This window comes from Photorhabdus sp. P32 (genome assembly GCF_038085095.1).
Taxonomy (GTDB): Bacteria; Pseudomonadota; Gammaproteobacteria; order Enterobacterales; family Enterobacteriaceae; genus Photorhabdus; species Photorhabdus luminescens.
The window spans coordinates 1-45594 of sequence record NZ_JAZGJN010000262.1 but is presented as its reverse complement, the minus strand read 5'-3'; the positions used below and the strand labels follow the sequence as shown (position 1 = coordinate 45594).

The 45594-nt window shown below is 42.0% G+C and carries 42 protein-coding genes and 2 pseudogenes; 27 read left to right on the top strand and 17 right to left on the bottom strand.

The features are described from left to right. Positions 1 to 406 precede the first annotated feature (406 nt). Complete coding sequence (gene fabB, locus V2H77_RS11985; RefSeq protein ID WP_341498959.1) at positions 407 to 1621, top strand: beta-ketoacyl-ACP synthase I; 1215 nt, start codon at positions 407 to 409, stop codon at positions 1619 to 1621. Between the two features lie 552 nt (positions 1622 to 2173). Here the strand turns inward: fabB and V2H77_RS11980 are convergent. The 3 genes from V2H77_RS11980 to V2H77_RS11970 are packed head-to-tail and all read right to left on the bottom strand — an operon-like array spanning position 2174 to position 5112. Then, entirely contained in the window at positions 2174 to 3694 is a 1521-nt protein-coding gene (locus V2H77_RS11980; RefSeq protein WP_341498958.1) for a tripartite tricarboxylate transporter permease, read from the bottom strand. A 10-nt stretch (positions 3695 to 3704) separates the two neighbouring features. Then, positions 3705 to 4136: a tripartite tricarboxylate transporter TctB family protein gene (locus V2H77_RS11975; RefSeq protein WP_132345653.1), complete on the bottom strand. Its 432-nt coding sequence runs from the start codon at positions 4134 to 4136 to the stop codon at positions 3705 to 3707. Between the two features lie 13 nt (positions 4137 to 4149). Continuing rightward, a complete protein-coding gene (locus V2H77_RS11970; RefSeq protein ID WP_394347072.1) occupies positions 4150 to 5112 on the bottom strand; it encodes a Bug family tripartite tricarboxylate transporter substrate binding protein in 963 nt (320 codons plus the stop codon). Positions 5113 to 5510: 398 nt separating this feature from the next. Between V2H77_RS11970 and V2H77_RS11965 the strand changes: the two genes are divergently transcribed. The 3 genes from V2H77_RS11965 to V2H77_RS11955 all read left to right on the top strand — a co-directional run bounded on the left by V2H77_RS11965 (position 5511) and on the right by V2H77_RS11955 (position 8563). Further along, complete coding sequence (locus V2H77_RS11965) at positions 5511 to 6155, top strand: DUF7424 family protein (RefSeq protein ID WP_341498957.1); 645 nt, start codon at positions 5511 to 5513, stop codon at positions 6153 to 6155. A gap of 322 nt (positions 6156 to 6477) precedes the next feature. Continuing rightward, entirely contained in the window at positions 6478 to 7155 is a 678-nt protein-coding gene (tctD, locus tag V2H77_RS11960; protein WP_265378574.1) for a transcriptional regulator TctD, read from the top strand. Then, positions 7142 to 8563, top strand: coding sequence for a sensor histidine kinase (locus V2H77_RS11955; protein ID WP_341498956.1), 1422 nt, complete (start codon positions 7142 to 7144; stop codon positions 8561 to 8563). Before tctD ends, V2H77_RS11955 begins: the two co-directional genes overlap by 14 nt. On the opposite strand, the gene V2H77_RS11950 is transcribed toward V2H77_RS11955, so the two are convergent. After that, a complete protein-coding gene (locus V2H77_RS11950) occupies positions 8544 to 9458 on the bottom strand; it encodes a DMT family transporter (RefSeq protein WP_341498955.1) in 915 nt (304 codons plus the stop codon). The two genes, V2H77_RS11955 and V2H77_RS11950, sit on opposite strands and share 20 nt — an antisense overlap. Before the next feature lie 102 nt (positions 9459 to 9560). Between V2H77_RS11950 and V2H77_RS11945 the strand changes: the two genes are divergently transcribed. The 11 genes from V2H77_RS11945 (at position 9561) to V2H77_RS11895 (ending at position 20102) form a co-directional block, all read left to right on the top strand. Then, positions 9561 to 10334, top strand: coding sequence for an AraC family transcriptional regulator (locus V2H77_RS11945; protein ID WP_341498954.1), 774 nt, complete (start codon positions 9561 to 9563; stop codon positions 10332 to 10334). Positions 10335 to 10423: 89 nt separating this feature from the next. Further along, on the top strand, positions 10424 to 11551 hold the full coding sequence (gene pdxB, locus V2H77_RS11940) for a 4-phosphoerythronate dehydrogenase PdxB (protein ID WP_341498953.1): 1128 nt from the start codon (positions 10424 to 10426) through the stop codon (positions 11549 to 11551). Positions 11552 to 11602: 51 nt separating this feature from the next. After that, the gene (locus V2H77_RS11935) at positions 11603 to 12613 is read left to right on the top strand and encodes an aspartate-semialdehyde dehydrogenase (RefSeq protein WP_265378570.1); all 1011 of its coding nucleotides are present in this window, start codon (positions 11603 to 11605) and stop codon (positions 12611 to 12613) included. 41 nt (positions 12614 to 12654) lie between these two features. Further along, a complete protein-coding gene (gene truA / locus V2H77_RS11930) occupies positions 12655 to 13449 on the top strand; it encodes a tRNA pseudouridine(38-40) synthase TruA (RefSeq protein ID WP_341498962.1) in 795 nt (264 codons plus the stop codon). A gap of 46 nt (positions 13450 to 13495) precedes the next feature. After that, positions 13496 to 14185, top strand: coding sequence for a DedA family protein (locus V2H77_RS11925; RefSeq protein WP_341498952.1), 690 nt, complete (start codon positions 13496 to 13498; stop codon positions 14183 to 14185). 102 nt (positions 14186 to 14287) lie between these two features. Beyond that, positions 14288 to 15232: an acetyl-CoA carboxylase, carboxyltransferase subunit beta gene (gene accD / locus V2H77_RS11920; protein WP_341498951.1), complete on the top strand. Its 945-nt coding sequence runs from the start codon at positions 14288 to 14290 to the stop codon at positions 15230 to 15232. Next, positions 15225 to 16523 carry a bifunctional tetrahydrofolate synthase/dihydrofolate synthase gene (gene folC, locus V2H77_RS11915; RefSeq protein WP_341498950.1) on the top strand — a complete coding sequence of 433 codons (1299 nt, stop codon included), beginning with the start codon at positions 15225 to 15227 and terminating at the stop codon, positions 16521 to 16523. Before accD ends, folC begins: the two co-directional genes overlap by 8 nt. Beyond that, on the top strand, positions 16513 to 17196 hold the full coding sequence (gene dedD, locus V2H77_RS11910; RefSeq protein WP_341498949.1) for a cell division protein DedD: 684 nt from the start codon (positions 16513 to 16515) through the stop codon (positions 17194 to 17196). Before folC ends, dedD begins: the two co-directional genes overlap by 11 nt. A gap of 235 nt (positions 17197 to 17431) precedes the next feature. Further along, complete coding sequence (gene cvpA, locus V2H77_RS11905; RefSeq protein WP_265378565.1) at positions 17432 to 17938, top strand: colicin V production protein; 507 nt, start codon at positions 17432 to 17434, stop codon at positions 17936 to 17938. Between the two features lie 14 nt (positions 17939 to 17952). Continuing rightward, a complete protein-coding gene (purF, locus tag V2H77_RS11900; RefSeq protein ID WP_139656319.1) occupies positions 17953 to 19470 on the top strand; it encodes an amidophosphoribosyltransferase in 1518 nt (505 codons plus the stop codon). Between the two features lie 47 nt (positions 19471 to 19517). Then, positions 19518 to 20102 (top strand): UbiX family flavin prenyltransferase, encoded by a 585-nt coding sequence (locus tag V2H77_RS11895; RefSeq protein WP_341498948.1) that lies wholly within the window; start codon positions 19518 to 19520, stop codon positions 20100 to 20102. On the opposite strand, the gene V2H77_RS11890 is transcribed toward V2H77_RS11895, so the two are convergent. The 4 genes from V2H77_RS11890 to V2H77_RS11875 form a co-directional block, all read right to left on the bottom strand. Further along, positions 20083 to 20997, bottom strand: a complete 915-nt coding sequence (locus V2H77_RS11890; protein WP_341498947.1) for a TIGR01777 family oxidoreductase — start codon at positions 20995 to 20997, stop codon at positions 20083 to 20085. The genes V2H77_RS11895 and V2H77_RS11890 overlap by 20 nt on opposite strands. A gap of 136 nt (positions 20998 to 21133) precedes the next feature. Then, on the bottom strand, positions 21134 to 21754 hold the full coding sequence (yfcG, locus tag V2H77_RS11885) for a GSH-dependent disulfide bond oxidoreductase (RefSeq protein ID WP_341498946.1): 621 nt from the start codon (positions 21752 to 21754) through the stop codon (positions 21134 to 21136). Between the two features lie 297 nt (positions 21755 to 22051). Next, positions 22052 to 23581, bottom strand: coding sequence for a hypothetical protein (locus tag V2H77_RS11880; protein ID WP_341498945.1), 1530 nt, complete (start codon positions 23579 to 23581; stop codon positions 22052 to 22054). A 56-nt stretch (positions 23582 to 23637) separates the two neighbouring features. Next, positions 23638 to 24048 carry a type III secretion system chaperone gene (locus V2H77_RS11875; protein ID WP_341498944.1) on the bottom strand — a complete coding sequence of 137 codons (411 nt, stop codon included), beginning with the start codon at positions 24046 to 24048 and terminating at the stop codon, positions 23638 to 23640. Positions 24049 to 24930: 882 nt separating this feature from the next. Between V2H77_RS11875 and V2H77_RS11870 the strand changes: the two genes are divergently transcribed. Further along, complete coding sequence (locus V2H77_RS11870; protein WP_341498943.1) at positions 24931 to 26808, top strand: lipase family protein; 1878 nt, start codon at positions 24931 to 24933, stop codon at positions 26806 to 26808. 356 nt (positions 26809 to 27164) lie between these two features. Next, a complete protein-coding gene (yfcD, locus tag V2H77_RS11865; protein WP_341498942.1) occupies positions 27165 to 27716 on the top strand; it encodes an NUDIX hydrolase YfcD in 552 nt (183 codons plus the stop codon). Positions 27717 to 27864: 148 nt separating this feature from the next. On the opposite strand, the gene V2H77_RS11860 is transcribed toward yfcD, so the two are convergent. Beyond that, on the bottom strand, positions 27865 to 28734 hold the full coding sequence (locus tag V2H77_RS11860; RefSeq protein WP_341498941.1) for an AraC family transcriptional regulator: 870 nt from the start codon (positions 28732 to 28734) through the stop codon (positions 27865 to 27867). Between the two features lie 921 nt (positions 28735 to 29655). Between V2H77_RS11860 and V2H77_RS11855 the strand changes: the two are divergent. The 4 genes and pseudogenes from V2H77_RS11855 to V2H77_RS11840 all read left to right on the top strand — a co-directional run bounded on the left by V2H77_RS11855 (position 29656) and on the right by V2H77_RS11840 (position 31434). Beyond that, positions 29656 to 30435 (top strand): annotated as a pseudogene (locus tag V2H77_RS11855) (DUF4225 domain-containing protein). Then, positions 30428 to 30790: a hypothetical protein gene (locus V2H77_RS11850; RefSeq protein ID WP_341498940.1), complete on the top strand. Its 363-nt coding sequence runs from the start codon at positions 30428 to 30430 to the stop codon at positions 30788 to 30790. Before V2H77_RS11855 ends, V2H77_RS11850 begins: the two are co-directional and overlap by 8 nt. Next, positions 30780 to 31133 (top strand): hypothetical protein, encoded by a 354-nt coding sequence (locus tag V2H77_RS11845; protein WP_341498939.1) that lies wholly within the window; start codon positions 30780 to 30782, stop codon positions 31131 to 31133. Before V2H77_RS11850 ends, V2H77_RS11845 begins: the two co-directional genes overlap by 11 nt. Further along, a complete protein-coding gene (locus tag V2H77_RS11840) occupies positions 31126 to 31434 on the top strand; it encodes a hypothetical protein (protein ID WP_341498938.1) in 309 nt (102 codons plus the stop codon). Before V2H77_RS11845 ends, V2H77_RS11840 begins: the two co-directional genes overlap by 8 nt. 36 nt (positions 31435 to 31470) lie before the next feature. On the opposite strand, the gene V2H77_RS11835 is transcribed toward V2H77_RS11840, so the two are convergent. Then, on the bottom strand, positions 31471 to 31938 hold the full coding sequence (locus V2H77_RS11835) for an Hcp family type VI secretion system effector (protein ID WP_341498961.1): 468 nt from the start codon (positions 31936 to 31938) through the stop codon (positions 31471 to 31473). A gap of 845 nt (positions 31939 to 32783) precedes the next feature. Between V2H77_RS11835 and V2H77_RS11830 the strand changes: the two genes are divergently transcribed. Beyond that, positions 32784 to 33098: an antitoxin of toxin-antitoxin stability system gene (locus V2H77_RS11830; RefSeq protein WP_341498937.1), complete on the top strand. Its 315-nt coding sequence runs from the start codon at positions 32784 to 32786 to the stop codon at positions 33096 to 33098. Between the two features lie 205 nt (positions 33099 to 33303). Further along, positions 33304 to 33552, top strand: a complete 249-nt coding sequence (locus tag V2H77_RS11825; protein WP_341498936.1) for a hypothetical protein — start codon at positions 33304 to 33306, stop codon at positions 33550 to 33552. A 329-nt stretch (positions 33553 to 33881) separates the two neighbouring features. On the opposite strand, the gene lsrG is transcribed toward V2H77_RS11825, so the two are convergent. From lsrG to lsrA, 6 genes are all read right to left on the bottom strand, one after another. After that, positions 33882 to 34181 (bottom strand): (4S)-4-hydroxy-5-phosphonooxypentane-2,3-dione isomerase, encoded by a 300-nt coding sequence (gene lsrG / locus V2H77_RS11820; RefSeq protein ID WP_265378550.1) that lies wholly within the window; start codon positions 34179 to 34181, stop codon positions 33882 to 33884. A 12-nt stretch (positions 34182 to 34193) separates the two neighbouring features. Then, positions 34194 to 35069, bottom strand: coding sequence for a 3-hydroxy-5-phosphonooxypentane-2,4-dione thiolase (lsrF, locus tag V2H77_RS11815; RefSeq protein WP_341498935.1), 876 nt, complete (start codon positions 35067 to 35069; stop codon positions 34194 to 34196). Between the two features lie 67 nt (positions 35070 to 35136). Continuing rightward, positions 35137 to 36156, bottom strand: coding sequence for an autoinducer 2 ABC transporter substrate-binding protein LsrB (lsrB, locus tag V2H77_RS11810; RefSeq protein ID WP_341498934.1), 1020 nt, complete (start codon positions 36154 to 36156; stop codon positions 35137 to 35139). A gap of 60 nt (positions 36157 to 36216) precedes the next feature. Beyond that, entirely contained in the window at positions 36217 to 37221 is a 1005-nt protein-coding gene (gene lsrD, locus V2H77_RS11805; RefSeq protein WP_341498960.1) for an autoinducer 2 ABC transporter permease LsrD, read from the bottom strand. Then, positions 37218 to 38219, bottom strand: coding sequence for an autoinducer 2 ABC transporter permease LsrC (gene lsrC, locus V2H77_RS11800; protein WP_265378547.1), 1002 nt, complete (start codon positions 38217 to 38219; stop codon positions 37218 to 37220). Before lsrC ends, lsrD begins: the two co-directional genes overlap by 4 nt. Then, on the bottom strand, positions 38213 to 39748 hold the full coding sequence (gene lsrA / locus V2H77_RS11795) for an autoinducer 2 ABC transporter ATP-binding protein LsrA (RefSeq protein WP_341498933.1): 1536 nt from the start codon (positions 39746 to 39748) through the stop codon (positions 38213 to 38215). Before lsrA ends, lsrC begins: the two co-directional genes overlap by 7 nt. Before the next feature lie 232 nt (positions 39749 to 39980). Here lsrA and lsrR point away from each other — a divergent pair, with 232 nt between their 5' ends. The 4 genes from lsrR to V2H77_RS11775 all read left to right on the top strand — a co-directional run bounded on the left by lsrR (position 39981) and on the right by V2H77_RS11775 (position 45131). Next, positions 39981 to 40982 (top strand): transcriptional regulator LsrR, encoded by a 1002-nt coding sequence (gene lsrR, locus V2H77_RS11790; RefSeq protein WP_341498932.1) that lies wholly within the window; start codon positions 39981 to 39983, stop codon positions 40980 to 40982. Positions 40983 to 41069: 87 nt separating this feature from the next. After that, complete coding sequence (gene lsrK / locus V2H77_RS11785) at positions 41070 to 42662, top strand: autoinducer-2 kinase (RefSeq protein WP_341498931.1); 1593 nt, start codon at positions 41070 to 41072, stop codon at positions 42660 to 42662. Between the two features lie 633 nt (positions 42663 to 43295). Then, on the top strand, positions 43296 to 44762 hold the full coding sequence (locus V2H77_RS11780) for a nucleotidyltransferase domain-containing protein (protein WP_341498930.1): 1467 nt from the start codon (positions 43296 to 43298) through the stop codon (positions 44760 to 44762). Between the two features lie 243 nt (positions 44763 to 45005). After that, positions 45006 to 45131, top strand: a complete 126-nt coding sequence (locus V2H77_RS11775; protein ID WP_341498929.1) for a hypothetical protein — start codon at positions 45006 to 45008, stop codon at positions 45129 to 45131. Positions 45132 to 45176: 45 nt separating this feature from the next. On the opposite strand, the pseudogene V2H77_RS11770 reads toward V2H77_RS11775, so the two are convergent. After that, a pseudogene (locus V2H77_RS11770) lies at positions 45177 to 45594 on the bottom strand (hypothetical protein); the annotation flags it as partial.

Genomic DNA, 45594 nt, shown 5'->3' with positions numbered 1-45594 from the left:
TAATTAGCAAGAAATTTAATAAAAATAGCAGGTATATCAACTTCTATATAAATATAAGCCTACTAATCATTATTTGTATGCTTGATAAGTTCATATGTATTGCATTGGTATTATTATCCTTAGATTAAATTTTCGATGGAAATTAAAAGTGTTTTTTGATCTTATTGTTTGCCAAAATAATTCCCATCTTAAATTTATTTTTATCTATTAAAATTCGAATGTTTTTTACTGTATTCTATGAAAATTAACGGTTATTTTTACGTGAAAACATATTGGAATTCTTTAGGGGACAAATTTTTCTTCGTAATTTTATCCTGATCGGACTTGTTCAGCGTACAAGTGTACGCTAAAGTGCTACTATAGTAGATCGAAATCCCGCAGATAAACATAGTTAATGAGGTATTTGATGAAGCGTGTAGTAATCACTGGCTTGGGTATTGTTTCCAGCATTGGTAATAATCAGAAAGAAGTACTGGCATCTCTGAAAGAAGGCCGCTCCGGGATAACTTTTTCTGAGAAATTCAAAGAGATAGGAATGAGAAGCCATGTCTGGGGTAATGTAAAACTGGATACCGCGGGGTTAATAGACCGAAAAATTCAGCGTTTCATGAGCGATGCTTCTGTTTATGCTTATCTGGCGATGGATGAGGCAATTAAAGATTCTGGCCTGACTGATGATCAAGTTTCCAATATTCGTAGCGGATTGGTAGTGGGTTCTGGCGGTGGTTCTCCATATAACCAGGTTGCGGCTGCTGATGGTATGCGTTCTCGCGGTTTGCGTGGTGTGGGACCTTATATGGTAACCCGCGCGATGGCTTCCGGTGTGTCAGCTTGTCTTGCAACTCCTTTTAAAATCAAAGGAGTAAACTATTCAATTAGTTCTGCATGTTCTACTTCTGCTCATTGCATTGGTCATGCGGCTGAACTTATTCAGTTAGGAAAACAAGACATTGTTTTTGCCGGTGGTGGTGAAGAGCTGTGCTGGGAAATGAGCTGTGAATTTGATGCAATGGGCGCACTTTCAACGAAATACAACGAAACGCCGGAAAAAGCGTCCCGTACTTACGATAAGGGCCGTGATGGTTTTGTTATTGCTGGCGGCGGCGGTATTGTTGTTGTGGAAGAACTAGAGCATGCACTGGCACGCGGCGCACACATATACGCTGAAATTGTTGGTTATGGCGCAACATCTGATGGCGCAGATATGGTTGTTCCATCTGGCGAAGGTGCGGTTCGTTGTATGAATATGGCGTTGCAAGGTGTGCAAGGTTCCATTGATTATGTGAATACGCATGGTACTTCTACTCCTGCGGGTGATTTGAAAGAGTTGGAGGCGATCAGGGAAGTCTTTGGTGATACGACACCGGCGATTTCTGCAACAAAAGCGATGACCGGCCATTCACTGGGCGCTGCTGGTGTACACGAAGCGATTTATAGCCTACTGATGTTGGAGCATGGTTTTATTGCACCAAGTATTAACATTGAAGATCTTGATGATAAAGCGGCAGGCATGAATATCATCACTAAACCTACTGAACAAAAGTTGAATACGGTGATGTCCAATAGTTTTGGTTTCGGTGGTACTAATGCTTCTTTGGTGATGAGCAAGTATTTAGGTTAATTCCCTTCATCACAGACTATTTCGGACCGTGTGTTCAAACAACAATGGTCGTTATTTGATGCATCTTGGGTGACCGCGTACAGCGAGTCACCTCCATTCCCGTTTTTGTGTGCTGTCCGCATCATTAACTCTTCTGTTACCTAATTCACATAAAGAAAAATGTATGGGACTTTGGCGATAAAACGCTGGAAGTTGTAAGATGATGCGCCTATTTGCTTGTTTCAACAGAAAAGACCATTGTTAATAACATTGAACACTCAGCATCATTTGATAACTATTTAACAGTTGTCGGAAATGTTGAATCACCGATTTGGTAAAGATAATATTTGATTAAATATAGTATTTTACCAAAAGGGGACTTTTACTATTAATGTTGCAGCAAACTTGGTGTGTTGTATTATCATTTATAAGAGTGAATCCAAACCTATTTTTCTGAATTTTGATTTTGTGTGAAATATAATGTGAATACGGAAATATATTCTTATTACGGTAGCAAAGCCCATAATATTTTTATGATAATTATGGTTTTGTAATATTATGGGCTTTTGCTTATTACGCTTTGTTTTCAGTAGCGATTTGTTGAATACGGCGCTTACGGATAATTCGTAATATTGGTGGAATAATCAGAACCAATGCTGCCAGTATCAATAAACTCTGAGTAATTGCGCTACTCCATAGAATGCTAAATTCTCCATTACTGATAGAAAGTGCGCGACGTAAATTTTGTTCCAGCATTTCCCCCAATACGAAACCTAGGATTAATGGCGACATCGGGAAATTCATCTTTCTCAGAATGTAGCCGAAAACGCCTAACCCTACCATTAACAGAAGATCAAATGTTGTACTGTGTATGGCATATACACCAACCGCTGAAACAGTAGCAATAGCTGGAACAAGGAACCAGAGTGGAATAGTGAGCATCCTTGTAAACAGACCTATCATTGGGATATTCATGATCAGTAGAATAACATTGGCAATTAATAAAGCCGCAATTAATCCCCAAACGATATCCGGCTGTTCAGTAAACATCCCTGGCCCCGGCGTAATGTTATAGAGCGTTAAAGCCCCCATCATAACGGCAGTGGTGCCTGAACCTGGCACTCCTAATGTTAGCATTGGAATAAAGGAGCCACAGGCCGAAGCATTATTGGCCGCTTCTGGCGCTGCTACGCCGCGAATATCGCCTTTACCAAATGAATCGCTATTCCCACTGAGTTTCTTCTCAGTCATATAGGTAATTGCGCTGGCAATTGTCGCTCCTGCGCCAGGCAAAATACCGACAAAGAAACCGATAAGGGATGATCTAAGCGTTGGTATAGCGCATTCAGCCGCTTCCTTACGATTAAACAGCAAACGGCCTGTTTTGCGGATAATTGTTTGGCCGGTTGAGGTGTTCTCTAGCATCAGCAGAATTTCGCTAACAGAAAACAGACCTATTACTACAACAATAAATTGAATGCCATCTGACAGATGAACATTGTCGAAAGTAAAACGGTAAACCCCGGTGTTGGCGTCTACTCCGACAGTTGCCAGACCTAATCCGATTAATGCTGCTAATAGTGATTTCAGCGGATTCTGACTCATCATGCTACCCAGACAAGCAATAGCAAAAACCATAAGTGCGAAATATTCAGCAGGGCCGAAAGCCAGTGACCACTGCGCCAGTAATGGCGCAAACAAAATAATGCCGAAAATTGCCAGCAAAGAACCACAGAAAGAACTAACTGCGGAAATAGACAGCGCTACGCCCGCACGGCCTTGTTTAGCCATCGGATAACCATCCAAGGCGGTCATAATGGCAGCGGCATCACCGGGAACATTTAGTAGAATCGATGATATACGCCCGCCATACTCACAACCGATATAAACGGTCGCCAATAAGATCAGGGCAGATTCAGCAGGCAGTTTTAAAGCGAAAGCCAGCGGCAGCAGAATCGCGACGCCATTGATCGGCCCAAGCCCCGGCAATAGTCCAACAATGGTACCGACAAAGCAGCCAATTAAAGCAATAATCAGGTTTTGCGGCACCATTGCAACTTCAAAACCTTGACTGAGATACATCCAGGTTTCCATAAATTCTCCGTTAGTTGAGCCAGCTACCAAGAGGCAGGGTTACGTCAAGTAAGCGGTCAAAGGCGAAATAGAACGTGACGCCAAGGAACACCCCAGAAATGATTGCCGCAGGCAGTGTTGCGTTAAACAACAGTGCGACACTAAATGTCAGCAGCGTTGTAGCCAGAGGAAAACCAAGCCACTCAAATGACCAACCATAGATAACTAAAGAGAGAATCAACAACATTAGGCGGCGGATAACAGGGGCGCTAGGCCAATTACTTTGTTCTGGTTTTTTGAAAAGTAGTAGTAAGGCACAGAGTGCCATCAGAGACAGAATGATCATTGGGAAAGGTCTGGGCCCCAGAGGTTCATAAGTGTATTCACTCTGAATGCCCCAACCAATAACCATCCCAATGGCACAGAGCACTAACCAGATAGTAGCAAAGATACGATCGCTCATAATGATGACTCTATTATTTGGCTAAGCCAAAAGCTCTGGCTTGTTCACGATATTGTTCAACCTGTTTTTTCACATAGCTATCCAATTCTTTGCCGGTCATGTTGAATTCGAACAACCCACGGATATCACGTTGTTTTTTAAAAGCATCTGTTTGTTGTAGTTTATTGAAAGTATCAACCCACCATTGATACTCTTCGTCAGAAACTTTTGGTCCCATATAAAATCCGCGGATAATCGGCCATACCAGGTCATAACCTTGCTCTTTGGCAGTAGGAATATTGGCTAAGTCACCATCCAGTCGTTTATCTGCATAGACAGCCAAAACCCGGATTTTGTCTCCATTCAGGTAAGGCACCATCTCACTCAGATCACCAGAAACCGCCTGAATATGATTACCTAGCAGAGCGGTGACAGGTTCACCGCCCCCCTCAAAAGCGACATAACGCATCTTGTGAGGATCAATACCGACCTCTTTTGCCAGTAGCGCGGTTTTCATCCAGTCCTGACTACCGATAGAAGCGCCAGCGCCAAATACAATGCTGTTAGGATTATCCTTGAAAGCGTTCATCAAATCGTTCAGGGTGCGGTAAGGTGAATCGGCACGGACAGCGATCATTCCATAATCAGTACCAACACTTGCCAGCCAGCGCACATCATTAACGTTATAGCGGCCAAATTTTCCCTGAGACAAATTGAGCAGAGAGCCGCCGGAGAAGGCGACAATGGTGCCCGCTTCAGCAGGTCGTTGCGCGACGATAGCATTGTAAGCGACAGCGCCGACGCCACCGGGCATAAAGGTGACACGCATGGGCTTGCTGATCTCTTTCGTATCCAGTAATGAAACTTGGATCAGCTTGCAGGTCAGGTCAAACCCGCCGCCTGGTTTTGCAGGGGCAATACATTCCGTTCTGTTAGGCGCACTGGCGGCAAAAACACTGCTTGTGCCAACAAATAGTAAAGCAGTTGCCGCTAACATCTTGATTGTTATAGTTTTCATTTTGCTTGCTCTCATCAATACCTGTGTAAGATACAACCATTACAAATGGCCCTGGTTGATTCAATTAGTAATAACAAAACCTTTCATTTACCTTTCATTAACAAGAAAAGTTGTTGATATGTGATTTTAATCGCTTAAATTTGCGTAGTGTTTCGCATTAATGAGTTAATAAATAGCTACAGGCTTTCTTTTTCGTTTTGGTTTGTTGTAAGTTTCTCGTAGTTTTGATGTTGCTCTGTTTTACTCGCTATAACTTTACATTCGGTTAGGAGGGTATCATGCAAATGGTAATTATTTATTTATGCAATGTGTTAGATTAAACAGAGAATTATTGAATATAATCAGACTTTATCTTGAGGAAATCCGATATTGAGGAAATGATGAGAAAATTGATTCTTTGTAGTGTCATGGCTCTTGCTTTAGCAGGATGTAAAACAGAACTCAGCACCTCGGTGTCGGTTAACCAACTGTTATCTGAACAAGTTAAAACAGTGGCATCTGATTTGTTGGTTGAAGTCAGTGCTTGTGGTGATTATAAAGATTCCAGACAGTCATCAAAATCTTTGTTAGACGCTCAGGAAAAAGTACCGGCTATTTTTGCCGATGCGGAATACGTGGAATGTTTTAGAAAAAGTATGGATTCATTTGCTCACTTTAAAATTCCTGTGAGTGTGGGGAATTCAAGTGTGACTGGTTCTACTAAGGGTATTCATCTTTACGGTAATGGCGCAGATATCCTGGCGATAAGCATACCAAAAGAGATGAAGAAGAAAATTAACCAGATGGATAGTTCAATGGCATCAAAGACCAAAATCTCAATTAATATTAAGAATGATACAGATAAGGTTTTAAAAATGACGGGCTTATCCGCATTTCTTAATGAGAAAGAGCCGATGGTGATATCGAGTTTTAGTTTAAAAGTAGGAAGTGAAATAAAACTCACTTTGTCTAATGTCTCGGTGGCATCTGCATTGGATGAACGTTTTGATTTTACCCCGGTACTCATGGCAATATCTGAGTAAATGGAAGCAGTAATATAAATCTATTACTTGATTCAGTATGACAGAATATCCTGTTATTTATAGCGTGGTATTTTGGCATGAGAATGGAATTGAGTCAGTGTCTGACTATTTTTCAGGAAAATAGGTGTGGTGATATAAACTGAAAATATAGTTATGTTTGTAATTATATACCCAATGGATTTCAAGATGCATCGCGACGGCAAAGGAGCGAATCCCCGGGAGCATAGATAACGATGTGACCGGGGTGAGTGAGTGCAGCCAACAAAGAGGCAACTTGAAAGATGACGGGTATATTTATATGAATCGGTTAGATATTTAAAATATGCGTTTACTTTTGGTGGAGGACCACCCTGAATTATTGCACTGGTTGCAAAAAGCACTGAGTAGTGCGGGGTTTGCTGTAGATGTTGCGAGTGACGGTATCGTCGCTGATCAATTATTGCAGACAGAAAACTATGCATTGCTGATTTTGGATGTTTCTTTGCCGAGGCTAGATGGCCTTTCATTGTTGGTTCGTTTGCGGAAACGTGGACAAAATTTGCCAGTATTATTATTAACGGCGAAGGCTGATGTTTCCGATCGAGTAAAAGGGCTTAATTCTGGTGCTGATGATTATCTGACGAAACCTTTTGATTTACAGGAATTGGAAGCACGTATCCGGGCATTACTTCGGCGTAGTGCAAATGTGCTACAGGAGACGCTGACATTCGGTTCTCTGGTTTATCAGGATGATGGTTACTTTGTTTTGGACGATGAGCCATTGGCTTTGACACCAAGGGAACTTTCGGTTTTGACAACATTGTTCCATCGTCGAGGGCGGCCTGTTTCTAAACAACAGTTATTTGAACAGGTATTTGCATTGTTAGATGAAGCAAACCCACAAAGTATTGAACTTTATATACACCGGATTCGAAAAAAATTGTCAGGTAGTAATGTGGGGATCAGTACATTACGGGGATTAGGTTACCGTCTGGAGTGCCAGAAAGATGACATGGTTTAGAGTACCGAACTCATTGTTTCATCAGTTACTCTTGTTTTTTGGCGTTCCGCTATTTTTGTTGGGTTGTTTATCGGTCTGCACCCATTATTTCAGTGCAGAGAATGCGGCGACGTTAGCTTATGATCGTACTTTATTGGCATCTGCTCGAACTGTGGCGGAACGGCTGACCGTTAAGGATAACCAATTAATTGTCGATGTACCTTATGTGGTTCTGGATAGTTTTGAGCGAAATATGAATGATCGGCTGTTTTATCAGGTGTTGTCTCCTGAAGGGGAAATAATTTCCGGTTATGATGATTTGCCTTTGATACCTAAAGATACGCTTCGCTCCAATTTATACACCGCTTTGGTTTATTTTTATGATGCTGAATATCATGGCCATCCTATTAGGGTTGCTGCCCTTTATCAGCCAATCAATGAAGGGGGAATGATGGGAATGGCGTTGATACTGGTTGCTGAAACAGTGGCTTCCCGTCATTATCTTGCTCAACAATTATTAATATCATCTTTGATGAGCCAGGGAACAGTGGTTGGGTTGACTCTGATTCTGGCTTATTTTCTGTTGAAACAGTTACTTAAACCACTACATAAACTTTCTGGCGTCATGGCCCGTCGTCCCGCTAATGATCTCACTCCGCTGCCGGATATATTGCCTTGGTCAGAACTTTCCCTATTATTATATGCATTTAATCGTTATATAGAGCGATTGAAATTGATGGTGAGCCGGCAGGAGAGATTCAGTGCGGATGCTTCTCATCAACTCAGAACGCCATTAACGGTATTAAAAACTCAAGTAGCGGTAGCGCTTGCCAGCGAAGATCCCGCGCAATGGAAAGAAAGCTTACAGGCTATTGATAGTACATTGGATAATACTATCTCTCTGACGGATCGTTTATTACAACTCTCTCGTTTGAAAGCGCATGAAAAAGAGGCGGTTAGGGATTATAGACCGGTCAATTTGGTTGAATTGTTGCAACAGGCATGTTTTTCTCGTTTGCAACAGGCTGAAAGTAAGAATATTGATTTGGGGTATGAAGGCGAAAGTGCTCAATGGATCAAGGGAGAACCGGTATTACTGACAGAAATGTGCGCAAACTTATTGGACAATGCTATTAAATATACGCCGGAAGGCGGCATTGTCACGGCTAGAGTGATTCTCAGCTCTTGTAAGGCATACTGTTATTTGGAAGTGGATGACAGTGGGCCGGGGATTGCTAAAGAAGAAGTCAATTTGTCGCTGATGGCTTTTAATCGTCTTGATAATGCTGCGGGGCATGAAGGGGCAGGGCTGGGATTAGCTCTGGTGAAAGATATTGGTATTTATCATGGCACTTATCTCCAATTACTGCCCAGTGAAACACTGGGCGGCTTATTAGTGAGAATTCCTTTCAGGCTTTCTGATGATTAATTTCCTGAGATTTTTCTGTTTTACGGCTAAAAAGAGGAATACGTAATTGTTGTGCCAGTATGACTCCTAGCAGTGTTATGCTGCCGCCGATCAGATGGTAACTGTGTATTTTTTCATGCAGAACCAGAATAGCGATAATCGCTGTAAATATCGGCGTTAAATTCATAAATATGGCAGCAGTATTAGCGCCAAGCTTTATGACACCCTGTATCCATAAATAGGGAGCAATGATCGAGGCTGGAATACCAGCGAATAAGACTAACGAGATATTATTGGCATTCAATTGAACATCTTTGGTCAACAGGAAATTCGGCAGTAATAGCAGGACGCCAAAAGCAATCTGTACATACAGGGATTGCCAGTTGGGTAATGGAATAGACCAGTGTTTGGTTAACACGCCATAGAGTGCGTAGGAGATGGAAGCAATCAACATCATCAATTCACCACGGCCTAAACCGTGTTGCAATAATGATATGGGATCACCGGCGCTGATCAACCAGACTAAGCCAGACAGAGATAAAACGGTACCAAGAGCAATCCCGACAGTGGGGACAACACGTAAAACAAATATACTGATGACGATAGTTAAAAGAGGAATCAATGAACTAAGAATTCCCATAAATGTTGCACTGATACTGTGTGCAGCGTAATAGGCCAGGCTTTGATAAAGTACCATACCAAGTGCGCCAAGAATTAATAATTTCCACCAATGTTGACAGATTATTTTCCATTGGCGAATAACGGATAGTACAACAAAGGGTGTTAATGTGAGAAAGGCTAGGAACCAGCGATAAAAAGAAATTGCGGCCGGATCAATAACTGTAGCGGAGGCTTTGCTCACCACGGCATTAATTGACCAAATCAGGACCGCCAGAAAAGGGAAAATCATATTCATATAGGTAAGTCGCATTGAGATAAAAATGAGTGTTTAGTCTAATGGTGTCTGTTTTATTATATATAACGATAATCAGCCAATGGATAAGGCAATTGAGACAATATGACCGAAAAACTTCATGTTCCTGTAGAAGCTATGGATATTCCGACCAGTATCTCTTTCCGTAGCGAGTTATTCAGTGCGAATACCGAGTGTTTACGTCATACCCATCCATTCGGGCAACTTATTTATGTTGTTTGTGGTGTCATGGCAATGAATGCTGGAGGACAACATTTCTTAGCTCCACCGCAATTCTGTGTCTGGATACCGGAAGGAATAGAGCATTCAGGGTATAGTAGAAAAGCAATGAGATTCAGGGCAATAGATATTTCTCCTGAATGGGGGAAATTATTGCCGAATACTCCTTGTATTATCCGGCTTAGCTCCATATTCAATGCGATCATGACTGATTGTTTTGAACGTAAATTGAGAATACCAGAAACAGAACAGGATTTACGGTTAGCCCAAGTGCTGATTGATCAGCTAATTCAATCCTCTGTTCAGCATACCTATCTGCCTTCATCTAAAGATAAACTTTTGGCGCCGATATTACAGGAACTTGAGAGTAATCCGGCGGATAATACGCCATTAGCGCAATGGGCAAAACGGCGTTATACCTCGGAGCGTACTTTGTCACGGCGTTGTCAGCAAGAATTAGGCATGTCATTTAGCGAGTGGCGGCAGCGGTTACGGTTTTTACATGCTATCTCTTTGTTGGAACAGGGGAAGACTGTTAATGAAGTTGCCTTTGATGTGGGTTACAGCTCATCTTCTGCGTTTATCGCTATGTTCCAGCAATTGGCGGGTACGACACCGGAGCGTTTCAGGAAAAGTTAACAACAAAAGAAGCCGTTATTATGGGTTTTGTTATGATTAAATGGCAAAATAGTTCGCTGCCTCTGTTTTAATGCCACAGGATGGATTAAGTGAAGATTCTGGTTGATGAAAATATGCCTTATGCTGATCAACTATTTCAGCAATTGGGGGATGTGCAAGCTATTCCGGGGCGTCCAGTGCCGGAAAGTGTACTGGATAATGCTGATGCCTTTATGGTCCGTTCAGTGACTAAAGTTAATGAAGCGTTGCTGAAAGGCAGCGCGGTAAAATTTATCGGTACAGCTACCGCAGGGACTGACCATGTGGATCAGTCGTGGTTATCTCAGGCTGGAATTGGGTTTTCAGCGGCGCCGGGATGTAATGCTATTGCTGTGGTTGAATATGTTTTCTCAGCGTTAATGTTGTTGGCTGAACGTGATAATTTTGAGCTTAAGGATAAAGTGGTCGGAATCGTTGGTGTCGGTAATGTCGGCAGTAGACTGGCGCAACGGTTAGCTACTCTTGGTGTGCGGACACTCTTATGTGATCCGCCAAGAGCTGCCAGAGGAGATGCCGGCGAATTTTGGTCACTGGAAAAATTAGTCAAAGAGGCGGATATTCTGACATTCCATACGCCATTGAATAAATCGGGCCCATATAAAACACACCATTTAGTGGATGCTGAATTATTGTCGGCTTTGCCGGATAATCGTATATTGATTAATGCCAGCCGCGGTGAAGTTGTTGATAATCAAGCATTGCTTACCGAGTTGAAACGCGGCAAGAAACTTCGTGTTGTTCTGGATGTCTGGGAGCCGGAACCTGATTTATCTCTGCCATTACTGGAATTAGTTGATATTGGTACACCGCATATCGCGGGTTATACCCTGGAAGGCAAAGCGCGTGGTACCACACAGGTATTTGAAGCTTACTGTGAATTCCTCGGTCAACCCCATACAGTGGCTCTATCTGATCTATTGCCGGAGCCGGATTTCAGCCGGGTTACCCTGCATGGGAATGTGACTCAAAGCACACTGAAGCGGCTGATGCATTTAGTGTATGATGTGCGCCGCGATGATACCCCATTACGGCAAGTCGCCAGTCAAAAAGGACAATTTGATTATCTGCGTAGAAACTATTTAGAACGTCGGGAATGGTCATCTCTGACGGTATGTTGTGATAACAAAAAGAGCGCTGAGTTGCTAGCCGCTCTTGGTTTCAGTACAGAACTGATTTAATTCGTGCGGAAATATATCTGCATGTCAAAAAGATAGATGGAGAAAACCAACATGTCAGAAGGTTGGAATATTGCCCTGTTGGGTGCGACAGGGGCAGTAGGTGAAGCGATATTGGCGTTATTACAAGAGCGTCAGTTTCCTGTTGGTGAATTGTATCCTCTCGCCAGTGAGCGCAGTGCCGGTGAAAGTCTGCGTTTTAATGGTAAAAATTTTGTTGTTGGCGATGCGGCTGATTTTGACTGGTCGCAAGTACAACTCGCTTTTTTCGTGGCTGGATTGGAAGCCACGGCACAATATGTTGAAAAAGCGACAGAAGAAGGTTGCTTGGTGATTGATAGCAGTGGGTTGTTTGCTATGGAACCAGATGTACCTTTGGTTGTTCCAGGAGTGAATCCCCATGCTCTGGCGGATTATCGTAACCGAAATATTATTGCCTTAGCAGACAGTATGACCAGTCAGGTACTGACAGCCATTAAGCCGCTGGTGGATGTTGCAGGAATGGCACGTTTGCATTTGACTAATCTGTTCTCTGTTTCTGTTCACGGCAAAGAGGCAGTTGATGAATTAGCGGGGCAGAGCGCTCGTTTACTTAACGGCATCCCACCGGAGCCGGGGCGTTTCAGTAAGCAACTGGCATTTAATCTTTTGCCGTTGCCAACAGATGTTGAAGGTTCTGTGCATGAAGAGCGCCGTCTTGTGGATCAAATACGCAAAATTTTGCAGGATGAGGGACTACCCATTTCAGTGAGTTGCGTTCAGTCTTCCGTTTTTTACGGTAATGCTCAGGTAGTCCATTTGGAAACATTGCGTCCGGTTGGGGTGGAAGAAGCTCGAGAAGAATTAGAGCGGATGGTTGATATTAACGTTGCAGACGAAAGCGATTATCCGACTCCAGTGACAGAAGCATCGGGTAATGATGCGCTGAGTATTGGTTGTCTGCGCCATGATTATGGTATGCCGGAAGTATTACAATTCTGGTCTGTGGCCGATAACATCCGGTTTGGTGGGGCGTTAATGGCGGTTGAGACAGCGGAAAAATTGATTCAGGAGCAATTTTACTGATGTTCGGTACAGAACAAACAGAATCTGTGCCGGGTTCAAAAATGAAAATTGCCTTGGGAATTGAGTACGATGGCAGCCGATATTATGGCTGGCAACGTCAGCAAGAAGTGAAAAGTGTTCAAGGATGCCTTGAGGAAGCATTATCAAAAGTCGCTGATGAACCCATATCGGTATTTTGTGCTGGTCGAACCGATGCTGGAGTACATGCAACAGGGCAAGTTGTGCATTTTGCAACGTCTGCTCAGCGCAAGGATGCCGCATGGACAATGGGCGTGAACGTACACTTACCGCCGGATATTGCTGTTCGTTGGGTGAAAAACGTGGATGAGAGTTTCCATGCCCGTTTTAGTGCAACTGCCCGGCGATACCGTTACATTATTTTTAATCATCGTTATCGTCCGGCAGTGCTGGCTAATGGCGTGACTCATTTTCACTATCCATTGGATGAACAGCGGATGCATCAAGCAGCGCAATGTTTGTTAGGGGAAAATGATTTTACCTCTTTCCGTGCGGTTCAATGCCAATCTAAAACACCTTGGCGTAATATGATGCATATTAATGTCAATCGTTATGGGCATTATGTTGTCATAGATATTAAAGCCAATGCTTTTGTACATCATATGGTGCGTAATATTGCCGGTAGCCTGATGGAAATTGGTTGTGGGAATCAGGATATTAATTGGATGGCCCAGTTGCTTGCTTTAAAGGATCGGACGAAAGCCGCTGCGACGGCAAAAGCGGCAGGGTTGTATCTGGTTGCTGTTGATTATCCAGAGCAATTTGATTTACCTGGCGCTGTTATGGGACCTCTGTTTTTGGCAGATGATCTGATTTAACATTTTTAGTTGCCGACACGGATGTTTTGGCATAGCGGGGAATATTATGGAGTTTATGACTCATTTTGTTGATTTTGCTAAATTTATTATTGATTTCATTCTCCATATTGACATTCATTTAGCCGAATTGGTCGCACAATATGGTAATTGGGTATATGGCATTCTGTTTCTGATTTTATTTTGTGAAACAGGATTAGTGATTACTCCGTTTCTGCCGGGAGATTCGCTGTTATTTGTTGCTGGCGCTTTAGCGGCTTTGGGCTCAAATGATCTGAATGTACATCTCATGGTGGTATTGATGATTATTGCGGCTGTTATTGGTGATGCGGTGAACTATGCTATTGGTCGCATCTTTGGCGAAAGGTTATTTACGAATCCAAATTCAAAAATTTTCCGCCGCAGTTATTTAGATAAAACACATGAGTTTTATGAAAAGCATGGTGGGAAGGCAATTATTTTGGCGCGATTTGTGCCGATTATCAGAACATTCGCACCATTTGTTGCAGGTATGGGGAAAATGTCTTATCGTCGTTTTGCTGCTTATAACGTGATTGGCGCACTAGTTTGGGTACTGTTATTCACCTATTCTGGTTATATATTCGGTGATATGCCAATGGTACAACAGAATTTGAAACTGTTGATTGTCGCTATCATCTTTATCTCAATCCTGCCCGGAGTGATTGAAATCTGGCGTCATCGTCGTACTGTGATGAAGCAGAAGACCGATAACCGGTAACAGGTTTGAGCAGTTTTTTATCCACACTGTAATAGCATTGTGGTTTAATGGCACACAATAACAAAACTGGCATAAGCCAGATTCAGACGGAAAGATCATTCAATGAGCTGGATTGAAAAAATTCTTAATAAAAGCAACATTACCCAAACTCGTAAAGCGAATATCCCAGAAGGAGTTTGGACTAAATGTGATAGTTGCAGTCAGGTGCTCTACCGTGCTGAGCTAGAGCGCAATCTTGAGGTTTGTCCTAAATGTGATCATCACATGCGTATTTCGGCGCGTACCCGATTGGCTACGTTACTTGATGAAGGAATAACGACGGAATTAGGGGAGGAATTAGAGCCAAAAGATATTCTTAAATTCCGCGATTCTAAAAAGTATAAAGATCGTATATCAGCGGCGCAGAAGCAAACCCAAGAGAAAGATGCGCTGGTCGTGATGAAAGGTACCCTGAGTGGTATGCCAGTTGTTGCTGCCGCTTTTGAATTTGCATTCATGGGCGGTTCTATGGCTTCGGTTGTCGGCGCCCGTTTTGTTCGTGCCGTAGAACAAGCATTGGCAGACAATTGTCCTCTGATCTGTTTTTCTGCCAGTGGCGGCGCTCGTATGCAAGAGGCATTGATGTCACTGATGCAGATGGCGAAAACCAGTGCTGCTTTAGCAAAAATGCAAGAGCGCGGTTTACCTTATATCTCTGTCATGACCGATCCGACAATGGGTGGTGTTTCAGCAAGTTTGGCGATGTTGGGCGATGTCAATATTGCTGAACCAAAGGCATTGATTGGTTTTGCCGGGCCACGGGTAATTGAGCAGACGGTTCGTGAAAAATTACCGTCTGGTTTCCAGCGTAGTGAGTTTTTGCTGGAAAAGGGGGCGATTGACATGATTGTTCGTCGTCCTGAAATGCGTGACACACTTGCCAGTTTACTTTCTAAACTGACTCATCAGTCGCAACCAGGTACTAAGCCAATTGTTGCTGAATTTGTGGCAGAACCTGCTGATGTTGAGGCGGATATTCAAATAAATACCAATAAAGAAGATGTCTGATACTTTACAAATTCCTCAAGCCACGTCGCCATTGATGACGTGGCTTTCCTATCTTGGAAACCTGCATACCAAGGCCATTGATATGGGGCTTGAGCGTGTGGGGAAACTTGCCCGAACTTTGGACTTGGTTAATCCCGCGCTTAAAGTGATAACTGTCTCTGGCACCAATGGTAAAGGCACCACTTGTTGCACGATAGAATCTATTCTGTTGGCGGCCGGGCTGAGAGTAGGGGTTTACAGCTCCCCGCATCTTGTTCGTTATACCGAAAGAGTTCGTATTCAGGGGAAAGAGTTACCTGAACAGGAATTCTGCCGTGTATTTGCGGATATTGAATTTCGTCGCGGCGATATTTCACTGACTTATTTTGAATATGGCACATTGGCGGCTTTGCAACTGTTTAAACAAGCTTGTCTGGATGTGGTCATCTTAGAAGTAGGCTTAGGTGGGCGACTGGATGCGACAAATATTGTGGACGCCGATATTGCCGCTATTACCAGTATTGCAATTGATCATATTGATTGGTTAGGGTCAGACCGCGAGCATATTGGTCGTGAGAAAGCGGGGATTTTCCGTAAAGATCATTTTGCCGTAGTGGGTGAGCCAGATATGCCATCTTCTGTTGCGGAAGTTGCGGATGAATTAGGAGCCAAGTTGTTCCGCTGTGGCATTGATTGGCGTTTCTCTCAACAGGATAAAAACTGGCGCTGGCAATCTGATGATAGGCAATTTAGCAATCTACCTTTACCAAATGTTCCTCTGATGAATGCCGCAACGGCAATGGGTGTTATTTGTTGCCTGTTACGACAAGACGATAAAGTTAGTCGGGCTATTAATGAGAGCGCCATCCATCAAGGGTTGCAAAGTGCACAGTTGCCTGGGCGTTTCCAGATAGTTCGTGAAAATCCATTATTGATCTTGGACGTGGCGCATAATCCTCATGCGGCGGCGTATCTGGTACAGAAACTGGCCCAATTGTCCCGTCAGCCGGGTAGTAGAGTCCTTGGTGTCGTGGGTATGTTAGGTGATAAAGATATTGCCGGTACACTGACTTGCCTGTCACAGCAAATAAATAAGTGGTATTGCGCTCCGTTGACTGAATTTCGTGGCGCCGATGCGCAGACACTGGCTCAGTATCTTGAACAACCTCGGTTATTTACTGATGTGGAAAGTGCCTGGCATCAGGCGATGGTTGATGCTAATGAGCAAGATATTGTTGTCGTTTGTGGTTCATTCCACACAGTAGCGCATGTTATGGAGGCTCTGGACAGGGAGAAAGGAAGTGGCAAGTAGATTTCAGAATCGTTTGGTTGGTACCATTGTCTTGGTAGCATTGGGTGTCATTGTGCTGCCTGCGTTGTTAGACGGCAATAAGAAATATAACGAAGATAAATTTGCATCAATTCCCTTGGTTCCAAAGCCTGGGGATGAGCAAGAAATTGAATCTATACCTCCTCTTAATCCACCAATATTATCAATGCCTCTGGAAGATGAGACAGAGGCATTGCAGCCAGAAACACTGGAGCAGCCGGAAATACCATTGGTTGCCGCTCCTCAGCTCGCGCCGATAGTCCCTCCTGCTGTTCAGCCAGAAATGAAGCCCCAACCACAGATTAAGCCTGAACCAAAACCAGATACTAAGCCGCCAGCACCGGCGCTTAAACCTAAACCAGACATTAAGCCAGAGCCGAAACCTGAAGTTAAGCCGGTTGAAACAGCCCCACAAGGGCAGGCTTACATCGTACAACTGGGTGCTTTGAAAAATGCCGGAAAGGTAGATGAAATCGTTGCCAGACTACGTTTGTCTGGTTATCAGGTTTATACGGTTCCTTCATCTCCGATTCAGGGTCAATTAACGAGAATATATGTTGGCCCGAATGCTTCTAAGCAACAACTTGACTCGGCATTATCAGAATTGAAAAGTTTGACTGGATTACAAGGGCAGGTAAGGAGCTACAGGCCGTAATAGTTACAGATTGTAGTAAAAGTGAGTGACGCCTATGTGACGAATAGGATAACTGCCATGAAGAAGTAAATATTCATGAAGCAGTAAATATTAAGTGACTGAGGTGATGATGATTATTTGAATTCGCCGCCCAACTATTTTTAGTGGGATAGGAAATCTTGCTACGCAAACGTTTTCGTTTTCTGTTAGAATGCACTTGAAACGGATGCCGAGGTGTCTATTTTGGAATTAAAATATGGTTTGGATTGATTACGCTATTATCGCCATTATTGGCTTCTCGGCATTAGTTAGCCTGATTCGTGGGTTTATTCGTGAGGCATTATCACTGGTCACTTGGGGATGTGCTTTCTTTGTGGCAAGCCATTTTTATACTTACTTAGCGGTCTATTTCACCCGTTTTGAAGATGAATTGGTGCGTAACGGGATCGCTATTGCGTTGCTGTTTATTGCTACTTTGATTGTCGGTTCTGTGGTGAACTATGTGATAGGTTCTCTTGTGCAACGGACTGGATTGTCAGGTACTGATCGCGTACTGGGGGTCTGCTTTGGGGCATTACGTGGTGTGTTGATTGTCGCGGCTATCTTGTTTTTTCTGGATACATTTACACCATTAGCTCGAAGTGAGGATTGGAAACAATCACAATTGATCCCACAGTTCAGTCATATCATTAGGTGGTTCTTTGACTACCTGCAAAATGCGTCAAGTTTCTTGCCGGAGAAATATACCTCTCCGTTTGGCTGATGAGGAAAAACTACATGTGCGGTATTGTTGGTATCGTCGGTTTTACACCGGTTAACCAGTCGATTTATGATGCGTTGACGGTGCTTCAGCACCGTGGGCAAGATGCTGCGGGCATTGCCACTATTGATGGTAACAATGGGTTTCGTTTACGTAAAGCCAACGGCTTAGTGAGAGATGTGTTTGAAGCCCGGCATATGCTGCGTTTACAGGGAACGATCGGGATTGGTCATGTTCGCTACCCGACAGCGGGCAGTTCCAGTGCATCGGAAGCTCAACCGTTTTATGTGAACTCTCCATTTGGTATTACACTAACACACAATGGTAATTTGACGAATGCTCATGAGTTGAAGAAAAAGCTGTTTGAGAATGCCCGTCGCCATGTGAATACCACGTCAGATTCTGAGATTTTGCTCAATGTTTTTGCTAGTGAACTGGATTGCTTCCAGCATTATCCATTGGAGCCTGACAATATTTTTGCGGCAGTAGCGGCGATGCATAAACAGGTGAGTGGCGCTTATGCCTGTATTGCGATGATTATTGGTCATGGATTAGTGGCTTTCCGTGATCCGCATGGTATTCGTCCGTTGGTTTTAGGTAAGCGTACTTTAGATGATGGCCGTAATGAGTATATGGTCGCTTCTGAAAGCGTTGCATTGGATACGCTAGGCTTTGAGTTCCTGCGGGATGTCGCCTCAGGTGAAGCAATTTATATCACTGAACAAGGCCAATTATTTACTCGTCAATGTGCTGAAAATCCTTCTTTAACTCCTTGTTTATTTGAATTTGTCTATTTGGCTCGCCCGGATTCCTTTATTGATAAAATTTCGGTTTATAACGCCCGTATACGGATGGGACATAAACTAGGGGCGAAAATTGCCCGTGAGTGGGAAGATTTGCATATTGATGTGGTTATTCCAATCCCTGAAACATCTTGCGATGTCGCGCTAGAAATTGCCCGCATACTCGGTAAACCTTATCGTCAGGGATTTGTGAAAAACCGTTATGTCGGTCGGACATTTATCATGCCTGGGCAACAGGAGCGCCGGAAATCAGTCCGCCGTAAACTGAATGCCAATCGCGCAGAATTCCGTGATAAAAATGTACTACTGGTGGATGATTCTATCGTGCGTGGTACAACGTCAGAACAGATTGTTGATATGGCTCGTGAAGCGGGCGCGAAGAAGGTTTATCTTGCTTCGGCAGCACCGGAAGTGCGTTTCCCGAATGTTTATGGCATTGATATGCCCAATGCAAATGAACTGATTGCTCATGGGCGTGAAGTGGATGAAATTCGCCAACTCATTGGTGCGGATGCATTGATATTTCAGGATTTAACCGATCTGATCGACGCTGTTCGTGAAGAAAACCCGGATGTTGATGGGTTTGAGAGTTCAGTATTCAATGGCGTTTATGTGACTAAAGACGTTGATCAGACTTATCTCTATTATCTGGAGAATCTGCGTAAAGACGATGAAGTAAAACTGAATAACCAGAATGAAATCGAAAATCTGGATATCTATAATGAAGGTTGATGACCTTCGGGTTTAGGTAGTTGTTCAGTGTTTGGCATGAGGGAAAAATGAAAAGATTGATAGTAGGGCTTACAGGAGCAAGTGGGGCCATTTATGGTGTAAGGCTACTGCAAGTTTTACAACCAGTTGAAGGGGTGGAAACGCATCTGGTTATCAGTCATTCCGCTCGCCAGACACTGGCGCTTGAAACAGATTATAGTTTACGGGATGTGCAGGCGCTGGCTGATGTTGTATATGACAACAGAGATATTGCCGCTGCCATCTCTTCCGGTTCATTTAAAACTTTGGGCATGGTAATTTTGCCATGCTCAATGAAAACCCTTTCAGGTATTGTTCACAGTTATACTGATGGATTAGTGACCAGAGCGGCAGATGTCGTATTGAAAGAAAGCCGTAAGTTAGTGCTTGGAGTGAGAGAAACGCCGTTGCATTTGGGGCATCTTAGGCTGATGACTCAAGCGGCAGAAATTGGCGCGGTGATCATGCCGCCTGTGCCTGCATTTTATCATCAGCCCCAACAGATTCAGGATATTATTGACCAGACGGTTAACCGAGTGCTTGATCAGTTTGATATCGAGCTGCCTCATGATCTATTTACCCGCTGGCAAGGGGCTAAAAACGTTGAGATTTAGGGCTTAATAGATCTTCAAACGCTTCTTTTAGCTGAAAATAGCGGAAGCCAAAACCTGCTTGTTCCAAGTTATGCGGTATTGCCTGTTGTCCGCCTAGTACCAGTGCCGCAGCTTCTCCCATCAGTAATTTCAACACAAAAGCAGGTGTTCGAATAATGGCAGGGCGATGCAATACTTCTCCCAACGTTGCGGCAAATTGATCATTATGCACTGGATAAGGGGCGGTCATATTAAAAGGGCCACTCAAACCAGGCGTCATTAACAGGTAATAGATGCCATTTACCATATCATCAATATGAATCCAGGGCAGATACTGTTTTCCGCTCCCCATAGGGCCGCCAAGCCCAAGACGGAACAAGGGAAGCATTTTTTTCAGCGCGCCGCCGTTTTTTGCCAGTACGACACCAGTGCGTAAAAGACAAACACGGGTTTTATCGCTGGCTGCCTGTAATGCAAATTGTTCCCACTGCTTACATAGCTGATGAGTAAATTCATCATGGGGTGGCTCATGCTCTGTAACGACTGTTTGATTCTGATCCCCGTAATAGCCTACCGCAGAGCCGGAAATAAAGACTTCTGGTGGTGTCTGACTGGCATTAATTAGCTTGCTGAGTTGTTCTGTTAATGTCCAGCGACTCTGACACAGCTTCTCTTTTTGAGTTGAAGTCCATAGTTTGTTTGCTATGGGTTCGCCAGCAAGATTAATAACGGCATCAAAATCATTGAGATCGGTTTTATCTTTCAGGCTGGTCCAGCATTCAGCTTGATTGCTGAATAGAGAATAAACTTTTTGAGGTGAGCGGCTCAGAATGGTAATGGCATGGGATAGGGAAAGAAGTTGGCAAACCAAACGGCTACCAATCAAGCCTGTTCCTCCAGTGATTAAAATACGCATAACCACTCCTATAACCTAAATTGTTGATATAAGAACTATAGCATATAGCCGGGATATAAGGGCTGATGATTAAAGATATCGCTATCTGTCAGCTTGATCAAGTTTCGCGGGGAAATAGTTACCCCGCAGACAGGTATTAGGCTTTGCTATAAGCAATTTGAGTGGCGGGGCGTTGACTAATAGTATCAAACCATTTTTTCACTGCCGGATAATCGTTCAGATCAATATTCTGACGTTCATAGGCACGAACCCACGGATAAGTAGAGATATCAGCAATACTGTATTCTTGACCGCCTAAATAGGGCGTTTTTTCCAATTGAGTATTCAGGACTTGATACAAGCGCTTTGTCTCTGCCTGATAACGATTAATCGCGTAAGGGACTGTCTCCGGCGCGAAGTGATTAAAATGGTGATTTTGCCCTAGCATGGGACCAAAACCGCCGACCTGCCAAAACAGCCATTGTAGGCTTTGAATACGCTCACGCATATCTGTGCTGAGGAACTTGCCTGTTTTTTCTGCCAGATAAGTAAGAATGGCGCCAGATTCAAAAATAGCGATAGGTTTGCCGCCATCGATTGGTTGCTGATCAACAATAGCGGGAATCTTATTATTAGGCGAAATGGCGAGAAATTCAGGTTTGAATTGATCCCCAGCGCCAATATCAACTCGGTGAAGATTATAGGGAAGGCCAGCTTCTTCCAGGAAGAGTGTAATTTTATGGCCGTTTGGCGTTGGAGCATAATACAGATCGATCATGGAACCTCCAGTGGAACACGTAATTGCATCACACATTATCATTAATTTGTGCAGGGTGTAAGATATGTTAATACCCTTCCTCTGGTCTGAGACTGACGATCATTACCGTGGATAGGTTGTCATCTTGGTTTCTTTGATGTCTCTTTTCATTCCCAGCTATATTAACTGCCCTGCATGTTGTGGCGGTGTTGATTTGTTAACACAACAGAGCCTGAGTAATGATCTTCCTGAGCAGTACGACAGGAAGATCTATTGATAAAAGAAATTGATCAGCTTTTCCTCTGGAAAAAAGAGTACTTATCTGGAGCTTGTTTTTATACTGCCATCGGCGTTAACTGTTGCCCGACTTCCGCCGTACAGATCTTTCCTGAAAGTAGAGTAATCTGTGTGGACATCATCACGTCTTTCTAATTGTGCCGATATGTCTTGGCTAGATACGCTAAATCCTTTGGCATGTATAGGAGAAGAAAAAGGTTCGGTATAGAGATTCAATCCCCATTGAGGTGCTAAACCGTGGTTAGCCGCGCCTAAATTAACTTCAATCATAGAATGATGATTATCATCAACCAGATAACCTGTTGCTAGCCATCGAGTGAGTTCTTTCATTTCCCGCTCCCCACGTTGAATTGACTGATCTGCTGATTCGCCGTTAGTAGGCGTACCTAAAGCAAGATCATTTTTCAGGCCCGCCCCCAACAATCTGGCCGCAGTAATAAAACGATCTGTGGTGCCGGAAGGTGCGGCGACCGTTGGCAAATTATGTAAAGCTGCATCCTTGGAAAATCCTGTATCTTCTTTCACATTCCAAACAGCAAAACCGTTGCCTCGTTGTACGATAATGTTTTCCTTAGCTAATTCTTGATGTGCTTTGACAGGTTCTGACCGACCAAATTGATAGTCAGTTCTGTCCAGTCGATTGCGGGGATTTAAACTGGCAAATGCCAATTCCCGACTGGTCAGACGATCATTGGCTCCAAGTGAAGCGGCAGTTGACCAGACGCTATCCTTACCAGGAGCTGATGCCCTGAAATCATTCTGGACTTTTGTCAGACTATTGCCAGCCAGAGCAGGGTTACTGATAACTTCTTGCCCATTTACCTGTTTAGTCACCTGATATAATTCGGGGTTTTCAGAGGCGTTAAATTTATTTTCATTTTTGAAAGTGTAGAGTGCCAATTGATCTGGTAAGGGCTTTTCCTTAGTGGAGCCGCGGGCTGGCGCAAAGTTTTTACTTTCCAGATAACCAATATCAATTATATCCTTGAATTCTGATTTCAATTCAGGTGATGAATAGATTTTCTCCAGAGTATCCCGGAAATAAGCTGAGTTGGTGAGATCATAGTAAGCAGTGGCTTTTTCCCTCAATGTTAGCGGCTCTGTACCTGCTCTATCAGGTCTGGCGCCATTTTGCCGTGCTTCGCTAATGATTCGAGTAAATCCACCTGCGCCAAGCTGGCCGACAATACCAAAACCGGGTTTATCACCGGTATAGGCATTAAGCATTTTAGTGATTGCGGTTAACTCATTACCCTCCGCCCGAACAAAAAGTTTCACCAGGTTGGATAAGAGAGAATCAACGGTTTTATGGGCGGCGGTGCTTTCGCTGGCTAAGCGGGAAATATTGGCTTCAATTTGTTTGTTGGTCACAACGGATTTTTCATTCCATCGTGTGATAGTAGAGGTCGGCGCTGTAAGTGGATTATCAATGGTATTATTCAGCAATGGTTCACAGCATTGGCAAGTTTTATCTGTTGCCGCTGGTTGATGCAATTCATTTTGAGGAATATCAATCCTGGTATTGGCTCTTTGTATTGAAAAATCTGGCATATCTTTTCTCCATTATTTTATTTTTTGCTGTGAATCTTTTGGTCTGAGAAAACAGATCAAACAAAAATATCGTGGGCCGAAGCGGAAGTGCTGGATTTAGTTTCTGGAAAAGGAAGTTCTGCTCTTATTTTTTGCAGATTTCCCAGAATATTAGCCAAGTCAGTGGCATCGATTCGTTCTATATCTTGTAGTAAACAGAGACGAATAGTTTGCGTTGGCTGATGTAATGCAAGCCAAGCTCCTCCCAGTATATTTATATTACTGTTTAATGAGAGCCAAAATTCCGCATCGCTATTTACAAACGAAGCTACCGTATGATGGAAAGTCAGCATCGATCCTGTTGAATCCACTTCTAACCACCAGGGGCCATAATCACCAATGTTCAATTGCGCTGCGCCAGTGGAAAGATTCAACATAATGTTGGTTTGAGCGGCAAAATCTGCGCATAATTTTTCTAATTTGGACATCAATAAATCTCATCAAAAAAATTAACAGTAAAATATTGTCCAAATTATGTGGTCGAAGTGTGGGATCGTCTATCAAAAACAGACGAGGATATTGTAAGAATTAATCAGATAAATGGGCTCTTTGTAGGACGTCAACATACGGTGACGGTTGGTTTTTATGAAGAATCTGGTGAGTTCGGCGATGATTTCCGAGTCCTTGTAGACTAAGGAGATAGGTCAAACATATTGCTTGATGACTATTTTATATGATGACTATGGCGAAAATATGGAAGGGTAAGGTATTGTTATCATTTTGATATATCTAGATTTTATCTAACTTATTTAAAGTTAAAACGCCTAATATGATTAGGAAAATAATCTGCATATACTTTTATTCTTTAAATAATATTTAAATGAAAATAGATTATAAATAATTGACATAATATTTATGTGAATAATAAAGTATCGGTATATTATCACTTGATCTTTTTTGCCATTTTGGTTGGGAATAGATGGGGTGTTTTTATTATTTTATTCATTGAAAATAAAATTTAATGATTAATCATGATAGTTAGTAAGGATAATGCTTTCCTCATGTAAATCAAACTATTATTTCTTGGATTTTGTGGTGGTAATAATTCCGTGTCAGGTTAATAAGTTTATGTTTTTTATTTTTTGTGGATTTAGTGTTTGTGAAATTAAATAAATCAATGATCTGCATTGTTATTTGGTTGCCATTTTTTACCTTGTATTTTTCATAATTATATTCGTTTTGCATTTATTGAATTTTATTACAACTACAGACTTGAGTGAATGAATTTTCTCTTCCACTATTATTAGTGTATCGATCTGATAATAAGCGTCGAACTAATATTACAGAATAAAAAAAGGAAAATAATAATTATGAGCGAATTATGTACAGGCGGAATTATTGATAGCCAAAAAACTACAGAAAATTGGGTGGAGTTTCAATTAGTTGATGAACAAGGTAATCCATTAGTGAATATGCCTTATCGTCTGATAAGTAGCGGGAGGTTTCGAGATGAACGCAAGGGTGTGACTAATAATCAAGGATTGTTTAGGGAAGAAAACTTATCACCGGATGCGGTAACGTTATATATAAGTGCTCAGCCATTAGCTGATGAAATGGAACAGCGTCCATTACGGGAAAAACGCAGTATTAGGGCGTCAGTTGTCAAACCAAAAGCAGAAACGGAAGGTCATCAATACCGTTATGTGACGATTGGACAGATAAGTGATGGCTTGCCTGTAATTGATAAATGGATAGAAGAGAAACCGCCACTCTATCATTTCCCGGACTCGATACCGAAAGGTTTTCGTGCTCTCTCAACAAATTGCCGGTATGTTTTGGAAGTGTGTCCGTTTCGTGCGTGGGTACTATTGTTACATCATCAGAAAGATTATTCCTTGGTGAATGCTTATAATTTGGCATTAATGGGATTGCTGTCATATTTTGATGATAATGTCGATATAGCAGGTTCTATTACTCATTTTTTTAACCGACAGATGCTGGATATATCTCAATTGCCCAGTAAGGTGGAAAAAATAGCGCGTACTCCCATTGTTTATGATGTGCCATTTCGTGAACGTTACACTGATGTTGTATTTATTGATTCAAAAGCAGGTGAAAGTGGGATAGGTGATACGGAATTATTTTATGTCGCTAATCAACAGGAAATTATTGTTAGTTGGCGGGGAACGGCGAGCGTCAATGACGCTCTCACTGATATTATGTATCAACCATTGAAATTGGGTTGTGAGCCAGGTGGTGTATGCAGTGGTTTTATTAATAATGGTAAGGTTCATCGGGGTTTTTGGGAGGCATTTAATCTTATTGGTCAATTAAAAGCTCCCGGTTCTGATCAAAATATGTTTGATAAAGTTATTGATTTAGCTAAAAACCGAAACTTATTTGTTTGTGGGCATAGTTTAGGGGGCGCTTTAGGGTTATTGCATAGCGCCCAACTGAAAAAATATGATCCTTGCTTGTATAGTTATGGAATGCCACGGACATTAACCCGTAGTGCGGTAAAAGAATTAGAGGATATTACGCATTACCGACATGTGAATGAAAATGATCTGGTTACCTCTACACCGCCGGAAAAAGACTTGGATAACTGGCTTTATGATTATTGGGGGCCGTTGGGTTATCTATTTAGTACTATTGAATTATTAGGTTTAACGAAAGGTCAGGAAGTTTTCTTACATCATGGGAAAATAGTTCACTTTTATAAAGCTGATCTCATTATTGAAACTTTAAAAGAGAAGGATTTAAATAACTGTATACGGCTCACAGAGGTATTGCCTGTCATGGCGAAATTGTATTTGATTCCGTCATTGAATCATCAAACGGAAGATAATATGAAGCAAGCATTGGAGATTCAAAAAGAGTTTTTCAAACAGCTAAGCGATGCTGATAGGGAGAAATGGTTTCCACGTAATGCAAACCCAACTTTAAAATATGCCTTGGGTGTACCTGATCACCGTATGCTTAGATATGTTCATTATATTGGTGATCGAATTGCAGAGCTATTTGTTTCCGATAAATATTACTTTTATTATGATCAGAAGAAATTATTTAAAGAAACAATGGATGGAAGGAGTGATGTTGTACCTGATATTCGGCAACGTAATACACTGTTTTTGAATATGGATGATCAATTAGAGCTAGCACTTATTGATACTCTGCAAGATAAACGTGGTATTTTGGCTTTAACACGTTATACCAATATTGCTACGCGGATTGAGAAAGAATTATGATGAAATAGAGGTGAATAAATTAAATATTGAGATTAGTAAATTGACATTTATACCCAAACAATAGAACGCTAGAACATCATGCCGTCATAATGAGGAATATGGACGGACGATGGTTAAGATTATCTTTTCTAATTTTCAGGGTTGATAAGATGAAGCTATCAACCCTGTTATCATTACCAGTAAAAATCTTATCGGACTACAGTTTCTTTACAGTTTTATTTCGAGTTTAGTGAAAAGGTTGCATGAGCCTCCTGAAACGAATAACTTCGTAGAGCCCTTACCGATTTGGTTGTTTTGAGTGGAATAAACATTTTGTAGATTTGCAATTTTTTGCTAATAAAAAAGGTTTTTTGAAGATGGAACAAGAGAATCAAGAGAATATAGCGAGTGTTGAGTGGATTGATATCGTTAATGAAAATAATGAAGTCATTGCTCAGGCTACGCGTCGGCAAATGCGCGCCCAACGTTTACGACACCGTGCGACTTATATCGTCGTTCACAACGGCATGGGAAAGATTTTGGTTCAACATCGTACAATAACTAAAGATTTTTATCCGGGAAAACTGGACGCGACTGCGGGTGGTGTGGTGTTGACGGGTGAAAATATGCTGGATTCTGCCCGGCGCGAAGCAGAAGAGGAGTTAGGTATTGCCGGTGTGCCTTTTGCAGAACATGGTAGTTTTTATTATGAAGCAGAGGATTGTCGTATTTGTGGCGCATTATTCAGTTGCATCAGTCATGGTCCGTTTGCTTTACAGGAAGCGGAAATTGATGATGTGTGCTGGTTGACACCGGAGGAGATAACCGCCCGTTGCGACGAATTCACCCCTGATTCGCTGAAAGCGCTTTCTCTATGGCTGACACGTAATAACGATTTTGATGAAATTATTATCAATAGGAAAAAATGAGAATAGTCCAATAAAGAATTATCTAAATCAATCTGAGTAAAAATTAATGATGTTGTACATTCTTATTGATGAAGAGCTGGAGGATGGTGGGCGGCCATCCTCCAATTAACGTGTCGTAAAATATGCGTATAGTGGTACAAGTACTATTCTATTTAAGCGGTAAATAAATATCCGTCAGTAATTCGTGTGTAGCGACTTCATGTACGAAGTTAAGGTAATGAAAGTACAGTGGGAAATCGCGCAGTTCCTCTCCGCTGGCAGGTAGCCAGTCGCGATACAAATACCGAGCGCTCTCCGATAAAGAATCATGTGAACCATAATGGCGAGCTACGGCACAACGGCCACTGGGTATGGCACCGTTGATCACTCCGAACAGATTATCCTCTTGGATTGGCGCCTCTACTGTGCCGCAAATGTCAAAACGGAAATCTTCTCCTGTTATCGTTGCTGGATCGTGTGGAGCGATACCGTAGGTTTGACTGCTGGTAACCGGCGACAGTCCTGTGGTTTTGCGCCATTTGATAAAGCGTGCGGCTGTTGCATTGACTAATTCGGGTTGACCATGATGGGCCAATATAGCAACGAGAGTTTCTGGAAAATTAACAATTTTTACATTCATGGTTTGTGTCCTTATATGTTTCTGTTCAGGAATAGACTGGTACCAATTTATCCAAGCCGGTTGTTTTCGGAATTGGCTTGGTGTTAGACCAAATGATTGTTTAAAGGCCCGGCTGAACGATTCTGGGTTTTGAAAACCTGCGTCCAACGCAATATCAATGATTTTTTCTAACGGATTGAATGCCAGACGGTAAGAAGCACGCTTTAATCTCATTAGTTGGATATAGCGTCCTACAGGTATGCCGCAGTAATTGGCAAACTGTCTGTGAAAGTGATAACGCGAAAAATTCGCTACTTCACTCAGTTGTTCCAATGTGAGCGGCTCGTCCAAATGGCGCTCAATATAATTAAATACCTGATTGAACCGTTTGACGTAGGCGTCGGTTTTATCATTATGCATTGCATCCTCCAATTAGAGAGTACTATGCCTGAATATAAGAGACATTGCCTGACTGATATTGCTGACTTTTGCGTTAAGCCGATGTAGGAAATGTTATTTCAAATGAAATTCTAATCGTGTAAGGAAGAAAATAATAGCACATAGCAGGGCAATGGATTCAAATTACATTAGATAGTAAAAGGGTATGAAGATTTTAAACTTCTTGATTTTATTAATAAAAATAACCGGATTCTTTAGGGATAAAAAACTCTACGGGGATATGATTATTAGGTTTGAATAATAGATAGTGTTTAAGAAGTCTAAAGAATAAAATTGGGTTTTAATGATGGCTAGTGTTTAAGAAATTAAGTGTTTGGGGAAGAAAGGACTATTTGTTGTTCTATTATTGTGATTTAATGGGTTTGGTTTGATAGAAGTAATGAAAGATATTGTATGGCCCAGATAATCTGGGTATCCGCTATGATATACCCTATGGATTTCAAGATGCATCGCGACGGCAAGGGAGCGAATCCCCGGGAGCATAGATAACTATGTGACCGGGGCGAGTGAGCGCAGCCAACAAAGAGGCAACTTGAAAGATGACGGGTATAAAAGCATTTCTCGATATTGGAGTGCCTTAATAGCTGTTGTTATTTGGTTATGAGGGAGCCAATCAATGGGGCTATTTCGTCTTAAATCAATGATAAATTGGGTTTGAGTTAAGCTGAATGTTGTTAGGAATTAGGATTATGTGGGACTAAATCATAGTTATCTGATTCAGCAATGGATGGCAGCCTTTTTATATAACGGCCATCCATTGGAATTTATAATCAGAATTCTAAGGTTCAGGGCTTACAGCGTTCTTTTGGACAGGATCATGGAATGGTTATCGCATTGTTTGAGGATCGTATGAGTCAAAATTAATGAGTTTAGAGGTTTAACATGGTGTGTTCATCAAGACAAAGTTGGCATAATTTAGAGCTCAAAATTAAAGAACTACATGAGATATCATCCAGGCTTAATTTTAGATATCTTTATGATGTTAGAAGCAGCTGTCGTTTTATTTTCGAAATAAATGAACTAATCAGAACGGTTAATTATGAGATAGGTACAAATTGCTTATCTGTTGATGGTGGTATTGCAATCTTGCAAGATGAAATAGATAATCTGAGGAGACAGGAGCTTGACCTGTTAATAAATGATAGCAAGCTATATATGATTGTTCAAAAAGAAAAAAAAGAAAAAGAGGATGAAAGAATCAATTTATTTTTGAAACAAGTTGGTTTTGTGAGTGGTGGCTCTCAAATCTTTGCAGGTATTGGCGTATGTGTGGCTTCTCTTGGTGCTGCGTGTGCGGGTTTTGGTGTTCCATTGTTGGTGTAAGGAGGAAATAATGTTTATGAGAATGGGTATTACCTGTTATTAAGAAAAGAGGCTTCTGGTCCGGTAAGAGATGTTTATCGTGATGCAGCTAAAACACTGGGTTATAGTGAGGCTGATGGTGATAAAATTTACGGCTACGTAGATCTGGGGTTGTCTGGATACGGAATGGCAAGATCTGTTGTGAGGCCCGGAACTTTTCGTTTATTTAGGTATATAAAAACTGATTACATCAGAGGGTGGCAAGAGATGGGGAAAATACCTTTGCTTGCTGAGTTTACTGGTGATGCTGTGACTAGTTTCGGTATTTATTCGATTTCTAATGGTAAAAAAAATGAATGATGATGTGACGTTATCCTATTACAATGTCTTTTTTGTAATTATTTATTACGCAATTTCTATTTTCGTATTTATTATACTTTTTAAGCTGAGGGGGTACGTAAAAATTTATATTCAAGCAGTTGTTTTTACTGTTTTTCTTTCTGTTTTTACTTTTATTCAATATAATATTTTATTAAATGGAGGTGTTTTGATATATATATATCCACATTATTTTAGTATTTATGATTATAGTTCAATTCGATTTGGTGCTTTGTTTTTCTTTATTGTATATTGCTGTCTGATGCCTGTGAGTAAATTTTATCGTGAGGAAAGCGAAAAGCAAAGCAGAGATAATGGTAAAGAAAATGAACGATGATGTGATATTATCCTATTACAACGTCTTTTTTGTAATTATTTATTACGCAATATCTATTTTCGTGCTTATTGTATTGTTTAAGCTGAGGGGATATGTAAGGGGCTATATTCGAGAGGTGCTTTTCACTGTTATTATTGTGGTTGTTAGTACTGTTCAATATAGTATTTGTGTAAATGGTGGTGTGCTGGTATATATATTACCACATTATTTTAGTATTTACGATTATGATTCAATTAAGTATGGTGCTTGGGTTTTTGTATTTGTATATCCTTGTCTTCTTATTATGGATAAACCCTATAGTGAAGAAAAGAAAAGCAGAAATAATGGTGAAAAAGATGAGTGATAGTATGACGTTATCCAATTATAATATCTTTTTTGTAATTATTTATTACGCAATGTCTATTTTCGTGCTTATTGTACTTTTTAAGCTGAGGGGATATGTAAAGGGTTATATTAGAGCGGTACTTTTTACTGTTATTTTTGTGGTTGTTAATACTGTACAGCATAATATTTCTGTAAATGGTGGTGTACTGGTATATATATTTCCACATTATTTTAATATTTATGATTATAGCTCAATCCGGTTTGGTGCTTTGTTTTTTGCAATTGCATATTCTTGTCTTCTTACTATGGGTAAACCTTAAATATCTCCCGTTTGGGAGGTGATATTTTATTGGGTGTTAATATACCGTATCTTCCCATATACTATAACCGCCTGTCCCTGCGATAATATGGTTCCATGTTATACTTTTATATATTAACGATAGCGTTTCTTGAGGTTGCTGGTCATTATGTTCTAAAGAATTAGGATGGAGTACACTGTATTCCAATATTTGAGCTCCGATTAGTTTTAAATTAAAATATAACTCTAATCCTCCATTTAAACTTGTCCGATAATGGTTAATAAAACAATCCATTACTTCATTATTGGAAATAGCAACACCTAACAGAGGCGTTGATTTATCAACGGGTTTTGTAATTATCACCGGTTGATGTTTAATGTTTTTCTTACGTAACATTGAGTGGCTTAAACTGTAAACTAGAATTTCATCTTGATGGTTAGTTTGGTATTTATTGCCAATCGAGTCAATTGATGAACAGCCCGCGGAGATCAGTCCCTGATTACCCCCTTTTATTGTTAAATAAATTAACTGCCTATCCCAATAAGGCTATTTTATTTGCCATTTTGAACCTGGGCAGTGCTCAAAATCCTCACGTACTACGTGTACGCTCCGGTTTTTCCGCGCTGTCCGTGTTCAAACTGCCTGCAACAATTACGCCTATTGGAATTGGCATTCAGTCAGCCAAAATATATTTACTCCTATGTTATTTGTATGAATTATGCAGATAAGAAAGTAGTTTGGTTGTCAGACCCATCTCTTTTGCTTCTAACTTTCTCCGTGCTACCAAGAAGATAAAACATAAGTATGTTTGCCTGTTTGGAGAGTATATTTGAAATATTCCAAGTTAGTATCAAAGAGGAGAATGCTAATCAAAGCTCTTTCTATTCCTCAAAATAGCGAAATCTGATCAAAAGTCAACCTTTTTGATTGGTTTTAAAGCAATTGTTTATTGGTGATATCGGTATTATTAACACGACATTCAGTAATGCAGATTTTGACTTTGAGAGATTCTGTTGGGAATTATTGTTTGTTGATTTTATTAATAGACAGGAAGAACACAGCGTTATTCTTGGAAGATAAAGTTTGTTGTAATCGTTTTGTAGGTCAATACATTCATTTTGCAAATGGCAATATATGTCTGCCTTATGGTAATTGATTCGGGCCAATAATCGCACTATAGGCGAGTGTTTAATCAATACGTGCGCATATTCAGAGTGAACGGTAACTACAAAATGTAGGAAAGGATTGCTTGCTAGACGGTGATAAAATTGTTGTCTACAGCCAACAAAATGTTGGTGGCTCCAAATATAGGGCTATAATCTGACCTAAATTTAGATCTATGTGTGACTATGTTAAATGGAGGTGTTTATATGTTACAGAAGGTTATGTGTGGTTACACCATACCCATAAGCAAGTTCAAATCCAATCCTAGTGCGGCTTTGGCGGAAGCCCAAGGGGATGCTATTGCTGTCTCATCAAACAATCAGATTCAGTTCTATGCTGTGCCTGCACATATGTATGAAGAGATTATTAATTTTGTTGAGTTTGCTCAGCGAGGGACAACTGAGTTAAAAAACATTCCAGCTAATTTTACTGGTGAAGATTTGGATATGAATCAGATTGCTACCAAGATGGCAACGAAATTCAAACATGGCTCCACTGGAGACTACGAAGAATGGCCGTAATTATCTGAAAGCACTTTCTTTGTGGCTGACACGCAATAATGATTTTGATAAAGTGATTTTTGATAGAAAAATTGATTAATTTCGCTTTCTGTTTTAGTTGAATAGCTAAATTCCCAAATATTGAATATATTCATATGTTGTTATGAGAAGGTATATCAATATTATGATAACTAGAATGCATTCGTTCGCTAAGGTGAAGAAATAAATGGAAATCGGAACAGATAATTCTAGGAAACTATCATCTGAACATAAGCAAGATCGTGATGCTCGCTTGTTAGTGCTCGGAAAGGCTTTAAAGGAGTCAATCCTATCATATTCAATCTGGTTAACTTCAGTGGCTGTTTCAGATGGATATGGGTTTAAATCCAGAAATAAGAGCACAGGACCAAATAGATGGAAAAATAGTAATAAGATTTTTGCAATTACGATTGATGGTAAAAACTATTTTCCTTAATATGCTTTAAATGAAGTTTTTAAACCTCTTGATATTGTTAAGAGGATAATCACGTTATTTGGTGATAAAAAAACCTCTTGGGGATTGGCTACTTGGTTTGGTTCGAATAATAGTTGGTTAGGTAATAAAAACTCCAAAGACGTCTTGGTAAAAATACCAGAGCAAGTACTTATTGCCGCTAGGGGAGAATTGGAAGGGGGAAGACATGGTTAAGAGAAAAGACCAAAAATTACAAGAACAAAATCCCCGGGCAGAGTATTCTGTCCCGGGTAATTTAATTATTTAAACGATGTTGTATTTTATCGTGATATTATATTGAAGCGTTTTATTTATTTTATTTCTGGCATCACACCAATAAACGATCTCTTTTTCCTTGGTTCAGACATCAGAAATTCAAGTTTTTCAACACATTGCAGATAATGAGGGGTTTGCTTGTGTGCGTAAGCCGCTTTTTCATCAACATAGGCTTCATAAATATAAAAGCGGGTAGGGATATTTTCATCCCGTAATACATCAAAACGTAAATTGCCTTCTTCTTTAATTGATCCCAGATGATTAAGGCGAAAAATTTCAATAAATTCGTCTAATTTGTCTTGCTTCACATTAATTTCAACCAGAGTTACGTGCATCTTAATTTCTCCTTATTGTTTTTCACTTAAAAATAACTCGTAAGCTTTGCTGGCATTCTCATTCTGGTGTACGACGGCTTGGACCGCTTTTAACATGGCAATTGGTGCTTCGGATTGGAATATATTACGTCCCATATCAACACCGGCAGCCCCTTGATCAATTGCCTGATAACACATTTCCAGCGCCTCTTTTTCTGGCAGCTTTTTACCACCGGCAATGACAATAGGAACTGGACATCCGCTGGCAATACGCTCAAAGCCTGTATCGACATAGTAAGTTTTAATGATTTGCGCGCCCATTTCGGCCGCAATGCGCGTCGCCAGAGAAAAATAACGTTGATCCCGAACCATATCTTTCCCAACGCCAGTGACTGCCATCGTTGGCATACCGTAACGCATTCCCTGATCGACTAATTTGATAATATTCTTAATTGACTGATGCTCATATTCAGATCCGATATAGACCTGAGCGGCTACTGCACAGACATTCAGGCGTAAAGCATCTTCCATAGCAACCGCGACCGCCTCATTGGACAATTCCGTCAGAATCGAGTTGGCGCCGGAAGCACGCAAGACCACGGGTTTGTTGGTTGCCGGCGGGACCTGACTGCGCAAAATACCACGAGTACACATCAAGACATCGGTATGGGGAAACAGCGGAGCAATATTGATATCAATGCGCTCAAGTCCGGTTGTTGGTCCCTGAAAATAACCGTGGTCGAAAGCCAACATAACCGTTCGATTGGTTTTGGGATTAAAAATGCGTGAAAGTCGTGATTGCATTCCCCAATCCAGTGCGCCACAGCCTTTCAGTTCAAACAGGTTATTCTTCTGTGGGATATCAATACCAAAATCTTTACCGTCTTTAATATCATCTAAATCTGCCATTTTTCTTCTCCTAACTCACTTACATTGGGCCAGCAACCATGCATGGCAGAATTGCTGGGCCGTAGTATTAGAAATTGTATTGATTGATATTGTCTTTGGTGAAAATGACCCGTTCAGGTAGAACAACAATACCGTTGCCTTTGGCTTCATAGCGGTAACCCTGAACGCGGTTTGGTACAACTTCAACAGTGCCAATATCGGGAATATCTAGTCTATCGCCGACATTTAAATCACCTTTTTTGAGTAATTCGTTGGCGACATAAATTGATATCTTGCCTTGGTTGACGACATCCCAGAGCCCGAATTGTTTGACGGTTCCGCGTTCAACATAAGGACGCATGACATTGGGAGTACTGAAACCCACGATTGCAACATTTTGTCGTTTCAGATTTTCTGCCGCTTGCGCTGCGGCTGGCAGAGCGTTGGCATCCGGGGCGATAATCGCATCCAAATCACTCCAGGCTTTTAAGATCCCTTCTGCGGTTTGTAAGGATTTGGTTGCATCGTTATAACCAAACTGAGTAGTGACAATTTCCCAATCTGGATGTTCCGCGGCAATTTTATCTTTGGCTTCTTTTACCCATTGGTTTTGGTCAGTTACCGTTGGGCTGGAGTAGAAAAACGCGACTTTGGCTTGTTTTTTTTGCACCTGATTGGCAGCCATATCTACCAGCATTCCTCCCAGTTGGTTTGGCGTGCCTTGGTTAATATAAATTGAACGGCATTCCGGCGAAGTGTCTGAATCCCAGGTTAGAATTTTCACTCCTCGTTTCATGGCCCGTTTCAACGCGGGGCATAGGCCATCCGGTGAAACCGCAGAGACCACAATCGCATTATAGCCTTGGTTTACGAAGTTGTTGATAAGCTGAACTTGCCCGGCAACACTGGGTTCTGTTGGCCCATCATAGGTAACATTGATACCTAAGGCTTTGCCGGCGGCTACTGCGCCTTGGCCGCCACTGGTAAAAAAGCCGACACCGACCAGTTTAGGGATGAAAGCGATTCTTTCGTCGGCGTGTACCCAAGAGGCGCAAGCCAAGCTTAGTAGGCTAATTAGAGCCAGTTTTTTCAGGATTAATGTTTTCATTACTCTCTCCATTTGTTGGGTTTCAGAGGACTGTAATGTCATAAAATTCAATCTGTAGGTTTATGAAGACAATCTCTGATTTCGCCATCGCTGTATCCAGTCACGGATTTGGTGGTGGTGCAGGCTGATGGAACGTCCTACCACGGCAATAATCAACAGGGCGCCGGCGAGGGCGCTGGCGACCTGATTGGGAACGCCAGCCATCTGTAACCCCTGTTGTAAATAACCAATTAATAATATAGCCAGCGCGGTGCCGATGATTGAACCTGAACCACCGTAAATATTGGCTCCGCCCAATACTACCGCGGTGATTGCCGGCATTAGAAATGACGCGCCAAGGTCAGAGCGCGCTGATCCAAAATAGGAAACTAATACAATGGCGGCGATAGCAGAAGCTATGCCGGTCAGGGTATAGATAAGATACAGTGTTCGGGCAATGGGAATTGCAGCATAACGGGCAACTTTACTGCTTTGTCCAATCAGAAAAATGTTGCGTCCACTGTGTGTACGATGCATGAACAGCCAGCAAATAAGGACGCAGAGTAGAAATAGCATTAATGGCATAGGCAGACCGAACAAAGTCAAATTAGCAAAATCAGTCAATGCCTGTGGAAAGCCGCCAATGCCTTCGTACCCGGTTGCGCCGGAGATGCCGGAAAGTAGTAGGGCGCTGCCGCCGAACAGATATAGGGTGCCGAGTGTGATAACCAATGGGTTAATGCCGGTATATAAAATGAGGGCTGCATTGATTACTCCACATATTGCACCGACTAGCAGCGTCAAAGGAATAGCGGCAACCATTGGCATACTGGCCTGATTCATTACTCCGAGCGATATTGCGCACAGACCAATGGTTGAGCCGAATGAAATATCGATACCCCCACTTACAATAACCATCGTCAATGGCAAGGCTACAATCCCGATACAGATGAAATCACTGGTACTGAGCAACAATATATTGATATCCAGCATGCGCGAATTTGCTATGCCAAACAGCAAAATTTCAATAATCAGTAATGCGGCTAAGGCGAATTCCCAGCCATAACGTTGACCGATATTCATTATGTCACCTGATTACTTTTGTCATTTTTGAGGAAACGGGCATATTTCTGTTGACGGATATTTTTTTCGATGGCGCAGCGAAGGCGTCCATCAAAAATCAACACTGCCAGCAGCACAAATCCGGCAATAAAGTCGTTCCACCAGGCAGGGAGTTTTAGCAGTACTAAGCCACTGTTTATTTGTGTCAGGAAAAATGCGCCTAAAATAGCGCCGATCACGGTACCGGTGCCGCCAAGCAGACTGATACCGCCTAACACACAAGCTGCGATAGCTCTCATTTCCAGCCCACTGCCGGTCTGATTTGGGATAAAACCAATCTGGGAAGCAAAAACAATCCCGGCCAGCGCGGCCATAACGCCATTCACGGAGAAGGCGATAATTTGGATGCTATCTGTACGGACGCCAAGTTGACGAGCGCCTTGCAGGTTATCTCCTGTGGCGTAAAAGCTCCGGCCAAATGTGGTTTTTGCCAGTATCCACGCCATTGCTAATATCAGGATCATTAACAGCCAGCCGATAGGTGAGATATTGAGCCACAACGGTGCGGAAAGGCGCTTTAATTCGTCCGGTAAGCCTTCAATCCATTTGCCGTCAGTAAGCAATAACATCAGTCCACGGTAAAGCCCCAACGTGCCGAGGGTAGTAACAATCGCGGGAATTTTCAGCCAGGTGACCAGTGCGCCATTGATGAACCCGGCACACATACCGAGCAGAAGAGTCAACAGGCAGGAAACGGGCAGGCTAAAGCCGGCATTCAATGACATTCCCATAATGACTGCGCATAAGCCGACAATGGAGCCGACAGAAACATCAATATTGCGAGTCAGCATGACCAGCGTTGCCCCTATGGCAAGCAAGATAAGGATCTGCGCACTGCTGAAAACCAGAGTGATAGTTTGTAAGTTAAAATATTGGTGGTCGATGATACTGAGTAAACCGAATAGACAGAGAATGGCAATCAATGCGGTAATTTCGCGGTTATTCTGGATAAGTTTCAACATGATGCCGCCTGTTGTGGTTTATGTTCGCCGAAGGCGATATGCATAATGGTGTCAACATCCATCTGTTGCTTAGTTAATTCGCCGTTGATCTCTCCCTGATGCATGACTAATACCCGATCAGCCATGCGAACTACCTCATCTAAATCCGATGAAATAAGAATAATGGCTACTTGTTGTTGGGCGATATGACGAATCAATTGGTAAATATCATTGCGTGCCGCGACATCCACGCCACGTGTAGGTTCATCAATAATGAGAACGGAGGGGTGAGCTTCCAGACATTTAGCAATCAGAATTTTTTGTTGATTACCGCCGGACAGCGTTTTGATCGGTTGGTTGATATGGCTGAATTTAATATTTAGGGTTTGGCAATAGCGCTCAAGTACTGCTGTGTCATAGGCGGGACGTATCCAGAATGTATTGCGATTGTGGGTTAATGAGCAGATATTCCAGCCGAGTGATGAATCCAGAAATAACCCTGATGATTGTCTATCTTCCGGCAAATAAACTAAGCCCTGAGCCAGACGTTGAGCAGTTTTCAGCCCATTAACAGCGTGTTGTTTTAACTTAATTTCGCCGGATATCGCAGGGCGCAGGCCATAAAGTGTTTCAGCCAATTCTGTGCGGCCCGCGCCAACAACCCCGGCCAAGCCAAGAATTTCACCAGGTTTCACTGAGAATGTGATATTGCTGAAACCCTCGCCGCTCAGTTTTGTGACTGCCAGTATTGGTTGATCTGATGCTGTTTGGTGCTGATTATTGCTGAGATCCAGGCTCAATTTTTGGGTGTTGTTTAATGGCTGATTTTTTGCGACCGGTGTAATAGCTTGAATAATATCATCGGTTGTGTAATCGCAGATTTCGCCACTTAAAGCAATACTGCCGTCACGCATGACACTGACCTGACCCGCTAATTGGTAAATTTCAGGGATTTTGTGAGAAATAAAAATGATGCCGACACCTTGCTGTTGTAACTTGCGGAGCTGGGTAAATAGGCGTTCGGTTTCTGCGGGCGTCAGGGAGGCGGTGGGTTCATCAAGGATTAATATTTTTGAATTACGCATCAGGCCGCGCATAATTTCGACCAGTTGCTGATCGGCAACATTAAGGCTGCTGGCACTGACATGTAGATCTAATTGACAGCCAAGTAATGCTAGTAGCTGCTTCATTTTAGCCTTATCTACCTGATGCTTTGGCAAACGAAACAGGATGTTTTCCTGTACAGACAAATTCGGAAATAACAATGGTTCTTGTGGTATCAGATAAATACCAAGTTGATGAGCCTTGGTGGGATTAAGATGGCTAACATGATTACTGTCAATCTTGAGAATGCCTTTATCCGGCTGTTCGATACCGGCAATAATCTTCATAAGTGTTGATTTGCCCGCGCCATTACCCCCTAACAGAGCATGTATCTGCCCCGGAAGCAGAGTAAAATCAATATGTTTCAGTACCATTACGCCGGAAAATTGCTTACTGATGCCACTGACTTCTAATAGTGGTGGTACTGCGGTGTTGTTATGTAACATCGCGGCATCCTCTTACATACAGGTGCGGAGGCAAACAAAAATGAACATTTATATATTTAAAAAACAATTGTTCAACATGGTAGCTGTTAAATTGTGATATTGGCAATATTTAGATCACATTTTGTGAAAAATTTATGTATTCATTGAATTGTGTTCAAATTTTTGCAGTAAGACTCTGGCGTGTTATACGTTTTAATGGTTATCTGTTGAGTGCGGATAAAAGAAAGTGGTTATGTCGATAAAATCAGTGAAAGAAAAATCAGCTAAAGAGAAAAATGTATCGTCTGAGGACACCTATCCGGGTAATAGCATGAGTGAAGAAGAGCTTCTTGCGCGTATTGCATGGTTTTACTATCACGATGGCCTGACACAAGGCGACATCGGCGATTTGCTTGGTTTGAGCCGGTTAAAAGTCTCCAGATTACTGGAGAAAGGGCGGCAATCAGGCGTCATTCGGGTACAAATTAACTCTCGTTATGAGGGGTGTCTGGAGCTGGAAGATACCCTGCAAAAACATTTCTCTTTGAAACAAGTGCGCGTTTTACCTGCGCTGGCGAATATGAATCTTAATGCCAGATTGGGGATTGGCGCGGCGCATTTGCTGATGGCATTGATTGAACCGCAGCAATTATTGGCTGTGGGATTTGGTGAAACCACCATGTGCACATTGCAACATTTAAGCGGTTTCATCTCATCACAGCAAATCAGGTTAGTCACATTATCTGGTGGTGTCGGTCCTTATATGACCGGTATTGGTCAACTGGATGCAGCTTGTTCAATCAGTATTATTCCCGCCCCATTACGTGCTTCGACGGCTCAAGTTGCTAAAACATTTCGTCAGGAGAGCAGTGTCCGTGATGTTTTGCTGGCGGCTTGTGCGGCTGATATTGCTATCGTTGGTATTGGCGCAGTGAATCAGAAACAGCAGGCGACAATTATGCGTTCTGGTTATATCAGTGGTGGCGAACAGCTAATGTTTGGTCGGAAAGGCGCTGTGGGCGATATTCTTGGCTATTTTATGCGTGCTGATGGTGAACTGGTGGAGGATATGCAGATTCATCAGGAGCTAATTGGTATCTCCATGTCGGAACTAAAAACCATCCCAACCGTGATTGGCGTTGCGGGAGGGGAAGAGAAAGCCGAAGCCATTATTGCTGCGCTGAACGGTCAATATATCAATGGATTGGTGACTGAAGAGCAGACTGCCAAAGCAATGCTGAATTTGCTGCGCTGAACCCGTATTGACTCTATCCGTGAAACAAGCAGAAAAATTTGAGGTAAAGCTATAAGTTCAATAAATAATTAGACGGAGGATAGCATCATGAATCAATGCCGTAGTGCTAATCCATCGGGAAAATATCTGATGGCGCTTGATGCAGGAACAGGGAGTGTTCGTGCAGTGATATTTGATCTTGCAGGGAATCAGATCGCCGCAGGGCAGGCTGAATGGATACATCAGCCTGTACCTGATGTACCGGGTTCAATGGAGTTTGATTTAGCGACGAACTGGCAACTGGCTTGCCAATGTATTCGTCAGGCGCTGAAAACCGCACAATTGCCTGCCAGTGCTATTCAGGGGGTGGCATCCTGTTCCATGCGGGAAGGCATTGTGCTTTATAACCGCAATGGCGAGCCGATCTGGGCTTGCGCTAATGTGGACGCGCGCTCCAGCCATGAAGTGAGTGAATTGAAGGCGCTGTATGACAACACTTTTGAATATGATGTTTATCAGTGTTCAGGGCAAACATTAGCGTTAGGTGCGATGCCTCGTCTGTTATGGCTGGCTCATCATCGCCCGGATATCTATCGTCAGGCAGCCGCTTTAACCATGATCAGCGACTGGCTGGCAAATATGCTCAGTGGTGAGTTGGCTGTCGATCCCTCTAATGCCGGTACGACAGGCATGCTAGATCTGGTGAGCCGTGACTGGCGTCCCGATTTGCTTGAAATGGCAGGATTGCGTTCTGATATTCTTTCGTCGGTAAAAGAGACTGGCACTTTGTTAGGCTACGTCACGGAGAAAGCCGCTACGCAATGCGGACTGAATGTTGGCACTCCGGTCATTATGGGCGGTGGTGATGTACAGCTCGGTTGTCTTGGTTTAGGGGTTGTCAAGCCTGCTCAGACCGCTGTTATCGGCGGCACATTTTGGCAGCAGGTTGTCAATTTGCCGGAACCGGTCACTGACCCAAATATGAATACACGGATAAATCCTCATGTTATTCCTGGTATGGTTCAGGCGGAGTCCATTAGTTTCTTTACTGGCTTAACCATGCGTTGGTTTAGGGATGCATTTTGCGCGGAAGAAAAGCTGTTGGCGGAGCGTCTTGGCGTTGATACTTATGGCTTAATGGAAGATATGGCGGCCAGAGTGCCGGCAGGCGCTTACGGTATCATGCCAATTTTCTCTGATGTGATGCGGTTTAAAGCTTGGTATCACGCCGCACCTTCCTTTATTAACCTTTCCATTGATCCTGAGAAATGTAACAAAGCGACCCTGTTCCGCGCGTTGGAAGAGAATGCAGCAATTGTCTCGGCCTGTAATCTGGATCTAATTTCTGCCTTTTCGGCAGTAAAACCGGATTCACTGGTATTCGCTGGTGGGGGTTCGAAAGGAAAATTATGGAGCCAGATTCTATCTGATGTGACAGGGTTGCCGGTTCGGGTGCCGATGGTTAAAGAATCTACTGCTTTAGGGTGTGCAATTGCTGCCGGAGTGGGAGTTGGGCTTTACGATGCAATGGTGGCTACAGGGGAAAAACTGGTGCGTTGGCAACATGAATATCAGCCAAATCCTGAACATTATGAAGTGTATCAAAAGGCTAAACAGGACTGGCAGGCGATATATGCCGATCAATTAACATTGGTCGATCATGGTTTGACAACTTCATTATGGAAGGCGCCGGGGTTATAACTTTCAACCGGTTGATTTGCTGAGGGTTTGTTGGGTGTGCTTGCGCTGATATACGCCTTGTGCACCAAATATTTTTATGTCTGAATGACAATTCTTAAAGACAATTGTCATTATTAATTGATTTTTTTATTAATTTATCCGTAGATTGAATAAATATCTTGATGGAATGTATCGTCGGTCAATTATATCAGACCTTTTCGACGATGTTGAGCTTCTTATTTTAATCGGTTACGACTTTGGAGAAGATCTAAAACCATCTTTGTGGGGCTTATCTCTGGAATGTTTTTACTGTGAGGAACTAAGGTTTATCTCAAAAGCATAAAGAGCTTAAAGAGATTTTCGATGAGCGCAAAGCAATTAGTATTAAGCTTGGAACGACTGATATTCCCAGGATTATGAAGATAATCAGCAACTATTTGGGGAGCAATTTCATCTATTAGCGAATGCTAATGGTATGAAATCTGCTTTACTCAAGAACCCAGAAGAACTTCTGGAAGTCTTAGAACAAGCATATCATTCTTAATGAACCGTTTTTAATTGAGATCCCTGTTGTTACGATTATGACCTACTAAAGCATATAGCTTAATTCGATTTATGATTTATAGACTTGATTACTTATTAGGGTAAATTTATATGGACGCAAGATCTGACTATTTTATTCAGTCCGCATTAGAAGTTTTTGGAGATAATCTCCTTGGTATTGTGGAAACTGATTCATATCTCCGCCAACCTGATTATTCTTCTCGGTGTGTGAGGTATTTCTATGTGATTGTAGCTGACAATTTAGTCACAGATTGCATTACATCACTAAGGTATCTTCAGGCGGAGTTTTTTGAGTTTACCCTAAATTATCTTACTATTAGTGAGTTATCGTATTATCCGCCTCATTGTATGTGGCAATTTACTAAGAATCTTTGGCTCTTACGGTCGGAAAAAATCGGTGATGTGGGACTCCCTGATATCAAAGGCAATCTTGATATATATAGACAAGCAGTCTTTAGCGTTGCCCATATTGCGCGTCTTTATTACCTCAGAAACTTGACGCCAAAGACTCACGTTTGGGGAGTACGTCAGCTTGGCTGGGCAATGCGTTACGCCGAATTGGGGCTATATCGTCTGCTCGAATCAACGGAGCTATCCTGTATTCATAAAGATAGCGCGTATGTTTTGAAAGCACCAACAAAAGACCTTGATTGGTTGATCACTTGCAATACATCTTGGCAAAAGTTTGAAGAAGAACTTTTGTCCAATATTAATGTTTTTCGTGATGCAGCGGCACGGTTAAGTGGAATTGCGGAGTACTATTCGACATTATTGCAGCGGCTGTACCCAGAGACACGTATTGTGCCAGCACGTGGTAAAGTCGACGATTCTCTTTCATTACAACCTCTCATTGATCAAGTGATTATTCTCTTAAAGCAGTTTATTGGAGATAGATTATTAGCCTTTTATCTTCATGGTAGTGCTGCCCGAGGTGATATGCGAAATGGTTCAGATATAGACTCTATCGCTATTGTGGATGAAGTCGATACAGTCATTCTTGAAGCAATCCGCTCAACACAATCCAGGTTCAAGGATTTATCCATCTCCGTATATAGTGAATCTAATGTTCACCAATATCCTAGTTTCAGAGCATATGCGCTCATCAATGGAACTAAGCGTGTCTATGGTAATCTTGCTTTAGAAATGAAACCGTCATTGAAAGGTGATGTATATGGCATTATCAACAATCTATTTACTATAAGGCAAATAGCTCGTTCTTATCTGATTTCTGGTACATATGGACATCGGGCACATTATATGCTTGGACTGATGATGAAACTCACTGATCACGGCTGCTTACGGCCTTTGCAAATCCTAAAAAGTGGTTTCTATCCAACTAAGAAAACGCAGGTTTTGGAATACTACAGAGATAATGAAATTCTCACTGACATTATTAAATATACGCAAAATCTAAAAGAATGTGAGAACACGTTAAAGCAAAAATTGCTTATTGGAAGTCGAACTGAATTAGAAAACTTATTCTATTCATTACTTGACGCATGTGAAATAGTGACAGAGAGATTACATATGGTACAGGTCGAGAAATCAATTTCATAGACGGGATAATTCTATTTATTTCAGCTAAACATAACCATTAGCTAGTGCAATAATTTAATTATTGTAATTCCTATTTACACCAATGTGTCAGTTTAATGCACATATATTATTAAGAGGAATAAAGTATGACGTCTAAAATATTGGCAAGATCAACTAACGAAACTGTAAAGAAACAGTTGTGTCTGCGCTTCTACCCAATATATACGAACTTCTTGAATTACATTTTGCGCAGAAGAAAAGCTGATGGCGGAGCGTCTTGGCGTTGATACTTATAGTTTATTGGAATATATGGCGGCCAGAGTTCCGGCGGGCGCTTACGGTATCATGCAGCTCTTTCCTTTATTAACCTTTCCAATAAAAAAGCGTTAGCTGCTATAGCCAACGCCCTTAATGGAATTCTTACTGGTGCCAGAATTAGTGGCGAATTTGCGCCAATTCGTCTTCGGAAAGACCGGTCATTTTCATAACGGTCGTGCGATCAAGACCACTAACCAACATAGTGCGGGCAATCTTAATCGCTTCCTCTTTACGGCCTTTTTGTTCGCCCAGCTGTATACCTTTCTGTTCGCCCAGCTGTATACCTCTCTGTTCGCCCAGCTGTATACCTCTCTGTTCGCCCAGCTGTATACCTTTCTGTTCGCCCAGCTGTATACCTTTCTGTTCGCCCAGCTGTATACCTCTCTGTTCGCCCAGCTGTATACCTTTCTGTATACCTTTCTGAATCCCGCGTTGTTCGCCTTCAAGGCGCAGTTTTTCAGCGATAGTCATCAGAGCTTCCTCATGCTGTGGCATGCGTAATGCCAGAGTATTCAACAAAGCAGCCGGGTTGTGG

Coding starts and splice junctions, on each gene's coding strand:
- fabB (WP_341498959.1), top strand. CDS start 407: ATGAAGCGTGTAGTAATCACTGGCTTGGGTATTGTTTCCAGCATTGGT.
- V2H77_RS11980 (WP_341498958.1), bottom strand. CDS start 3,694: ATGGAAACCTGGATGTATCTCAGTCAAGGTTTTGAAGTTGCAATGGTG.
- V2H77_RS11975 (WP_132345653.1), bottom strand. CDS start 4,136: ATGAGCGATCGTATCTTTGCTACTATCTGGTTAGTGCTCTGTGCCATT.
- V2H77_RS11970 (WP_394347072.1), bottom strand. CDS start 5,112: ATGTTAGCGGCAACTGCTTTACTATTTGTTGGCACAAGCAGTGTTTTT.
- V2H77_RS11965 (WP_341498957.1), top strand. CDS start 5,511: ATGATGAGAAAATTGATTCTTTGTAGTGTCATGGCTCTTGCTTTAGCA.
- tctD (WP_265378574.1), top strand. CDS start 6,478: ATGCGTTTACTTTTGGTGGAGGACCACCCTGAATTATTGCACTGGTTG.
- V2H77_RS11955 (WP_341498956.1), top strand. CDS start 7,142: ATGACATGGTTTAGAGTACCGAACTCATTGTTTCATCAGTTACTCTTG.
- V2H77_RS11950 (WP_341498955.1), bottom strand. CDS start 9,458: ATGAATATGATTTTCCCTTTTCTGGCGGTCCTGATTTGGTCAATTAAT.
- V2H77_RS11945 (WP_341498954.1), top strand. CDS start 9,561: ATGACCGAAAAACTTCATGTTCCTGTAGAAGCTATGGATATTCCGACC.
- V2H77_RS11935 (WP_265378570.1), top strand. CDS start 11,603: ATGTCAGAAGGTTGGAATATTGCCCTGTTGGGTGCGACAGGGGCAGTA.
- truA (WP_341498962.1), top strand. CDS start 12,655: ATGAAAATTGCCTTGGGAATTGAGTACGATGGCAGCCGATATTATGGC.
- V2H77_RS11925 (WP_341498952.1), top strand. CDS start 13,496: ATGGAGTTTATGACTCATTTTGTTGATTTTGCTAAATTTATTATTGAT.
- accD (WP_341498951.1), top strand. CDS start 14,288: ATGAGCTGGATTGAAAAAATTCTTAATAAAAGCAACATTACCCAAACT.
- folC (WP_341498950.1), top strand. CDS start 15,225: ATGTCTGATACTTTACAAATTCCTCAAGCCACGTCGCCATTGATGACG.
- cvpA (WP_265378565.1), top strand. CDS start 17,432: ATGGTTTGGATTGATTACGCTATTATCGCCATTATTGGCTTCTCGGCA.
- purF (WP_139656319.1), top strand. CDS start 17,953: ATGTGCGGTATTGTTGGTATCGTCGGTTTTACACCGGTTAACCAGTCG.
- V2H77_RS11895 (WP_341498948.1), top strand. CDS start 19,518: ATGAAAAGATTGATAGTAGGGCTTACAGGAGCAAGTGGGGCCATTTAT.
- V2H77_RS11890 (WP_341498947.1), bottom strand. CDS start 20,997: ATGCGTATTTTAATCACTGGAGGAACAGGCTTGATTGGTAGCCGTTTG.
- yfcG (WP_341498946.1), bottom strand. CDS start 21,754: ATGATCGATCTGTATTATGCTCCAACGCCAAACGGCCATAAAATTACA.
- V2H77_RS11880 (WP_341498945.1), bottom strand. CDS start 23,581: ATGCCAGATTTTTCAATACAAAGAGCCAATACCAGGATTGATATTCCT.
- V2H77_RS11875 (WP_341498944.1), bottom strand. CDS start 24,048: ATGTCCAAATTAGAAAAATTATGCGCAGATTTTGCCGCTCAAACCAAC.
- V2H77_RS11870 (WP_341498943.1), top strand. CDS start 24,931: ATGAGCGAATTATGTACAGGCGGAATTATTGATAGCCAAAAAACTACA.
- yfcD (WP_341498942.1), top strand. CDS start 27,165: ATGGAACAAGAGAATCAAGAGAATATAGCGAGTGTTGAGTGGATTGAT.
- V2H77_RS11860 (WP_341498941.1), bottom strand. CDS start 28,734: ATGCATAATGATAAAACCGACGCCTACGTCAAACGGTTCAATCAGGTA.
- V2H77_RS11850 (WP_341498940.1), top strand. CDS start 30,428: ATGAATGATGATGTGACGTTATCCTATTACAATGTCTTTTTTGTAATT.
- V2H77_RS11845 (WP_341498939.1), top strand. CDS start 30,780: ATGAACGATGATGTGATATTATCCTATTACAACGTCTTTTTTGTAATT.
- V2H77_RS11840 (WP_341498938.1), top strand. CDS start 31,126: ATGAGTGATAGTATGACGTTATCCAATTATAATATCTTTTTTGTAATT.
- V2H77_RS11830 (WP_341498937.1), top strand. CDS start 32,784: ATGTTACAGAAGGTTATGTGTGGTTACACCATACCCATAAGCAAGTTC.
- V2H77_RS11825 (WP_341498936.1), top strand. CDS start 33,304: ATGGAAATCGGAACAGATAATTCTAGGAAACTATCATCTGAACATAAG.
- lsrG (WP_265378550.1), bottom strand. CDS start 34,181: ATGCACGTAACTCTGGTTGAAATTAATGTGAAGCAAGACAAATTAGAC.
- lsrF (WP_341498935.1), bottom strand. CDS start 35,069: ATGGCAGATTTAGATGATATTAAAGACGGTAAAGATTTTGGTATTGAT.
- lsrB (WP_341498934.1), bottom strand. CDS start 36,156: ATGAAAACATTAATCCTGAAAAAACTGGCTCTAATTAGCCTACTAAGC.
- lsrC (WP_265378547.1), bottom strand. CDS start 38,219: ATGTTGAAACTTATCCAGAATAACCGCGAAATTACCGCATTGATTGCC.
- lsrA (WP_341498933.1), bottom strand. CDS start 39,748: ATGTTACATAACAACACCGCAGTACCACCACTATTAGAAGTCAGTGGC.
- lsrR (WP_341498932.1), top strand. CDS start 39,981: ATGTCGATAAAATCAGTGAAAGAAAAATCAGCTAAAGAGAAAAATGTA.
- lsrK (WP_341498931.1), top strand. CDS start 41,070: ATGAATCAATGCCGTAGTGCTAATCCATCGGGAAAATATCTGATGGCG.
- V2H77_RS11780 (WP_341498930.1), top strand. CDS start 43,296: ATGGACGCAAGATCTGACTATTTTATTCAGTCCGCATTAGAAGTTTTT.
- V2H77_RS11775 (WP_341498929.1), top strand. CDS start 45,006: ATGGCGGAGCGTCTTGGCGTTGATACTTATAGTTTATTGGAATATATG.